Annotated in this window: 46 protein-coding genes (2 of these 46 only partly in view); 29 read left to right on the forward strand and 17 right to left on the reverse strand. The window is 72.9% G+C overall.

Annotation, left to right across the window (positions count from 1 at the left end; all coding sequences use genetic code 11):
* Positions 1-1,097 carry the 3' portion of a hemolysin family protein gene (locus ACFWI4_RS14120; RefSeq protein ID WP_387195064.1) on the forward strand. 235 nt of this gene lie to the left of the window's left edge, so only the last 1,097 of its 1,332 coding nucleotides appear in the window; its start codon lies off the left edge, out of view; its stop codon occupies positions 1,095-1,097.
* Entirely contained in the window at positions 1,094-2,179 is a 1,086-nt protein-coding gene (locus tag ACFWI4_RS14125) for a hemolysin family protein (protein ID WP_387195067.1), read from the forward strand. The genes ACFWI4_RS14120 and ACFWI4_RS14125 overlap by 4 nt, the downstream gene beginning before the upstream one ends.
* Positions 2,180-2,255: 76 nt before the next feature.
* Here the strand turns inward: ACFWI4_RS14125 and ACFWI4_RS14130 are convergent, their stop codons facing one another.
* Together ACFWI4_RS14130 and ACFWI4_RS14135 are read right to left on the reverse strand one after the other, a co-directional pair.
* On the reverse strand, positions 2,256-4,121 hold the full coding sequence (locus tag ACFWI4_RS14130) for an AAA family ATPase (RefSeq protein ID WP_385399296.1): 1,866 nt from the start codon (positions 4,119-4,121) through the stop codon (positions 2,256-2,258).
* A 466-nt stretch (positions 4,122-4,587) separates the two neighbouring features.
* The gene (locus ACFWI4_RS14135) at positions 4,588-5,241 is read right to left on the reverse strand and encodes a uridine kinase (RefSeq protein WP_387195071.1); all 654 of its coding nucleotides are present in this window, start codon (positions 5,239-5,241) and stop codon (positions 4,588-4,590) included.
* A gap of 245 nt (positions 5,242-5,486) precedes the next feature.
* Between ACFWI4_RS14135 and ACFWI4_RS14140 the strand changes: the two genes are divergently transcribed.
* The 6 genes from ACFWI4_RS14140 (at position 5,487) to ACFWI4_RS14165 (ending at position 12,273) form a co-directional block, all read left to right on the forward strand.
* Positions 5,487-6,443, forward strand: coding sequence for a hypothetical protein (locus ACFWI4_RS14140; protein ID WP_387195074.1), 957 nt, complete (start codon positions 5,487-5,489; stop codon positions 6,441-6,443).
* Between the two features lie 60 nt (positions 6,444-6,503).
* On the forward strand, positions 6,504-8,045 hold the full coding sequence (locus ACFWI4_RS14145; RefSeq protein ID WP_385399303.1) for an amino acid permease: 1,542 nt from the start codon (positions 6,504-6,506) through the stop codon (positions 8,043-8,045).
* A 191-nt stretch (positions 8,046-8,236) separates the two neighbouring features.
* Complete coding sequence (locus ACFWI4_RS14150; RefSeq protein WP_385399305.1) at positions 8,237-9,589, forward strand: peptidase C39 family protein; 1,353 nt, start codon at positions 8,237-8,239, stop codon at positions 9,587-9,589.
* 220 nt (positions 9,590-9,809) lie between these two features.
* A complete protein-coding gene (locus ACFWI4_RS14155) occupies positions 9,810-9,956 on the forward strand; it encodes an SCO1431 family membrane protein (protein WP_387195078.1) in 147 nt (48 codons plus the stop codon).
* 163 nt (positions 9,957-10,119) lie between these two features.
* Positions 10,120-10,779, forward strand: a complete 660-nt coding sequence (locus tag ACFWI4_RS14160) for a TetR/AcrR family transcriptional regulator (RefSeq protein ID WP_387195081.1) — start codon at positions 10,120-10,122, stop codon at positions 10,777-10,779.
* A gap of 321 nt (positions 10,780-11,100) precedes the next feature.
* Positions 11,101-12,273 (forward strand): acyl-CoA dehydrogenase family protein, encoded by a 1,173-nt coding sequence (locus ACFWI4_RS14165; RefSeq protein ID WP_387195084.1) that lies wholly within the window; start codon positions 11,101-11,103, stop codon positions 12,271-12,273.
* Here the strand turns inward: ACFWI4_RS14165 and ACFWI4_RS14170 are convergent.
* The gene (locus tag ACFWI4_RS14170; RefSeq protein WP_387195087.1) at positions 12,236-12,634 is read right to left on the reverse strand and encodes a hypothetical protein; all 399 of its coding nucleotides are present in this window, start codon (positions 12,632-12,634) and stop codon (positions 12,236-12,238) included. The genes ACFWI4_RS14165 and ACFWI4_RS14170 overlap by 38 nt on opposite strands.
* 195 nt (positions 12,635-12,829) lie before the next feature.
* Between ACFWI4_RS14170 and ACFWI4_RS14175 the strand changes: the two genes are divergently transcribed.
* Together ACFWI4_RS14175 and ACFWI4_RS14180 are read left to right on the forward strand one after the other, a co-directional pair.
* Positions 12,830-13,942: a hypothetical protein gene (locus tag ACFWI4_RS14175; RefSeq protein WP_387195090.1), complete on the forward strand. Its 1,113-nt coding sequence runs from the start codon at positions 12,830-12,832 to the stop codon at positions 13,940-13,942.
* A 14-nt stretch (positions 13,943-13,956) separates the two neighbouring features.
* Positions 13,957-15,069, forward strand: a complete 1,113-nt coding sequence (locus ACFWI4_RS14180; protein ID WP_387195093.1) for a phosphotransferase family protein — start codon at positions 13,957-13,959, stop codon at positions 15,067-15,069.
* Between the two features lie 13 nt (positions 15,070-15,082).
* On the opposite strand, the gene ACFWI4_RS14185 is transcribed toward ACFWI4_RS14180, so the two are convergent.
* Positions 15,083-15,517, reverse strand: coding sequence for a hypothetical protein (locus ACFWI4_RS14185; protein WP_385399322.1), 435 nt, complete (start codon positions 15,515-15,517; stop codon positions 15,083-15,085).
* A gap of 269 nt (positions 15,518-15,786) precedes the next feature.
* Here ACFWI4_RS14185 and ACFWI4_RS14190 point away from each other — a divergent pair, with 269 nt between their 5' ends.
* The 4 genes from ACFWI4_RS14190 (at position 15,787) to fxsA (ending at position 20,202) form a co-directional block, all read left to right on the forward strand.
* The gene (locus ACFWI4_RS14190) at positions 15,787-16,227 is read left to right on the forward strand and encodes an Lrp/AsnC family transcriptional regulator (protein ID WP_037621061.1); all 441 of its coding nucleotides are present in this window, start codon (positions 15,787-15,789) and stop codon (positions 16,225-16,227) included.
* A gap of 181 nt (positions 16,228-16,408) precedes the next feature.
* Entirely contained in the window at positions 16,409-18,025 is a 1,617-nt protein-coding gene (locus ACFWI4_RS14195) for an amidohydrolase (RefSeq protein WP_387195096.1), read from the forward strand.
* A 549-nt stretch (positions 18,026-18,574) separates the two neighbouring features.
* The gene (locus ACFWI4_RS14200; protein ID WP_387195099.1) at positions 18,575-19,369 is read left to right on the forward strand and encodes a polyprenol monophosphomannose synthase; all 795 of its coding nucleotides are present in this window, start codon (positions 18,575-18,577) and stop codon (positions 19,367-19,369) included.
* Between the two features lie 269 nt (positions 19,370-19,638).
* Complete coding sequence (fxsA, locus tag ACFWI4_RS14205; RefSeq protein ID WP_387195102.1) at positions 19,639-20,202, forward strand: FxsA family membrane protein; 564 nt, start codon at positions 19,639-19,641, stop codon at positions 20,200-20,202.
* A 285-nt stretch (positions 20,203-20,487) separates the two neighbouring features.
* On the opposite strand, the gene ACFWI4_RS14210 is transcribed toward fxsA, so the two are convergent.
* The 4 genes from ACFWI4_RS14210 to ACFWI4_RS14225 form a co-directional block, all read right to left on the reverse strand.
* Complete coding sequence (locus tag ACFWI4_RS14210) at positions 20,488-20,862, reverse strand: RNA polymerase-binding protein RbpA (RefSeq protein ID WP_003977404.1); 375 nt, start codon at positions 20,860-20,862, stop codon at positions 20,488-20,490.
* A 255-nt stretch (positions 20,863-21,117) separates the two neighbouring features.
* Entirely contained in the window at positions 21,118-22,470 is a 1,353-nt protein-coding gene (locus tag ACFWI4_RS14215; RefSeq protein WP_387195105.1) for an MFS transporter, read from the reverse strand.
* Positions 22,471-22,511: 41 nt separating this feature from the next.
* Positions 22,512-23,279: a glycerophosphodiester phosphodiesterase gene (locus ACFWI4_RS14220; RefSeq protein ID WP_387195108.1), complete on the reverse strand. Its 768-nt coding sequence runs from the start codon at positions 23,277-23,279 to the stop codon at positions 22,512-22,514.
* Positions 23,276-23,998 (reverse strand): YitT family protein, encoded by a 723-nt coding sequence (locus tag ACFWI4_RS14225; protein ID WP_387195111.1) that lies wholly within the window; start codon positions 23,996-23,998, stop codon positions 23,276-23,278. The genes ACFWI4_RS14220 and ACFWI4_RS14225 overlap by 4 nt, the downstream gene beginning before the upstream one ends.
* Before the next feature lie 63 nt (positions 23,999-24,061).
* Here ACFWI4_RS14225 and ACFWI4_RS14230 point away from each other — a divergent pair, with 63 nt between their 5' ends.
* Complete coding sequence (locus ACFWI4_RS14230; RefSeq protein ID WP_387195114.1) at positions 24,062-25,561, forward strand: PLP-dependent aminotransferase family protein; 1,500 nt, start codon at positions 24,062-24,064, stop codon at positions 25,559-25,561.
* A 270-nt stretch (positions 25,562-25,831) separates the two neighbouring features.
* Here ACFWI4_RS14230 and ACFWI4_RS14235 read toward each other — a convergent pair whose 3' ends face one another.
* Both ACFWI4_RS14235 and ACFWI4_RS14240 read right to left on the reverse strand, forming a co-directional pair.
* A complete protein-coding gene (locus ACFWI4_RS14235; protein ID WP_387195120.1) occupies positions 25,832-27,412 on the reverse strand; it encodes a hypothetical protein in 1,581 nt (526 codons plus the stop codon).
* 40 nt (positions 27,413-27,452) lie between these two features.
* Positions 27,453-27,647, reverse strand: a complete 195-nt coding sequence (locus ACFWI4_RS14240; RefSeq protein ID WP_037621052.1) for a hypothetical protein — start codon at positions 27,645-27,647, stop codon at positions 27,453-27,455.
* Between the two features lie 260 nt (positions 27,648-27,907).
* On the opposite strand from ACFWI4_RS14240, the gene ACFWI4_RS14245 reads away from it, so the two are divergent.
* The 5 genes from ACFWI4_RS14245 to ACFWI4_RS14265 all read left to right on the forward strand — a co-directional run bounded on the left by ACFWI4_RS14245 (position 27,908) and on the right by ACFWI4_RS14265 (position 33,324).
* Entirely contained in the window at positions 27,908-28,300 is a 393-nt protein-coding gene (locus ACFWI4_RS14245; protein WP_387195123.1) for an ankyrin repeat domain-containing protein, read from the forward strand.
* A 300-nt stretch (positions 28,301-28,600) separates the two neighbouring features.
* Positions 28,601-30,019: a HEAT repeat domain-containing protein gene (locus tag ACFWI4_RS14250; RefSeq protein WP_385399343.1), complete on the forward strand. Its 1,419-nt coding sequence runs from the start codon at positions 28,601-28,603 to the stop codon at positions 30,017-30,019.
* A 139-nt stretch (positions 30,020-30,158) separates the two neighbouring features.
* Positions 30,159-31,322, forward strand: coding sequence for a glycosyltransferase family 4 protein (locus ACFWI4_RS14255; protein ID WP_387195127.1), 1,164 nt, complete (start codon positions 30,159-30,161; stop codon positions 31,320-31,322).
* Positions 31,319-32,473: a glycosyltransferase gene (locus ACFWI4_RS14260; protein ID WP_387195130.1), complete on the forward strand. Its 1,155-nt coding sequence runs from the start codon at positions 31,319-31,321 to the stop codon at positions 32,471-32,473. The genes ACFWI4_RS14255 and ACFWI4_RS14260 overlap by 4 nt, the downstream gene beginning before the upstream one ends.
* Complete coding sequence (locus tag ACFWI4_RS14265; RefSeq protein WP_387195133.1) at positions 32,470-33,324, forward strand: SGNH/GDSL hydrolase family protein; 855 nt, start codon at positions 32,470-32,472, stop codon at positions 33,322-33,324. The genes ACFWI4_RS14260 and ACFWI4_RS14265 overlap by 4 nt, the downstream gene beginning before the upstream one ends.
* Before the next feature lie 299 nt (positions 33,325-33,623).
* Here ACFWI4_RS14265 and ACFWI4_RS14270 read toward each other — a convergent pair whose 3' ends face one another.
* The 5 genes from ACFWI4_RS14270 to ACFWI4_RS14290 are packed head-to-tail and all read right to left on the reverse strand — an operon-like array spanning position 33,624 to position 38,062.
* The gene (locus tag ACFWI4_RS14270) at positions 33,624-34,493 is read right to left on the reverse strand and encodes a biotin-dependent carboxyltransferase family protein (protein ID WP_387195137.1); all 870 of its coding nucleotides are present in this window, start codon (positions 34,491-34,493) and stop codon (positions 33,624-33,626) included.
* A complete protein-coding gene (locus ACFWI4_RS14275) occupies positions 34,490-35,107 on the reverse strand; it encodes an allophanate hydrolase subunit 1 (protein WP_387195140.1) in 618 nt (205 codons plus the stop codon). The genes ACFWI4_RS14270 and ACFWI4_RS14275 overlap by 4 nt, the downstream gene beginning before the upstream one ends.
* Positions 35,104-35,862, reverse strand: coding sequence for a LamB/YcsF family protein (locus ACFWI4_RS14280; RefSeq protein ID WP_387195143.1), 759 nt, complete (start codon positions 35,860-35,862; stop codon positions 35,104-35,106). The genes ACFWI4_RS14275 and ACFWI4_RS14280 overlap by 4 nt, the downstream gene beginning before the upstream one ends.
* A gap of 29 nt (positions 35,863-35,891) precedes the next feature.
* On the reverse strand, positions 35,892-36,746 hold the full coding sequence (locus tag ACFWI4_RS14285; protein WP_387195146.1) for a putative hydro-lyase: 855 nt from the start codon (positions 36,744-36,746) through the stop codon (positions 35,892-35,894).
* Positions 36,743-38,062 (reverse strand): MFS transporter, encoded by a 1,320-nt coding sequence (locus ACFWI4_RS14290; RefSeq protein WP_387195149.1) that lies wholly within the window; start codon positions 38,060-38,062, stop codon positions 36,743-36,745. The genes ACFWI4_RS14285 and ACFWI4_RS14290 overlap by 4 nt, the downstream gene beginning before the upstream one ends.
* A gap of 260 nt (positions 38,063-38,322) precedes the next feature.
* Here ACFWI4_RS14290 and ACFWI4_RS14295 point away from each other — a divergent pair, with 260 nt between their 5' ends.
* From ACFWI4_RS14295 to ACFWI4_RS14310, 4 genes are all read left to right on the forward strand, one after another.
* Positions 38,323-39,015, forward strand: coding sequence for a GntR family transcriptional regulator (locus tag ACFWI4_RS14295; RefSeq protein WP_385399366.1), 693 nt, complete (start codon positions 38,323-38,325; stop codon positions 39,013-39,015).
* A 440-nt stretch (positions 39,016-39,455) separates the two neighbouring features.
* A complete protein-coding gene (locus ACFWI4_RS14300; protein ID WP_387195152.1) occupies positions 39,456-40,973 on the forward strand; it encodes a hypothetical protein in 1,518 nt (505 codons plus the stop codon).
* Between the two features lie 190 nt (positions 40,974-41,163).
* Entirely contained in the window at positions 41,164-42,042 is an 879-nt protein-coding gene (locus tag ACFWI4_RS14305; RefSeq protein WP_387195155.1) for a hypothetical protein, read from the forward strand.
* 64 nt (positions 42,043-42,106) lie between these two features.
* Positions 42,107-46,738, forward strand: a complete 4,632-nt coding sequence (locus tag ACFWI4_RS14310; protein WP_387195158.1) for a hypothetical protein — start codon at positions 42,107-42,109, stop codon at positions 46,736-46,738.
* Between the two features lie 424 nt (positions 46,739-47,162).
* Here ACFWI4_RS14310 and ACFWI4_RS14315 read toward each other — a convergent pair whose 3' ends face one another.
* On the reverse strand, positions 47,163-47,816 hold the full coding sequence (locus ACFWI4_RS14315; protein WP_387195161.1) for a hypothetical protein: 654 nt from the start codon (positions 47,814-47,816) through the stop codon (positions 47,163-47,165).
* Positions 47,817-48,221: 405 nt separating this feature from the next.
* On the opposite strand from ACFWI4_RS14315, the gene ACFWI4_RS14320 reads away from it, so the two are divergent.
* The 5 genes from ACFWI4_RS14320 to ACFWI4_RS14340 are packed head-to-tail and all read left to right on the forward strand — an operon-like array spanning position 48,222 to position 56,255.
* Positions 48,222-51,167: a nitrate- and nitrite sensing domain-containing protein gene (locus ACFWI4_RS14320; RefSeq protein WP_387195164.1), complete on the forward strand. Its 2,946-nt coding sequence runs from the start codon at positions 48,222-48,224 to the stop codon at positions 51,165-51,167.
* Positions 51,164-51,604, forward strand: a complete 441-nt coding sequence (locus ACFWI4_RS14325) for a roadblock/LC7 domain-containing protein (protein ID WP_385399380.1) — start codon at positions 51,164-51,166, stop codon at positions 51,602-51,604. Before ACFWI4_RS14320 ends, ACFWI4_RS14325 begins: the two co-directional genes overlap by 4 nt.
* Positions 51,605-51,613: 9 nt before the next feature.
* Positions 51,614-52,009, forward strand: coding sequence for a DUF742 domain-containing protein (locus tag ACFWI4_RS14330; protein ID WP_385399382.1), 396 nt, complete (start codon positions 51,614-51,616; stop codon positions 52,007-52,009).
* Between the two features lie 24 nt (positions 52,010-52,033).
* A complete protein-coding gene (locus ACFWI4_RS14335; RefSeq protein WP_387195167.1) occupies positions 52,034-55,669 on the forward strand; it encodes a hydantoinase B/oxoprolinase family protein in 3,636 nt (1,211 codons plus the stop codon).
* A complete protein-coding gene (locus ACFWI4_RS14340) occupies positions 55,650-56,255 on the forward strand; it encodes an ATP/GTP-binding protein (protein ID WP_387195170.1) in 606 nt (201 codons plus the stop codon). The genes ACFWI4_RS14335 and ACFWI4_RS14340 overlap by 20 nt, the downstream gene beginning before the upstream one ends.
* A gap of 217 nt (positions 56,256-56,472) precedes the next feature.
* On the opposite strand, the gene glpK is transcribed toward ACFWI4_RS14340, so the two are convergent.
* A protein-coding gene (glpK, locus tag ACFWI4_RS14345) for a glycerol kinase GlpK (protein ID WP_385399390.1) crosses the window boundary here: on the reverse strand, positions 56,473-57,671 show its 3' portion. 322 nt of this gene lie beyond the right edge of the window; 1,199 of the gene's 1,521 nt are visible here — the last part of the coding sequence; its start codon lies off the right edge, out of view; its stop codon occupies positions 56,473-56,475.

Below are 57,671 nucleotides of genomic sequence, written 5' to 3' on the forward strand. Positions count from 1 at the left end.
CCGAACCGGCCCTGGCCCAGCTGCTGGGCGGCCCGTTCCGGGCCGTCGGACTGCCCGAGGGCGCGGTGCCCGGCGTGGCCGTGGTGAGCGGCATGCTGCTGGCCTCGGCCGTGCAGATGGTGGTCGGTGAACTCGTGCCCAAGAACTGGGCGGTGTCCAAGCCCCTCCAGGTGGCCCGCTTCGTCGCCGGCCCGCAGCACGTCTTCTCCCGGCTGTTCCGGCCCGTGATCGCCGCGCTGAACACGGTCGCCAACCGGCTCGTGCGCGCGCTGGGCGTGGAACCCGCCGAGGAGCTGGCCTCCGCCCGCACCCCCGGCGAACTCGTCTCCCTCGCTCGTCACTCGGCCCGCGCCGGAGCGCTGGAGCAGGACACCGCGGACCTCTTCGTCCGCACGATGTCCCTGGCCGACCTCACCGCGCAGCACGTCATGACCCCGCGGGTGAGGGTCAGCGCCCTGCAGTCCTCGGCCACCGCGGAGGACGTGGTGAACCTCACCCGCGCCACCGGTCTGTCCCGCTTCCCCGTCTACCGGGAGCGGATCGACGAGATCGTCGGCATGGTGCACCTCAAGGACGCCCTGGCGATCCCCTCGCACGACCGGCTCCGTACCCCCGTCGGCCGCATAGCGCAGGCCCCCCTGCTCGTCCCGGAGACCCTGCCCGTACAGCCCCTGCTGGAGCGGCTGCGCAGCGAGCAGCCGATCGCCGTCGTCGTCGACGAGTACGGCGGCACGGCCGGCGTGGTCACCCTGGAGGACATCGTCGAGGAACTCGTCGGTGAGGTCCACGACGAGCACGACGACGTCCAGGGCGAGCAGCCCGAGCTGGCGGCCGCGCCCCCCGAGGACGGCAGGCCCGCCTGGGACGCCGACGGCAGCTGCCGCGTCGACATCCTCCAGCGCATAGGCCTCGACGTGCCCGAGGGGCCGTACGAGACCGTCGCCGGCCTGGTCGCCGACCTGCTCGGCCGGATCCCGGCACCCGGTGACAAGGCCGAGCTGCCCGGCTGGCGGCTCGTGGTGCGGCAGGTCGGTCACTACCGTGCCGAACGCGTCCGCCTCGTGCGCACCGCGCTCGCCCCGGAGGCCGTCCGATGAGCATGCTCCAACTGCTGTTCGCGGGCCTGCTCGTGCTCGCCAACGGCTTCTTCGTCGGCGCCGAGTTCGCCCTCGTGTCCGTACGGCGCAGCCAGATCGAACCGCTGGGCACCGCCCGCTCCCGCCAGGTCCTGTACGGCCTTGAGCGGCTGCCGCAGATGATGGCGGCGGCCCAGTTCGGCATCACCATGTGCTCGCTGACCCTCGGCGCGGTCGCCGAGCCCACCGTCGCCCGGCTGCTGGAACCGCTGTTCGCGGCCGTCCGGCTGCCGGAGGGCGTCGTCCACCCGCTCGGCTATGTGATCGCGCTCGCCCTGGTCGTGTTCTTCCACCTCGTCATCGGCGAGATGGTCCCGAAGAACCTGGCCATGGCCGCCCCCGAGCGGACGGCCCTGTGGCTCAGCCCCGGTCTGGTCGCCTTCGCACGGGTGTGCCGTCCGGTCACGGTGGCCCTCGGCGCCTGTGCCGCGATGATCCTCAGGCTGTTCCGGGTCGAGCCCAAGGACGAGGTCGAGGCGGTCTTCACCAGCGAGCAGCTCAACCGGCTCGTCGAGGACTCCGGACAGGCGGGGCTCCTCGACCCCGAGGAGCAGGAGCGTCTGGAGGACGCCCTGGAACTCGGCTCCCGCCCGGTCACCGACGTCCTCCTCGACGGCGCCTCGCTCGTCACCGTGGACCCCTCGGTCACCCCGGGCCAGGTCGTCGCGCTCACCGCCCGCACGGGCTATTCACGGTTCCCGGTGGTCGCGGAGAACGGCGCCTTCATGGGCTGCTACCTCCACGTGAAGGACGTCCTCGACCTGGAGGAGTCCGAGCGGGCGGTGCCGCAGCAGCTGTGGCGGCCGATGACCACCCTGCGGTCCGAACTCCCGCTGGACGACGCCCTCACCGTGATGCGCCGTGCCGCCACCCATCTCGCCCAGGTCGCCGACGCCTCGGGCAAGGTCATGGGCCTGGTGGCCCTGGAGGACGTACTGGAGCTGCTGGTCGGCGAGGTACGGGACCCGGCGCACCGCGATGTCGCGCCGGTACGGGTCACGGAGCCGCGCACCAGCCAGGCCGAGGAGGCGCTGGCCAGCTGACCGCCTCGCGGGCCCCGGTTCCCCGGGGCCGTGCGACCCGTAGACGGTCGTACGGCCCGGCGGGACCGGGGCCCGCTCACATCGCGGACGGATCCTGTGGGCCCCGGCCCGAGAGGACCTCTCCGTAGGCCTGCATGAGGTCGGGCAGCCGCAGCGTGGACAGGTCGTCGCGCGAGGGGGTGCCGGGGTATCCCGACAGCCGCAGATCGCGGTACGCGCAGCTCTTCTCGTACAGGGTGCGCAGGAACCGGCCGTTGCCGAGCTCGTCGATCCAGCCCTGGTCGACGACGTGTCCGGCGATCGAGCGCAGTTCGTCCAGCGCCTCCTCGTCCCAGATGTCGCCGTTCTCGGCGGCCAGCACCTCACCGATGGAGGTCAGTTCGAGCGGGCGGTAGGAGGGGAAGTCCACGCGGCTGGTGAAGCGCGAGGAGAGGCCGGGGTTGGCGGCGAGCAGCCGGTCCATGCCCTCGGGGTAGCCGGCGAGGATGACGACCAGATGATCCCGGTTGTCCTCGGCACGTTTGAGCAGCACCTGAAGGGCCTCGTCGCCGTACGCGTCGCCCTTGCCGTAGCCGGAGTTGGACAGGGAGTACGCCTCGTCCACGAACAGGACGCCGCCGATCGCCGAGTCGATCAGCTCGTTGGCCTTCACCGCCGTCTGGCCGAGGTACTCGCCGACCAGATCGGACCGCTGGGCCTCGACCAGATGGTCCCCGCCGAGCAGCCCGAGCGCGTAGAAGACCCGGCCCAGGATCCGCGCCACCGTGGTCTTGCCGGTTCCTGAGGGGCCGGAGAAGACGAAGTGGCGCTTCGGCGGCTGCACCGGAAGACCCTGTCCGGTGCGCAGCCTCGCCATGTTCAGCTGCGCCGACAGCGCCTTGACCTGGCGTTTCACCGGCTCCAGGCCCACCATGCGCTCCAGCTCGGCGAGGGCCTCGTCGAGCAGGGCGGGGTCGGTCGGTCCCGCGGGCATCGGCTGCACCGGCATCGCGGCCTTCTCCCGGAAGCCGTCCGTCCGGGGAGGCAGCCCGCCGGGCGGCGACGGGTCGGGATCGGGAAGCCTCAGATCGCGCCCCTCGGTGCCGAACAGCGCGTCCATGCCGTCCGGGCCCTCCAGCACGTCCTGCCCGATCCCGGCGAGCGTGATCGCCGCGAGATCGGCCGCGGCGTCGTCGTACCCGTCGCCCTCGGCGATGGCCGCGAGCCGCGCCGAGGTGTCCATGAAGGAGGGGTCGACCCGGTGCACCGCCCGGTACAGGGGGAGTGCGGCGGCGGACCGTCCGGTTCCCTCGTGGGCGCGGGCCAGCCAGTACCGCAGCTCCTTGCGCTGCGGCTGTTCGCTGCGGCAGCGCATCAGCGCGGACGACAGCAGCGGCTCGGCCTGTCCGTACATCTCCAGCCGGACCCTGGCCATGCCTCCGAACAGTCCGGCCTCGATGCCGAGCAGGGCATCGTTGATCAGCGGGTCGGTGTGCCGCACCAACTGTTCCCAGTCCTTGACCAGATAGGCGCGGCACGCGTGCAGGAACCGCACCTGGTGGTCCGCGTCGACCGGCGGCAGTCCGGCCAACGCCCGGTCCAGTTCCGGGACATGACGGCCGTCGAGCCAGTGCGAGGCGTGCGCGAGCAGCAGGTCGCGCGGGCTCTCCAGCACGGGCTGGACCCACCAGCCCAGCCAGTACCAGGAGTTGAGGGTGCGTCGGTGCCGGGAGCGCTGCTCGCCGAAGCGGTCCCGGTGCCGGAACATCCGCAGCAGCGCGGTCGTCGTGTCCACGCGCAGCGCGTGCAGTCCGAGCCAGCCGTCCGCCATACCGGGGTCCATCCGGACCGCGGCGCGGAACTCCTCCTCCGCCTGCGGGTAGGCGCCCATGGTGTAGGCGTCCACGCCCCGCAGCCAGGCGAGGTCGGCCGGGGCCTCGGGACCCTGCGTGCCGAAGTCCATCACGTCCCCCACAAACCGTGCCCCCGATGGTCGGGGAGTGCCTCGCGGATCGGGCCATCCCCTCGCCGCCGGGCCGGTGCCCGTCGGCAGCTATGGTCGAACGACTGTGCCACGGACGGGAGTTGAAGCGGTGCGGCAGAGCAGCCGTCCGAAAGTCGCACCGAGAGGCATGGTACCTGCGGTGCACGGGCCTGCCGAAGGGTGCCGCACGGCCCGTTCCACGAGGTGGGAGCGGATGGCGCGCGCCGGCGCGGTGACCCAGGGTGAGCGCATCACGCCGTGGGGTGTCCGGAAAGAGGGGGTGTGGGCAGAACGAAGCCCCCGATCACGGGGGAACAACCGGGGGCTTCGCGACTGCGGGCGGCTCCCGAAGGGCCGCTGCTTCAGAACGTAAGACCTGTACGGCCCCCTGGTCAAGCAGAGTTGGGGTACCGAGGCAACTTCCTGGGAGTGGGTCTTCACAACTTCAGCACGCTGCGGATGGTCCATCACGGTGAGTGATGATCTGGTCCGGTCCAGGCGCCCCTGCGGGTCCTTCCCGTACCTCGTAGCCCTCCGGACACTGCCGCACCACCTGGTGTGCGAACGGCCGTGAGGGGTCCTCCGCGAAGTGCCGGCGCTCGGCGCGGACCCATCCGTCCCAGAAGGCGCTCTGCGCCGGACCGTCCCGTCGCCGGCCCCGCTCCCAGGCCTGCTCGTGCGGCAGTTCCATCCACAGGAGCCGCGCGAGCCACGGCCGCAGCGCCCGGCGCCCCGCGCCGACGCCCTCGACGATCACCACGGGCGCGGCGGGCAGTTCGCGGACCGGCCGGAACTCCCGTGCGGTCCAGTCGTAGGGGGCGTAGCGGGCGGTCTCGCCGCGCCCGAGCGGCTCGACGACCGTGCTCAGCAGGCGTCCGGTCCAGCCGAAGGGTTCCTCGTGGGTGGCGATGTCGTCGAGGTGCAGCACGGGTGCGCCGCCCAGGGCCGCCGCCAGCCTCCCGGCGAAGGTGGTCTTTCCCGAGCCGGCGTGGCCGTCCACGCCGATCAGGCGGACGGGCCCGCAGGAGGGCGGCAGCCGGAGCAGCCGTGAGGCGAGGTCGTGAATGGGGTTTCCCGGGGTGAGGTGCGGCGCGTGCATAGTCCTGGGGAACATTCTATCGAGGCGTCCTCCACAGCGGATCCACGGGTTCGGGGCTGGGGTTCGCGATGGTGCCGCTTTGAACTATTCATTGAACAATCCTCAAGAACTTCGCGGGCCCGCCGGGAAAATTCCCCTCCCCGCGGAACCAGGTATTTCGGATAGGGCGTTCCGGTGTCCGGTGATGCTGAGTAGGGTTCCTGTTGCGGAACGGCGAGGGGTCGTACGGGGATGGACAGGGGAAGATGGCCGCGGGTTTATTCGAGGGGCAGTACGTGTGGCATCCGGCGGCCGACGACCGCACCCTCGCGAGCGTCTGCACGGATGTCAGAGCCGGCCGCTATCTGAGCGCCCGCGAGGCTCTTGAGGAGACCCGTTCCGACTATGGATTACGGGCCCACCGTTCCCTGGTGCTGGCCTCCGAGGCCGCCGACTCCGATCTGACCGAACGCTGGCTGGCGGAGGAGCGGACGCCCGAGGCCGCCCTGCTGTGGGCCCGGGTGGCCGTCCTGCGGGCGCTGCGCGCGGCCGACGCCAAGGACGAACGGGCCGAGGCGCTGGAACGCATCGCGCTGAGCGCCTGCGACCGGGCCGCGCTGATGGACCGGGCGGATCCCACGCCCTGGGTCGCCCGGCTGTCCATGGCCAGGCTGCACGACCTGCGCGACGCCGCCCCGCAGGGGCTGCTGACCCAGCCCCCGGGACCCTGGCGCCTGTTCTCGCACGTCCTGCGTCTGGACCCCTGGAACCGTGAGGGTCACCACCGGTTCCTGGCCTTCTTCTTCACGCGCCACGGCGGTTCCGTCAACGCCGCCTGGGACGTGGCCGCCTTCCTGAGCCAGCGCGCCCCCGCCTCCTCGCCGTTGCGGCTGCTGCCGCTGGTGGCCCTGGTGGAGAGCTACAACCCCACCCAGCTGCTGGTCGACCGCACCTGGGAGCAGCCGCAGTGGCGTTCCACGGCGCTCGCGATCTACCAGAACTGGCTGCCGGAGGTCTCCGGATACCGCTTCACGCCGGTGCTCGACCTGGCGTACCTGGCGCACGCGCTGTTCATGGCGCAGCGCGAGTTCGAGGCGCGGGCGGTGTTCATGGCCATGGGGCCGTACGCCTGCCGGATGCCGTGGAGCGTGTTCGGCGAACCCGAGGAGCAGCTCTCCCGCGCCCGCCGCGCCTGCGGCCTGCCCGTGCCGGGAGCCGGCTGACCGCCGGCCCCACCCGCCCCACGCCCCGAACCACCCCCCCCCCCGAGAGAGAGGTCGGCTGTGTCCGAGCGAATATCGGCCCCGGGCCGGAGAAACGTGCCAGGAAAGGATTCCGTCGCCTTCGACGACGACGCCACGCTGCACGCGATGGGATATCCGAGAAAACTCACCCGTCGTTTTCAGGCGTTCGACAATTTCGCCATATCCTTCACCATCATCAACATCATCTCCGGTATCTTCTCCTCCTTCGGTTTCGGAATGAACGCGGGCGGCCCGCGCGTTCTCGTGTTCGGCTGGATCGGCGTCTCGGTGATGGTGCTCTTCATCGGTGCCGCGATGGCCGAGGTCGCCTCCGCCTATCCGACCAGCGGTGCCCTGTATTTCTCCGCCGGCAAGCTCGCCAAGCGGCACAAGGGCGCCTGGTCCTGGTACACGGGCTGGCTGAATTTCGTGGGTCAGGTGGGAGGCACGGCCGCCACCGGATACGCGGCCGCCACCTTCATCCAGGCGTACGTGGCACTCCAGTGGGACTCGTACCGGCCGACGGCCGAGCAGACGGTCCTGATCACGGCGGTGATCATCGTGCTCCAGGGTTTGGCCAATACCTACACCGTCCAGCTGGTCGCCGTGCTGAACCGGATCTCCGTGTGGTGGCTGCTGATCGGGCTCGTCGTGATCGTGGGAACACTCATCGTGATGCCCCACGAGCACCAGTCGGCCTCGTTCGTCACGCATTTCGCGAACAACACCGGTTTCCAGAACGGGATTTACGGGGGGATGCTCGGTCTGCTGGTCACGAGCTGGACCTTCACGGGCTTCGACGGCAGCTTCCACATGTCCGAGGAAACCGTGCGGGCCACGGTCAACGCGCCCAAGGGGATCACCCGTTCGATCGGCTATTCGGCGATCACCGGGCTCATCCTGATGCTCGCCCTCGTGTACAGCATTCGTGATTACGACCGGGTCGCCGGCTCCTCGGCGCCGCCCGTGCAGATCCTCATCGACGGGCTTGGCATGACCATGGCTAAGTTCATCCTGCTCATCGTGATCGGGTCCATGCTCTTCTGCGGACTGGCCAACCTGACCAGCAACACCCGGCAGATCTTCGCCTTCTCCCGGGACGGCGCGATGCCCGGCTCGCGCTGGTGGCACTCCGTCTCGCCGCGCACCCGTACCCCCGTCAAGGCCGTCTGGCTGGCGGTCGCCTGCTCGCTGGCCCTGGTCCTGCCCGGCTGGTGGTCGCACACCGCCTTCACGGCCATCGTCAGCGTCAACGTCGTCGGGCTCTTCCTCGCCTACGCCGTGCCGGTCTTCCTGCGGCTGCGGCTCGGCGACGAGTTCCAGCCCGGCCCCTGGAACCTGGGCCGGTGGAGCAAGCCCGTCGGCTGGGTGGCCGTGACCTGGATCCTCGCCAGCAGCGTGCTCTTCATGCTGCCCCAGACCTCACCGATCACCGGGGACAACTTCAACTACGCCTCGATCGCCCTGGCCGTGGTGCTGGTGGTCGCGACGGTGTGGTGGTTCGCCACGGCGCGGCGCCGCTTCCAGGGCCCCGTCAGCTACGGCCGCCCCGACGAGGTCGCCGCCATGGACCTCGTCTGATCACCCGTCCGCCCCGGTTCCGGCACCCGCCGGGGCCGGGGCGTCCCAGGTCATGCCAGTGGTCTCGACCAATATTGGTGGGCGCGGCACGGCCCGAAGTGCTGGCAGAAGTCGCCCTCCGGCGTCCATAGTTGGCGCACGACAGAGCATTGGGCCCGCCCGTCACGGACACCCCTGGGGGTTCTCCACCCATGAGCAGAGCCGAACAGCCGTCCCGCAGAATCGTTCTGGCCGCGGCGGTCGCCGCCGCGGCCGCGGTGGGGGCCGCGGGGCCCCCGGCCGCCGCGGCGGTCCGCCGCACCCGAGCGCCCGGCGGTCTCGTCGACAACCGCGCCTGGACCTCGTACAGCGACTGGCGTTCGGGCGGCGCGCGGGGCGCCCGGGCCGTTCCCGGTGTCCGCCCCGGTCTGGTGATCGGCGCCCCGGACGGCACGACGGACTACACCGACCCGCACACCGGCAGAACGGCCACCTGGGAGTACGCGACCTGGACCTCACCGGTCCACCGGCTCGCCGTTCCCGCCACGGAGGTCATCGCCTCCTGGAACGCGCACACCCCGGCCGGCAGCTGGCTCCAGGTCGAACTGACCGGCACCTACTCCGACGGTACGGACACGCCCTGGTACGTGATGGGCCGCTGGGCCTCCGGCGACCAGGACATCCGGCGCACCTCCGTGGACGGCCAGACCGACGGCCGCAGCACGATCTGGACGGACACCTTCTCCGTCGACGACGCCGCCTCGGGGCTGCGCCTCTCCTCGTACCGGCTGCGGCTGACCCTCTACCGCACCCCGGGCACCAGGATCACGCCCCTCGTGTGGCGGCTGGGGGCGATGGGTTCCGACGTCCCGGACCGCTTCACCGTCCCCGCCTCCGCCCCGGGCCTCGCCCAGGAGCTGAACGTCCCGCGCTACTCGCAGGAGATCCACGCCGGCCAGTACCCCGAGTACGACAACGGCGGCGAGGCCTGGTGCAGCCCGACCTCCTCGCAGATGATCATCGAGTACTGGGGGCGCAGGCCCACCGCCGAGCAGCTCGCCTGGGTCGACCCGGCGTACGCCGACCCGCAGGTGTGCCTCGCGGCCCGCTCCACCTACGACTACCAGTACACCGGCTGCGGCAACTGGCCCTTCAACGCGGCCTACGCGGCCACGTACAAGGACCTCCAGGGAGTGGTGACCCGGCTCGGCTCGCTGACCGACCTGGAGACGCTGATCGCCGCGGGCATCCCGGCCATAACGTCCCAGTCGTTCCTCAAGACCGAGCTGACGGGCGCGGGTTACGGCACCTCGGGCCACCTCATGACGGTCATAGGGTTCACCGCGGACGGCGACGTGATCGCCAACGATCCGGCCTCGCCCGGCGACGACGCGGTGCGCAGGGTCTACAAGCGCTCCGAGTTCGAGACCATCTGGCTGCGGACCAAGCGCTACAACGCCTCCGGGAAGGTCGTCTCCGGCACCGGCGGCGTCTGCTACCTGTACTTCCCGGCCCATCCGTCGGCCCGGCAGCGCAAGGCGCTCGCGGCGGTCGGCGTCCGCTGAGGCGGGAGCGGCTCCCGCGGTCCGCGGGAGCCGCCGCCCGTGTGTGACGAGACGCACACGGGCGCGTGCCGGGCGGAATCCGGCGGGCGCGGGGCGGCCGGCCCGCCGACGTGACCTCGGTCTCTACCGGAGACGGCGGCTCCGGTGGCAAGGTGGTCGGGTCGGCGGGGAGCCGACGCGGGCGGGGGACGCCACCGCACGACTACGTCAGCGAGATGCCATGACCGCGAGCCCCGTCACCGCCGCCCGTCTCCGTACCCGCACCGGAGGCCCGAAGGACGAAGGACCGAAGATCCTCGAACACGTCCTGGGCTGGATCCTGGTGGTGGCCGTCGCGATGCTGGTCGCGCGGCTCGGACTGCTCTGAGCGCACGCGCCGCACGGCTCGGACCCCTCCGGGCCGGCCGGCCGCACGGCCCCGGCGCACGCCCGAACCGGGACGAACGATCGCCTATCGCCCCCGGATGACGGTCGCCACGGTTCTGCCATACTGCGCATGTTCCGTCGGCAGTTGGAGACCAGGGCCGGAATTGAATAACAGTCAACAGCGTGAGGCCGAGCGCCCCCGGGCGCGGGGCACCGACCGTTCACTGGCGCGCCGCGCCGAACTCATCGCCATCGGGCGGAGGTTGTTCGCCGACACCTCGTACGACGCCCTGTCGATGGACGACATCGCGCGGCAGGCGCATGTCGCCAAGGGGCTGATCTACTACTACTTCAAGTCCAAGCGCGGCTACTACCTCGCCATCGTCGAGGACTCCGTCGCCGAGCTGGTCTCCAGGGCCGCCGACGGCCCGGAGCTCCCCGGGGCCGAGCGGGTCCACCGCACGATCGACGGCTATCTGCGCTACGCCGAGCACAACCAGGCCGCCTATCGCACGATCATCGCCGGCGGCGTGGGCTTCGACGCCGAGGTGCAGGCGATACGCGAGGGCGTGCGCGAGGCGATCGTCGCGACCATCGCCGAGGGGGCGTACGGCCGGCGCCGGGTCGGACCGCTGCCGCGCGTCGCCCTGCTCGGCTGGCTGCACAGCGTGGAGGGGGCCACCCTCGACTGGATCGACCGGCCCGCCCTGCCGCGCGACACCATGCGCGAACTGCTCGTGAAGATGCTGGGGGGTGCCCTGCGTGCCGTCGAGGAGATCGACCCCACGTGCGTGGCCCCGCCCGACGCCCGGCGGGACAACTGACCGAACGCTATGAGGACTAGACCACTCTGTCAATGGTTCGGACCAATTCCGGGGACGTGTGGGCAGGCGACCAGGGGGTGGGACGCGGCAAGGGGAGGGCGAAAGCGCCGTGGCTGGGGCGCGGCCGGGGGCGTGTCCCGCCGGTGACGGCCCGTCACCCGGCGCCGGGTGCCTCCGTTCGGGCGTACTCCCGGCGCCACGGCCCTTGTTCGCCGGGTTCCGCGGCCCGGAGCGGGAGCATCGGCGGGGCCAGGTGAGACCCGGCGGCGCCGTCCCCGGGCGGACGCTCGCCGGTGTGCCCGACCAGGGAGGAGCGCCGCCGTGCCCGATCGCGCCGCGCAGCCGGTGGACCGTCGGCTGCCCACGGACGAGGCCCGGGACCTGATCTCGCTCGTCCGAGACCTGGCCCGGCGCGAGATCGCGCCGACGGCGGCCGAGGAGGAGGACTCCGGGCACTTCCCGCGCGAGCTGTTCGGCCTGCTCTCGGAGTCCGGACTGCTCGGCCTGCCCTACGACCCCGCCCACGGCGGCGGCGGCCAGCCGTACGAGGTCTACCTCCAGGTCCTCGAAGAACTCGCCATGACCCGCCTCACCGTGGGCCTCGGCGTCAGCGTCCACACCCTGGCCTGCCACGCGCTGGCGCGGTACGGAACCGAGGAGCAGCGGACCGCGCACCTGCCCGCCATGCTCGGCGGCGGTCTGCTCGGCGCGTACTGCCTCTCCGAGCCGTCCTCGGGGTCCGACGCCGCCTCGCTGCGGACGAGGGCGGAACGGCGCGGGGACGACTGGGTCGTCACCGGCACCAAGGCCTGGACCACCCACGGCGGGGTGGCCGACTTCTACACGGTGTTCGCCCGGACCGGCGCCGAGGGCCCGCACGGCATCACGGCCTTCCTGGTTCCCGGCGACGCGGAGGGGCTGAGCGCCTCGCCGCCCGAGCGGAAGATGGGCCTGAAGGGGTCACCGACCGCGCAGGTCCACCTCGACGCGGTACGGGTCGCCGGTGACCGTCTGCTCGGCGAGGAGGGCCGGGGTTTCGAGATCGCCCTGGCGGCGCTCGACTCGGGGCGGCTCGGGATCGCGGCCTGCGCCACGGGTCTGGCCCAGGCCGCGCTGGACGAGGCCGTCGCGTACGCCACCGCGCGGCGCCAGTTCGGGCGGCGGATCGCGGACTTCCAGGGGCTTCGCTTCATGCTGGCGGACATGGCCACCCGGGTCGAGGCCGGCCGCGCGCTCTGTCTGGCCGCCGCCCGGCTGCGCGACGCGGGCCGGCCCTACTCCGGACAGGCGGCCATGGCGAAACTGCTGTGCACGGACGGGGCGATGAAGGTCGCCACCGATGCCGTCCAGATCCTGGGCGGATACGGGTACACCGCCGACTTCCCCGCCGAGCGGTACCTCCGCGAGGCGAAGGCGCTCCAGATCGTCGAGGGCACCAACCAGATCCAGCGCATGGTCATCGCACGGCACCTCGTGGGTCCCGAGGAGCGCTGAGGCCGTCGCGCGGGTCCGGGCCGGCGCCGAACTCGTCCCGCGGGTCCCGGGGCGCGCCGAACCGGGCGTCGCCGCGCGGGTCCCGGACCGGGCCGAACCGTTCCTCTCCGCGCGGTTCCGTGAGCGCGCCGCCGAACTGCACGTACCCGTACATCACCGACGGCGCCGCCAGGCGGGCCCACTCGGGGTCGTGGCGCCCCGGCAGGGTGCGGCCGCGGTCGGCCCAGGCGCGCATCAGGGCACGGTAGATGGGCGGGTCCTGAGCCGGCGGGGCCGGCGGTGGCGGCGGTACCCAGTGGACCGCCGGAGCCGGGACGAGGATCCGGCGCCGCTGCCCGGTCGAGGAAGGTGTGGCGCTCATACCGGGGCAACGGCCGGGCGGGCGGACAGGTCACCGGCCCGGGGATTCGGGCGTGTGTCCAGCACGGGACCCCTGTGTGCCGCACCGGGTCCGCCGTCTGGCCGTACGTGGACATCTGACGTACCGTCAATTGTGCCGCCGGGGGCCGTGCCCCTCCGGGCGACGTCAGCTGCCGCGCGCCCCGGGAGGCCTGCCGTGAACGACGACCGCCCCGTCCCCCTCGACGAATACCCCGTGCACCAGGTCCCGCTGTCCATGAAGCACGTCGCGAGCGGCGACCGCAACGCCTACGACCGCTGCATCTTCCACGTCCTCGACCACCGGGGCCGGGCCCTGCTCATCGTCGGTCTCGGCGTCTATCCGAACGTCGGGGTGACCGACGCGTTCGCCACGCTGCGGCTCGGCGACGCGCTGCACGCCGTCCGGGCCTCCGACGCCCTCGGCGACGACCGGACGAACCTGGCCGTGGGGCCCCTGCGGATCACCGTCGAGGAACCGCTGCGCCGGCTGCGGCTGCGCTGCGACGACGATTCCCTGGCCTACGACCTCACCTGGACCGCCGACTTCCCGGCCCTCTGGGAGCCGCACCACGTCCAGCGCCGCGGCGGCCGGCTCACCCTGGAGGGCCGCCGTTTCGTGCAGGCGGGCGGCGTCGAGGGCGTCATCCGGGTCGGGGGCGACGAGATGGCCGTGGACCCGGCGGAGTGGACCGGAACCCGGGACCGCAGCTGGGGCGTGCGCCCCATCCCCGGGGAGGAGGGCGGCCGGCTCGCCGCGGAGAACCCGACCGAGGGATTCCACTGGATCTGGTGCCCGGTCCGCTTCGAGGACCGGTTCCTGATGGTCGTCGTCCAGGAGGACGCCGACGGGTACCGCACGCTCGGCGACGCCATGCTCGTGCGCGAAGGCGAGCGGGATCTCCAGCTCGGCTGGCCCCAGGCCGACATCACCTACCGCCCCGGCACCCGCCACCCCGAGTCGGCCGTCGTCCACCTGACCCGCTCCGCGGACCGCAAACCGCTGGAGCTGGGTGTGGAGGTACTGGCCTCGTCCCCGCTCGCGGTCGGCGCGGGCTATCCGCCGGCCGACGACTGGCAGCACGGCACCTGGCGCGGCCGCGGCTGGAGGGACCACCGGGTGTACGACCTCTCGGACCCGGCCGCGCACCCCCTCGCCCGCTACGGGGTGACCGACCACTCCGCTCGCTTCACCCTCGACGGGCGGGTCGGACACGGGATCTTCGAGCACGGCTCGTTCGGCCGCCACGATCCGAGCGGCTTCACCGGGTTCGACTCGGTCGCGCCCTGAGAGGAGTAGGCCAGATGGCCACGGCACCCCGGCCCCGTACGACCACCCGTGACCCCGAGGAGCTCACGCGCCGGCTGAGCGCCTGGCTCGGCACCCGCCTGCCGGGCGCGGAAGCGGTGAACGTGAGCGTCCCCGAGTCCAACGGCCTGTCCAGCGAGACCCTGCTGTTCGACCTCGAACACCCCGAACCACCGCTGAGGGGCTGCGCGTTGAGGCTCGCGGCGGACCCGGGCGCGTACACCGTGTTCCCCGTCTACGACATGGTCCGGCAGTACCGGACCATGCGTCTGGTCCGCGAGCGCGGCGGTCTGCCGGTGCCGCGCGTGCTGTGGCTGGAGGAGGACCCCGGACCGCTCGGGGCGCCGTTCTTCGTGATGGAACGCGTCACCGGGCGCGTGCCTCCCGACGTCATGCCCTACACGTACGAGGGCAATTGGCTGCACGCGGCGAGCGATCGGGACCGCGAGCACCTGGAGGCGGCCTCGATCGCGCTGCTCGCCCGCCTCCACGACCGAGTACCCCTGAAGGAGGCGGACTTCCTCGCTCTGCCCGGGGACGGCAGCCCGCTCCGCCGCCATGTCACGGCCCAACGCGCCTACTACGCCTGGGTGATCGAGGGCCTGTCGCCGTCCCCGCTCATAGAGAGCGCCTTCGACCGGCTGGAGGCGCTGTGGCCGCGCGACGAGGGCGAGGCGGTGCTCAACTGGGGCGACGCGCGCATCGGGAACGTCGTCTACGACGGCTTCGACCCCGTCGCGGTGCTCGACTGGGAGATGGCGGCACCGGCCCCGCGCGAGGTCGACCTCGGCTGGACCGTCTACCTGCACCGCTTCTTCCAGGACCTGACCGAGGGATTCGGGCAGAGCGGGCTGCCCGGCTTCCTGCGCCGCGACCGGGTCGAGGCCCGGTACGCGGCACTCACCGGCCACACACCCCGCGACATGGACTTCTACACGCTGTACGCCGCCCTGCGGCACGCGATCGTCATGCTGCGCATCGCCTACCGCCAGGCGTACTTCGGCGAGGTGAGCGTCCCCCCGGACCCGGACACACTGATCCTGCACCACGGCAGCCTGCGGGCCATGGTGCAGGGCAGCTACTGGGACGAAGCGGGCCGTACCCGTTGAAGGCGTCGAACCGTCAGGCCGCGCGCCGCAGTTCGGAGACCCGCATGGGGACCGAGCCCGGTCCGCCCACGTGGGAGAACGGCTGCGTACGCCAGTTCAGCCCCTGAGGGAGCGTCAGCAGGAGAGCGGTGTCCTGCTGCTGGGGCTCCTCGATGTCGTCCGCGGAGGGCGCCTCGGCGGCCGCACGGCCCGTGCCCGAACAGACGGTGAGCCCGAACGGGTTCCACGGGGAGGCGCACAGGGCGTGCTCCGGCAGGAACTCCTCGTCGGCGAGCAGCGCGATGGGCTGCGCGCAGTCCGGGCAGATCACCCGGTACATCTCGAACGTGTCGTACGCGTCGAACTCGTCGCCTTCGAGGGCGTCGGATTCGACGCCCTCCGGCTCGGGTTCGAGAACGGCCTGCTGCCGCTTGGGCGCGGTACGACCAGGACGCTTAAGACTCTGCATGGGATTCTCCCCCTCGGGTGGGCCGACAAGGCGCTGCGACCTCGACCACAGCAAGCACTTCCCGTCCCGTCTCCGCGGTAATCACGCGAAGTTCGCGGACTCGGTTGCATTCATGTGTCCTTCGTCACATGCCGCCCGCAGGTGCCCCGCCTGGCGGAAAACCGACGGCCGAAGGACGGGCCACCGGGACAGGGCCACATCACAAAGCGGTTATGACCTGCACCGCTGAGGTATCCCGGGGTGTCGGGCGCCCTGTAGGTTCTTGCGCCATGGAGGAGCTGGACCGACAGATCGTGCAGCTGCTCGTCGCAGACGGGCGGATGAGTTACACCGACCTGGGCAAGGCCACGGGCCTGTCCACGTCCGCCGTGCACCAGCGGGTGCGCCGCCTCGAACAGCGCGGCGTCATCCGGGGCTACGCCGCGGTCGTGGACCCGGAGGCCGTCGGGCTGCCCCTGACCGCCTTCATCTCGGTGAAACCGTTCGACCCGAGCGCCCCCGACGACATCGCCGAACGCCTCGCCGGCGTACCGGAGATCGAGGCCTGCCACAGCGTCGCGGGCGACGAGAACTACATCCTCAAGGTGCGGGTCTCGACCCCGCACGAACTGGAGGAGCTCCTCGGCAGGCTGCGCGCGCTCGCGGGTGTGTCGACGCGCACCACGGTCGTCCTGTCGACGCCCTACGAATCCCGTCCTCCCCGCATCTGAGGAGTTCGCCGCGCGGCCGAGGGGCTCGCCCCGCGTCCGAGCGGTTCGCCCCGCGCCTGCGGAGTTCGCTGCGGCGAACCCGCCGGGACACCGGCCCGCCGCCGGGCGGACGGAGCCGGCCGCCGCGCCGTGCCGGACACCCGGGCGACCGCCGGCCGCGGGCAGGCGCGAGACTGTTCCCATGAGTGAGAGCACCGCCCCGTCGGACACCGTGCTGCTGCGCGGTGGAGAAGTCCACAGCCCCGCCGATCCCTTCGCCACCGCCATGGTGGTGGAACGCGGCCAGATCGCCTGGGTCGGCTCGGAAGGCGCCGCCGACGCCTTCGCCGACGGCGTCGACGAGGTCGTCGACCTCGAAGGCGCCCTCGTCACCCCGGCGTTCACCGACGCGCACGTGCACACCACCGCCACCGGCCTCGCGCTCACCGGCCTCGACCTGTCCGGCGCGCCGGCCCTGGAGGCCGCCCTCGCCCTCGTCCGCGACTTCGCCGCCGCCCGCCCCGGCGACCGGGTCCTCCTCGGCCACGGCTGGGACGCGGCCCGCTGGCCCGGCGGCCGGCCCCCGGCCCGCGCGGAGCTCGACGCCGCCACCGGCGGACGCCCGCTCTACCTCTCCCGCATCGACGTGCATTCCGCCGTGGCCACCAGCGCGCTCCTCGACCTGGTCCCCGGTGTCACCGCGCTCGCCGGGTACGCGGCCGACGGCCCCCTGACCCGCGACGCCCACCACGCCGTGCGCGCCGCCGCCCTCGGCGCCGTCGGCGCGGAGCAGCGCACCGGGGCGCAGCGCGCCGCGCTCGCCCACGCCGCCTCGCTCGGCATCGGCTCCGTCCACGAGTGCGCGGGCCCCGAGATCTCCTCCGAGGACGACTTCACCGGCCTGCTGCGGCTCGCCGCCGAGGAGCCCGGACCGCGGGTGGTGGGCTACTGGGCCGACCGCGACGTCGAGAAGGCGCGGGCCCTCGGCGCGGCCGGCGCGGCCGGCGACCTGTTCGTCGACGGCTCCCTCGGCTCGCACACCGCCTGTCTGCACGAGCCGTACCTGGACGCGGACCACACGGGAATCGTCCACCTCGACGCGGCCGCGGTCGCCGAGCACGTGGTGGCCTGCACCGAGGCGGGCCTCCAGGCGGGCTTCCACGCCATCGGGGACGCCGCGGTGGCCTCCGTGGTCGCCGGAGTCCGCGCCGCCGCGGAGAAGGTCGGCCTGGCCCGCGTGCGCGCCGCCCGGCACCGCGTCGAGCACGCCGAGATGCTCACCCCCGAGACCGTCGCGGGTTTCGCCGAGCTCGGCCTCACCGCCTCCGTGCAGCCCGCCTTCGACGCGCTGTGGGGCGGCGAGGACGGCATGTACGCCCAGCGGCTCGGCACCGCCCGGGCCAGGACGCTCAACCCGTTCGCGGCGCTGCTGCGCGCCGGTGTGCCGCTGGCCTTCGGGTCCGACAGCCCGGTGACCCCGCTCGACCCGTGGGGCACCGTGCGCGCGGCGGCCTTCCACCGCACGCCTGAGCACCGGGTGTCCGTACGGGCCGCCTTCACCGCCCACACCCGGGGCGGCTGGCGGGCGGTCGGACGCGACGACGCGGGCGTCCTGGTGCCGGGCGCGCCCGCGGACTACGCGGTGTGGCGTACCGGGCGGCTCGTCGTCCAGGCCCCCGACGACCGGGTCGCCCGCTGGTCCACCGACCCTCGCTCCGGCACTCCCGGGCTCCCGGACCTGACTCCCGGCGGTGACCTGCCCGTCTGTCTGCGCACGGTGGTCGGCGGGCGCACGGTATTCGTACGGCCTAACGAGTGATGTACCGGGGTGCCGGGCGCTCTTGCGGGGTCCGGCACCCCGACGTTCCACCTGCGCATCCTCGGCTCTGACCTGGGCTTTGTCGGTAAAGCCGCAGATCAAGCCAGTGTTGACAGCCTGCCGCAGGGGGCGGGTAGGTTCGGCCCGTCCACCACCGGACGGCCGACCGGGGAACTTCCGACGGCCTCGCGGCGCCGCTGGGTCAGGGGTGGTGCGCCGCACCGGCGCACCGGCCACTGGGAGCCAGGCCCAGCACCGGCGCCACGAGGCGAGGGAACGTTCCGACACGTCGGCAGGTGCGACCCGGGTGGGGCCCGGACGTTCAGTAGACAACGGCTTTCGGTCGACCCGCAGCCAGCGGGTCCCAGGTCGGCCCGAAGGGCGCCGGGCCCCGATCCGCAGCACTCCGCGGGACGCGATTTCCGGTCCGGAGCGTCCGCTCTTACCCGTCTCATGGCGAATCGACACCCCCATAGGGCCGCTGCGACGCAGGAGCGCAGGCTGGGCGCACTATGGTGGAGCCCTGCGTACGGATACGAAGGGGCAGCAGTGAACGACGGCGACGGGACCCTCGCGGCGGAAGCCCAGGGGAGGCGGTTCGGCCCGCTCGGCACGGCCTTGGTGATCATTCCGACCTACAACGAGGCGGAGAACATCAAGAAGATCGTCGGCCGGGTGCGAGCAGCCGTGCCCGAGGCGCACGTGCTGGTGGCGGACGACAACAGCCCCGACGGCACGGGCAAGCTCGCCGACGAGCTGGCCGCGGACGACGAGAACGTCCAGGTTCTCCACCGCAAGGGCAAGGAAGGCCTCGGCGCCGCCTACCTCGCGGGGTTCCGCTGGGGTCTGGAGCACGGCTACGGCGTCCTCATCGAGATGGACGCCGACGGTTCGCACCAGCCGGAGGAGCTTCCCCGCCTGCTGACCGCGCTCAAGGGCGCGGACCTCGTCCTCGGCTCGCGCTGGGTCCCGGGCGGCCGCGTGGTGAACTGGCCCAAGTCCCGCGAGTTCATCTCGCGCGGCGGCAGCCTCTACTCCCGCGTCCTGCTCGACGTGCCGATCCGGGACGTGACGGGCGGCTACCGCGCCTTCCGCCGCGAGACCCTCGAAGGCCTCGGCCTCGGTGAGGTCGCCTCGCAGGGCTACTGCTTCCAGGTCGACCTCGCCCGCCGTGCGGTGAAGGCCGGCTATCACGTCGTCGAGGTCCCGATCACCTTCGTGGAACGCGAACTGGGCGACTCCAAGATGAGCCGCGACATCCTCGTGGAGGCGCTGTGGCGCGTCACCACCTGGGGAGTGGGCGAGCGCGTCGGCAGGATCACGGCCCGCCGCAAGCGGCCCTGACCCGCTCCGGCACCTCCGCCGCCGTACGAGGCGTACTCGCCGGTCCGTCCGGCCTGGGTCCGGCCGTCATCCGCCCCGGACCGGGACCGTGACCGGGCCGTCCCTGCCCGGTCCGGTGAGCCGACCCACCGGGCGGGTCCTGCTCGGTCCGGTGAGCCCGTCCGAGGCCCCGAGTCCGGGGCGCGGGTCCGGGTCCGGTTGCCTCTGGGGACCCGCGGTGTGAGCGTCCGCTTATCCCGATCTGAGGCGCGCCCAGGCACACTGGGAGCATGACGACTGGCGTTTCGACCCCCACCCGCCCGCAGCGCTCGCGGCTGCGCACCTTCCTGCCGCTCGGCGTCGCGGTGTGGCTGGTGCTGGAGATCTGGCTGCTGACGCTCGTCGCGCACGCCACGAGCGGCTTCGCGGTGTTCCTGCTGCTCGTCGCCGGGTTCGTCCTCGGCTCCGTGGTCATCAAGCGGGCCGGCCGCCGTGCCTTCCGCAACCTCAACCAGACGTTCCAGCAGGCGCAGAGCGGTGTCATGCCCACGAGCGGCGGGAGCAGCCGGGGCAACGGCCTGACGATGCTCGGCGGTCTGCTCCTGATGATCCCGGGGCTGATCTCCGACGCGATCGGTCTGCTCCTGCTGATTCCCCCGGTCCAGAAGCTGGTCAGCCGCTCCGCGCAGGGCGCCTTCGAGCGCAGGGTGCGGCTCGCGACCCCCGGTTCCGTCGGCGACGCCCTCCAGCAGGCCCGTATCCACCGTCCCGACGGCAAGGTGGTCCAGGGCGAGGTCATCAGGGACGACGCGCCCGGCGAGCCCGGCGGCCCCTATCCGCCCCTGAACCGCTAGCGGGCGTCTGCACCGTCACCACTCCGCCGGGATCCCGGACCGCCGTGACGCGGTCCGGGACCCCGGCGGTCGTCGTGTCCCGAGTCCACCGGCACACGGCCGTCACCGGGGTCCACCGGAACGCGGCCGCCCTGGTGCACCGGGAGGCGGCACTCACGCGGGTCCACCGGCACACGGCCGTCACCCGGGTGGTCCACCGGAACGCACGAGACCGCGGGCCCCGTACCTGAAGTACGGTGCCCGCGGTCTCGGCGTGCGGTGTATGCCGCTCGACCCTCGAAGGGGTCAGGCGGACTTGCGGCTGTCCCGCGGATGCACCGCGATGTTCATCGCGCCGGAGCGAAGAACGGCCAGACGCTCCTCGAGGACCTCTTCGAGCTCCTCGCGAGTGCGCCGCTCCATCAGCATGTCCCAGTGCGTGCGCGCGGGCTTCGCCTTCTTCTCCTCAGGGCCGTCGCCGTCGACGAGAAGTGCCTGGGCCCCGCAGACCTTGCACTCCCACTCCGGCGGAATTTCGGCCTCCACCGAGAAGGGCATCTCAAACCGGTGCCCCTTCTCGCATGCGTACTCCACGGCCTGGCGCGGGGCCAGGTCGATGCCGCGGTCCGTCTCATAGCTGGTCACTACGAGGCGTGTGCCGCGAAGAGCTCGCTCACTCATGAATCGTGCCTCCCGGGCTTGTCGCCCACAGGACAGGTGTCGCTGTCGTCGTCATCCGGTCAACGTCCGGTCGGCGGTAAAGATTCCCGTTGTGGGTCATGCGTCGCCGTCGTAGCCGCCCCTTGTTGTACCCACCGTCGCCCGCTTTGTCACATCTGGCATCAGATGTCACCCAACGCTTCCGTATCATTGACGCGCAGTAACGGTACGGCAGGCAGGCCAAACGCGTACACTACCGCTCTTTGGCCCCGGACGCTAAATCATCTCGGGTACGGGATTGCCCGCGTCCCGCACGGCCTGCCGCACCGGGACGCGCGCGAGCAGGACGAAGCCGATGACGAAGAAGACCACGAGCGAGATGATCGCGTCCCGGTAGCTTCCCGTCAGCTGGAACGTCAGCCCGAACAGCAGCGGTCCCAGCCAGCTCATCCCGCGGTCGCTCATCTCGTACGCGGAGAAGTACTCGGCCTCCTTGCCGCTCGGCACGAGGTGCGAGAACAGCGAGCGCGACAGCGCCTGGCTGCCGCCGAGGACCAGTCCGATGCAGGACGCCAGGACGAAGAACCACACCGGCGCGCCCGCGGGCAGGAAGTACCCGGCGCCGAGTGTGAGCGTCCACGCGACGAGTGAGCCGAGAATGGTGCGTTTGGCGCCGTACGTACGAGCCAACCGGCCCATGCCCAGTGCGCCGCCGACCGCGAGCACCTGGACCAGGAGTACGGCCGTGATCAGGGTCGACTGGCTGAGGCCCAGTTCCTCGGAGCCGTAGACCGAGGCCTGCGAGATGACCGTCTGGATGCCGTCGTTGTAGATGAGGTAGGCGAGCAGGAAGGAAAGGGTGAGGGGCTGGCGGCGCATGTCCCGCACCGTGGCGGCCAGCTGCCGCCATCCGTGCGCGGACGTCCCGGCGGAGGCGGAGGGCGACCGGCGTTCGCGCAGCCGCTTCAGCGGTACGAGCGTGAAGGCGCCCCACCAGACACCGGCCGAGGCCAGACAGATGCGCACGGCCGTCGACTCGGAGACGCCGAAGCTGTCATGGGCCGTGAACAGGACCAGGTTCGCCACCAGGACCAGCGAGCCCGCCGCGTATCCGAACGCCCAGCCCCGGGAGGAGACGGCGTCGCGCTCCTCGGGCGGGGCGATCTGCGGCAGGTAGGAGTTGTACAGGACCATCGAGACGGCCAGCGAGGCGTTCGCGACGATCAGCAGCAGCCCGCCGAGCAGATAGCGGTCGCCGTCCAGGAAGAACATGCCGGTGGTGGCCGCGGCGCCGAGATAGGCCGCGGCCGCGAGCAGCGGCTTCTTGCGGCCCGTGCGGTCGGCGGCCGCGCCCGCCATCGGCATCACGACGATCGACAGGATGACCGAGGCGGAGACCGCGTACGCGAAGAAGGAACCGGCGCGGACCGGAATCCCCAGCGGATGGACGAACCCGTCCGCGTCCGCCGCGTGCTTGGCCACCGCCGTCAGATAGGGGCCGAGGAACACGGTGAGCACGCTCGTCGAATAGACGGAGCAGGCCCAGTCGTAGAAGTACCAGCCGCGCTGTTCCCGCCGGCGCTCCGCGGCCTCGTCGGCCGCCTCCGCCCGCACGGTGTCCGTGCTCACCCGTGCCCTCGTTTCCCCGTGAACGGACCGCGCGAGGAGGCTCAGAACCAGGTGCCCCGGTCTTCCAGGACCTTGCGCAGCGTGTCGATGTGATCGGTCATGATGCCATCGACTCCCAGGTCCAGGAGCCGGTGCATGCGTTCCGATTCGTTCACGGTCCACACGTGCACCTGGAGCCCGCGCGCGTGGGCGGCCCGTACGAAGCGGCGGTCGACCACCGGGACACCCGACTGCGTCTCGGGAACCTGGGCCGCGACCGCGGAGCGGCGGACCGCCGCCGGCACGCCCCAGGAGCGGAGCCGCAGGTTGAGCACCCCGCGGGTGCCGAACGAGGTCGCGAGGCGCGGTCCGGCGAGATGCTGGGCCCGGGTCACGCGCGCCTCGGAGAACGAGCCGACGCAGATCCGGTCCCAGGTGTCGGTGCGCTCGATCAGATCCAGCAGCGGCAGCAGGGCGGGCTCGGCCTTCACGTCGATGTTCCAGCGCACGTCGGGGAGCTCCTCCAGCAGCTCCTCGAAGAGCGGGACGGGCTCCTTGCCCGCCACGCGCGCCTGGCGCACGTCCTCCCAGGGGAGGTCCGCGATCCGGCCCGCGCCGTCGGTCACCCGGTCCAGGGTCGTGTCGTGGAAGGCGACGAGCCTGTCGTCCGCCGTGGCGTGCACGTCGGTCTCGATGTAGCGGTATCCGGCGTCGGCCGCCCGCCGGAACTGGGCCAGGGTGTTCTCCAGGCCGTCCGCCGACCCGCCGCGGTGCGCGAAGGGGATCGGGCCGGGGTGGTCCAGGTAGGGATGAAGGGTGCGCGTGCTCACCCGGGCAGTATGGCGTGCTCGGGTTGACCCGGGGCGACAACGGCGCTGACGGCCGGTGCCGGACGGGCGGCGAACACCCGCAGGAAGAGCTGGGCCAGGGGGCCGATGGCCACGGCGTAGAGCACCGTGCCGATCCCGACCGTGCCGCCGAGCGCGAAGCCGGTGACGACGACGGCCACTTCGAGGACGGTGCGCACGAGCCGGACCGAGCGGCCCGTACGCCGGTGCAGTCCGGTCATCAGACCGTCGCGGGGCCCCGGGCCGAAGCTGGCCGAGATGTACAGGCCGGTGGCCATGCCGTTCAGCACCACACCCGCCACCAGCAGCGGAATCCGCACGGCCAGGGAGTGGACGTCCGGGACCAGCGCGAGCGTGCCGTCCATCGCCAGACCGACCGCGAAGACGTTGGAGACGGTCCCGAGGCCGGGCCGCTGGCGCAGCGGGATCCACAGGAGCAGCACCGCGGCCCCCACGATGATCGACACCACGCCGATCGTCAGGCCGGTCAGCTCGGCGAGACCCTGGTGCAGTACGTTCCACGGTTCGAGACCGAGGCCCGCCTCCACGAGCAGGGCCGAGCTGGCGCCATACAGGGCGAGGCCCACGTAGAGCTGGACGAGACGGCGGGGGAGCCGCCCGGATCCGGGAGTCCCGGCGGGTGAGGACTCGGAGCGTGTGGACACGGGATGCCCCTCAGTGGTGGTAGTGGCCTGGCGCATGACACTCTGTGGCTTGAGAAGTGGCTTCATCCATGGCCAATTCGGGGAAGGTGGACTGGAATCATGGCGCAGTGGACTTCGGCGGTGGGGGCCGCCCAGCTGGCCCGGCTCCTCAACTCCCAGCAGGAGCGGCCCGCGGGACCGGGGACCCGGCGTCCGCCCGCGTACCGCGCGCTCGCCGACGGGGTGCGGCTGCTCGTGCTGGAAGGCCGGGTTCCGGTCGCCGCCCGGCTGCCCGCGGAGCGGGAACTGGCCCTGGCCCTGTCGGTCAGCCGTACGACCGTCGCGGCGGCCTACGAGGCGCTGCGCGCGGAGGGCTTCCTGGAGTCGCGCCGCGGGGCGGGCAGCTGGACCGCCGTCCCGGCCGGGAATCCACTGCCCGCACGCGGTCTCGAACCGCTGCCGCCCGAGACCCTCGGCTCGATGATCGACCTCGGCTGCGCCGCGCTGCCCGCGCCCGAGCCATGGCTGACCCGCGCCGTCCAGGGCGCCCTGGAGGAGTTGCCGCCGTACGCGCACACGCACGGCGACTATCCCGCCGGGCTGCCCGCGCTGCGCGCCATGCTCGCCGAGCGGTACACCGCGCGCGGGATCCCGACCATGCCCGAGCAGATCATGGTGACCACCGGCGCGATGGGCGCGATCGACGCGATCTGCCATCTCTTCGCGGGCCGCGGCGAGCGCATCGCCGTCGAGTCCCCCTCCTACGCCAACATCCTTCAGCTGATGCGGGAGGCCGGTGCCCGGCTGGTGCCCGTCGCGATGGCCGAGGGCCTGGCCGGCTGGGACATGGACCGCTGGCGCCAGGTCCTGCGCGACGCCGCGCCCCGCCTCGCGTACGTCGTCGCCGACTTCCACAATCCCACCGGCGCGCTCGCCGACGAGGACCAGCGGCGCGGGCTCGTGGACGCGGCGCGCTCGGCCGGAACGGTCCTCGTCGTCGACGAGACGATGAGCGAGCTCCATCTGGACGAGGGGCTGGAGATGCCGCGCCCCGTGTGCGCCTTCGACCCGGCCGGCTCGACCGTGATCACCGTGGGCTCGGCGAGCAAGGCCTTCTGGGCGGGCATGCGGATCGGCTGGGTGCGGGCCGCTCCCGACGTCATCCGCAGCCTGGTCGCCGCGCGCGCCTACGCCGACCTCGGCACGCCCGTGCTCGAACAGCTCGCGGTCAACTGGCTGCTCAGCACGGGCGGCTGGGAGCAGGCCGTCGACATCCGGCGCGACCAGGCGCGGGAGAACCGCGACGCCCTCGTGGCGGCCCTGCGCCGGGAGCTGCCCCGCTGGGAGTTCTCCGTGCCGCGCGGCGGTCTGACGCTGTGGGTGCGCACGGGCGGTCTGTCCGGGTCGCGGCTGGCCGAGGTCGGCGAGCGCGTGGGCGTACGGGTGCCCTCGGGGCCCCGGTTCGGGGTGGACGGCGCCTTCGAGGGCTATGTGCGGCTGCCGTTCACGGTGGGCGGCGCGGTGGCGGACGAGGCGGCGACCCGACTGGCCGCCGCCGCCCGGCTGGTGGAGACGGGCGTCAGCGCGGCGGACGAGAGCCCCCGGACGTTCGTGGCCTAGCCGCCCGGCCGATCCGAGTCCCTTCCGGTCAGGGCTTCCCCGGGAAGGGCGGCATCTCCGCTCGGGCCGCCCCGGGAGGGGTGGCATCGGTACGAGGCGGGCGGGCCCGGGAGTCGTGGGATCGGCACCCGGGACCGCTCGGGAACGGTGGATCGGCGCCGGGAACCCCCGGGACGACGGACCCGGTGACGGCGAACGGGCCGGGAACCCGCTGAGGGTTTCCGGCCCGGTCCGTCGCGTCGAGCGGCCCTTCGGGGAGGGGCGGTGTCCCTATCCCTCGGCCACCGCGGCCCCGGCGATCCCGGCGACCTCGGAGGGCGCCTGCCCGACCGCGTCGCCCGGGGTCGTCCGCTCCGGCAGCAGGTCGAGGACCGCCCGCCGCTGGCTCTCGCTCGTGGCGTCGTCGTACGGGTCCGGTGTGGCCGGGACCTGGAGGCGCAGGACGGGCCCGGTGCCCAGGCGGGCGTAGCCGCGGCCGGGCGGCACGTCCCGGGTCGGAGTGGTGTGCGGGGGAGCGCCCAGGACCGCTTCGAGCTGGGCGTCCGGCACGGCACCGAGCACCACGCGCGCGCGGGTGTGCTGGTGGACGGCCTCACCGAGGGAGTCGAGGCTCTCGGCGTGCTCGGCGACCACGACCGTGACGCCCGCCGGGCGGCCGTGTCGCAGCGGGGTCTGGAGCAGCGACATCGGGTCCTCGCGCCCGTCGGCGGCGGCCAGATGACCGAGCGCGCTCGGCCGGTCCACCAGGATCCACAGCGGGTTCCTGATGTCCTCGGGGGCGGGGTGCCCGGCCTGACGGGCCCGGTTCGCGGCGATCAGCCGCCGCTCGGTCTCGTGCGCCGCCCACTCCAGACTGGCGAGCGCCCCGCCCGTCGAGCACTCGACGGCCAGGACGCCCTCGCGCCCGGTCAGGCACGCGTACTCGCCGGTGCCTCCGCCGTCCACGACGACGACATCGCCGTACTGGAGGGCCTGCAGGGCGATCGAGCGCAGCAGGGTGGTGGTGCCGGAGCCCGGTTCGCCCGTGATCAGCAGATGCGGTTCGGTGGAGCGGGCGCCCGTGCGCCAGACGACCGGAGGGACGTCCCGCCGCTCCTCGCCGTGGGTCAGCGGGAGCGTGCGCCGGACGTCACCCGGATCGGTGAATCCGAGGACCGTCTCGCCGGGCGCGGTGACGAAGCGCTGGGCGGCGATGTCGGTCGGCAGGGGCGGCAGGACCGTGACGGTGAGTTCGTTGCCCTCCTCGTCCCAGTCGAAGTGGTACTCACGGCCGCGGCCCGACTTGGCGTGCAGCAGCTGCTCGATGCGCGCGCGGGAGTCCGCCTCGCCGTCCGTGAAGTACGCCGGGTAGTGGACGAGCAGCCGGGAGATCCGTCCGTCGTCGTCGAACTCGTACGAGGCGAACGCCTTCTCCCAGTCGCCGCCGTGGGCGTACAGGGGAGCGGGGTCGTCGGCCGCGGAGAAGTAGGGGACGAGCGCCTCGTAGAGGGACTGGAGGCGTCCGGTCTGTGCCTCGTCCGGGCCGGTCGCGGGCGGTGGGGTGCGCTCGCGACCGGTCCAGGCCGCCGCCGCCATCAGGGTGATGACGGCGAGCAGCGGTCCGTACGGCACCAGAGCCACGATCAGGACGACCGAGGCCACCAGGAACAGCAGCGGTCCGCGCCGGTCCTTGGGGGTGGCGGCCCACTTGCGCCGTCCGGCCGCTGCCAGCCGGCGCAGTCCACGGGTGACCGTGATCAGTGGATGGAGGACATCGGTGGCGCTGTCGGCTGCCGTCCGGGCCAGCTCCCGGCTCTTGGCGATCTGTGCGGTGCCGTTGCTGAGGATGCGGGGGAGAGGGCGCCGTGCCACTGCTGTCTCCTGTTAGGTGCGTACGAGGTGGGGGACGTCGTCAGAACTTGATCCCGCCGAGGAGGCCCGCCAGGCTCTCCCCGCCGGCCTTGATGCTCGGCGCGATGGCCGTGCTCGCGAGGTAGAAGCCGAAGAGCGCGGCCACCAGGGCGTGCGACGCCTTCAGCCCGTCCTTCTTGAAGAAGAGGAAGACGATGATGCCGAGAAGGACGACGCCTGACATGGACAGAATCATTTGAGCTCTCCTGGTTCGTGGGGACGGTCACCATGAGTTGTCCCAGGATCACAGCATGTATCCATACGATAAAAGGTGCAAGCGGGTGAAAAACGGCTGATTTCACTCGTGCGACGGAGCCGTCTTGACCCGTCTGAGCTGCCCTGTTGCACCCGATGCGCACTTTGTGATCTTTGCCGCGGAGGATGCCTGTCATGTGCCGCCGGAGCCAGTACGCTGTCGATTCACCCGAACGGTTGCAGTGAGAGGCGGTCCGGCAGATGAGCGAAGCCCCCGACCCCGAGGTCGTGGAGCTCGCGACCAAGATCTTCGATCTGGCGCGACGCGGCGAGACGGAGGCGCTCGTGGCGTACGTGGACGCGGGTGTTCCGGCCGACCTCACCAACGACCGCGGCGACTCGCTCGTGATGCTCGCCGCCTACCACGGTCACGCCGAGGCGGTCCGCGCCCTGCTGGACCGCGGGGCCGAGGCCGACCGGATCAACGACCGGGGCCAGACCCCCCTCGCCGGGGCCGTCTTCAAGGGCGAGGAAGCCGTCATCCGGGTCCTTCTGAAGGCAGGTGCCGATCCGGGGGCGGGCACCCCGTCGGCCGTGGACACCGCCCGCATGTTTGCCAAGACCGACCTGCTCGAATTGTTCGGCACGTCATGAATCGAACGCTCTGACCAGGCGAAACGCAGGAAAAAAGGGAGGCGGAACGGGGCCGCCGGAAATACGGTCGCGGCAGGAAGAACGACCGGGTCATCATGACGACGTGATTCACGGACGCGATGGCTGGGCAGAAGTTGCCGCACCGCGCGGGCCGTGACTCGGCCCGCATGGGCCACCTACGAGAGGCAGAGGAAGATGGTCTACAGCAAGCAAGAGACGGCGGGCGCCCCGACGTGTTGTCACGCGGCCAGGTAATGCAGGATCCCGGTTGCGTCGACGCTTGATGTGAGGCTGTTTCCCATGTTCGATCCGGTCATAGCGCCCAGCGGTACCCTGCTCGGCCTGCTCCAGAGGGGCCGCGGCGACGGCACGCTGCACGCGCTCACCGCACCGCGGGCCGAGGCGCTCGCGGCACTGAACCACTGTGTCCTCAGGGACCCCCGCCACGACTGGCAGGTGGAGAACCGCTCCCTGTACTACGCCCGTCTCTACCTCGATCTGAGCGGCGAGCTCGACGAGATCGAGCGGCACCTCTTCGACGCCGAGGACATCCTCGACGACTGCGAGTCACGCACGGGACTCGCCCTCGCCGTCCTCGGGCACCTCGCCTCCTACGGCAGGCGGGACGCGCTCGAACTGCTGCGCAGGTACGCCGCGGCCGGCTCCAACTGGGCCTGGGCCCTGGACGAACTGGCCCTGCGCGACGACGACGCGGGCCTGCGCGCCCTCGCCGTCCCCGTGCTCGCCCGGTTCCCGGCCGACCCCGAGGGCGAGGCCGCCCTCGCCGCCGCCGTGCGCGACGCCTTCGAGCCACGGCCCTGGCGGCTGTGGGCCGACGACGCCCGCACGTCCGTCGCCACCCGGGTGCGCACCGCCCAGGAGGCCGGTTCCTTCGACCGCTGGCAACGCCAGATGCGGCCCTCGGGACCCCGCCCGGGGTGGAGCGTCGGCGCCGTCTTCGAATGGGCCCAGCAGGGCATCGAACGCGGAGCCGCCCTGCACGTCCCGGCCGCCCGCTGCCTGACCGCCGTCGCAGGGCCCGACGACCGGCCCGAGATCGTCGAGGCCGCACGCCACGGCGCGGAGGGCGCGCGCTGCACCGCCCTGCGCTATCTCGCCGACGGCAACGACCCGGACGCCCTCGACCTGATCGAGGCGGCCGTCGCGGACGGCTCGACAGCCGTCTCCGAGGCCGCCGTCGACGCCTTCGAACGGATGCGGAGCGTCGCCGCCGTCGACCGGGCCCGCGGCTGGGCCCACCGGCCCGACGCCCTCGGCGCCGCCGCCGGCCGCGTCCTCGCCTGCCGGGGCGGAGCACACGACCGCGATCTCGTCCTGGCCGCCCTGCGCGAGGCGGTACGGGGCGAGGGCCCCGACGCGCCGACCCTGTGGACCCTCGTCGACGGCACCGGACGGCTCGGCATCGCCTGTGCCGCACCCGTGCTGCGGCACATCTACCGGGAGACCGCGTCCTCGCACCTGCGCCAGCGCGCCGCCCGCGCCCTGGCCGCCACCGATCCCTCCTTCCCCGCGGGCTTCGCCGTCGAATGCCTCTGGGACTGCGAGGAGACCACCCGGGAGACCGCCGCCCGGCACGCCGAGACCGGTGACGCGCGCGTGGTGGACCAACTGCGCCGGCTCGCGGCGGATCCGGCCGAGGAGGCCGAAGTCCAGACAGCCGTACGGAGCAGGATCGGGCCCGACATGCCGGCCGTATGAACGTTCGGTGACCCGGGAGTCAGGAGCGCGTGGACGGGGGCTGACCTGCTCGGGGGCGGAGGGCAACGCTCACGGGACGTTCATCGTTCGCATAGATCCACGTTGACGCGGCCACGTCCAGCCGGGCGAGAACACCCGTATGCGTGTCGTCATCGTGACCGAATCCTTTCCCCCCGATGTGAACGGCGTGGCCCACTGCGCGCTCCAGACCGCCCGGCACCTCGTCGATCGCGGTCACGCTCCCCTCGTCGTCGCCCCGGCCACCTCCCCCAAGCCCCCGGCCGTCCCCGAACAGGGCGGCACCCCCGCCGGGAACGGGCCCGACGCCCTCGCGCCGTGCCCCGTCGTCCGTGTCCCCTCCATACCGCTCCCGGGCTACCCCCAGGTACGCGTCGCCCTCCCCAGCCGGCGCGTCGCCGCGGCGATCACCGAACACCGCGCCGACATCGTCCACCTGGCCAGCCCCTTCATCCTCGGCGTCCGCGGCATGGCGGCCGCCGCCCGGCTCGGCATCCCCGCCGTGGCCGTCTACCAGACCGACCTGGCCGGATACGCCCGCACGTACATCAGCGCGGGTGAGGCCACCGCCTGGCGGCGCATCCGCTCGGTGCACGCCGCCGCCGACCGCACGCTCGCGCCCTCCAGCGCCGCCCTCGGCGACCTGGAGGCGCACGGCGTGCCCCGGGTGCGGCTGTGGGCACGCGGAGTCGACACGGCCCGCTTCCACCCCGCCCGCCGCGACGCCGCGCTGCGCCGCGAACTGGCGCCGAACGGCGAGCTGATCGTCGGCTACGTCGGCCGCCTCGCCCCCGAGAAGCACGTCGAACTGCTCTCCGGCGTCTGCGAGCTGGACGGGGTCAAGGTCGTCGTGGTCGGCGACGGACCCAGCGAGGCCGGGCTGCGCGGCGCGCTCCCCGGCGCCGTCTTCCTCGGCCGGCGCACCGGCGGCGAACTCGCCCGGATCTTCGCCTCCCTCGACGTCTTCGCGCACACCGGCCCCTTCGAGACCTTCTGCCAGACCGTGCAGGAGGCCATGGCCAGCGGCGTGCCCGTCGTCGCGCCCGCCGCGGGCGGACCGCTCGACCTGGTCGACCACGGGCGCACCGGACTGCTGGTCCCGCCGCGCGACGCCGACGCCGTACGGGACGCGGTGCGCACCCTCGCCGTCGACCCCGCCCTGCGGGCGGCCTACGGCGCCGCCGGACACGCCATGGTCGAGGGCCGCACCTGGGCCGCCGTGGGCGACCAGCTCATCGCCCACTACGAGGACGTACTCTCCGCACGGAAGCTGGTGGCGGCATGAGCCTGCGCATCGTACGGCTCGCCAACTTCGTCGCCCCCTCCTCCGGAGGACTGCGCACCGCCCTGCGGGAGCTGGGGACCGGCTATCTCGCGGCCGGACACGAACCGGTCCTCGTCATCCCCGGCGAGCGCGCGAGCGAGCGCGACACCGAACAGGGGCGGGTGATCACCCTGCCCGGACCGCTGCTGCCCGGCACCGGCGGCTACCGCGTCCTCACCGACAGACGCGGGGTCGCCCGGCTCCTGGAGTCGCTCGCCCCCGACCGCCTGGAGGTCTCCGACCGCACCACCCTGCGCTGGACCGGGGTGTGGGCGCGACGCGCCCGGGTGCCCGCGGTGATGGTCTCCCACGAGACCGCCGACGGTGTGCTGCGCACCTGGGGACTGTCCGAGGCCATGGCCCGCCGCACCGCGGACGCCCTCAACGTCCGCACCGCGCACTCCTACGCGCGCGTGGTGTGCACCACGGAGTTCGCCGAGCGCGAGTTCGTGCGGATCGGCGCCCGCAACGTCGTACGCGCTCCTCTGGGCGTCGATCTGGTGGACCGGCACCCCGCCCTGCGCGACCCCGCGCTCCGCGCCCGCCACGCGCGCGCGGACCAGGTCCTGCTCGTGATGTGCTCCCGGCTCTCGGTCGAGAAGCGCCCCGGTACGGCGCTCGACGCGCTGGAGGCGCTGCTGCGGCGCGGCGAACGGGCCGTGCTCGTCGTCGCTGGCGACGGGCCGCTCAGGGCCCGGCTCGAGGCGCGCGCCCGGGAACGGCGGCTGCCCGTCACCTTCCTCGGCCACGTCGGCGACCGCACCCTGCTCGGCTCGCTCCAGGCCTCGGCGGACGTGTGCCTGGCACCGGGGCCCGCGGAGACCTTCGGGCTCGCCGCCCTGGAGGCGATGGCCTGCGGCACCCCCGTCGTCGCCAGCGCGCTCTCCGCGCTGCCGGAGATCGTCGGCTCCGCCGGCGCCACCGCGGCCGACAACGGGGACTCCTTCGCCGACGCGGTGCGCCTGCTGCTCGGCCGCGCCGAGGGCGAGCGCAGGCAGGCCGCACGCGCGCGTGCGGAGTGCTTCGGCTGGGACGCCGCCGTGGCGGGCTTCCTCGCCGCGCACGACGCGGTGGCCGTGCCCCGGCCGCGCCTCCAGGAGGGCGTGGCATGAGACCGGTTCGGTTCGTCGCCCTCGGGGACTCCCTCACGGAGGGCGTCGGCGACCGCGTGGGGGACCGGTGGCGCGGGTGGGCCGAGCTGCTCGCCCCGGGGCTAGCCCAAGCGGACGCGCCCGTGAGCTTCACCAACCTCGCGGTCAGCGGGGCGCAGACCTGGGACGTCCTCGAACGTCAGACCCCGGCGGCGCTCGCCCTGGAGCCCGACATCGTCTCCGTCGTGATCGGCGTCAACGACACCCTGCGGTACACCTTCGACATCCGCTCGGTGGCCGAACGGCTCGACACGGTGTACTCGGCGTTCCGCGCGCGCGGAACGACCGTCCTGACGGCCTGCCTCCCGGACCCCGGCTCGATGCTCGGGCTGCCAGCAGCCCTCGCCCGGCCGCTGGCCCGGCGTCAGCACGCCGTCAACGCCGTAGTGCACGCGCTCTCGGAGCGGCACGGGGCGATGCATCTGCACGCGGCGGAGGAGGAGTGGCTCGAGGACCGCTCCGTCTGGAGCTCCGACCGGCTGCACCCCGGGGAGCTGGGACACCGTCAGCTGGCCCTGCGCTTCCACGCGCTGCTCGCCCGGGAAGGGCTCGCTGGCGGCGCCACCCCCTCGGCCGAGGCCGAGTTCCCCGCTCCGACTCGCGCCGCGAGCCTGCTGTGGCTGGCGACGGCGGGCACGGGCTGGGTGGCCAGGCGCTGCACCGACCTGCTGCCCCAGCTGCTCACCCTGGCCGCGTCCGAGGTGCGCCACCGGGCCCGGGGCACCAGCGCCCGCCTCGATCTGAGCGCCTCGCACGCCGTCGCGTCCGCCCTGGCGGCGCTGTCGGTGGCGGAACGGCCGGACGTGGCCTGAGGAGCAGGGGCAGGCGGCCCGGGGAGCGGGTGGACGCGGCCCGGGAGCGAGCGGACGCATGGGGGAGACGCCGGGCGGACACGGGCCCGGCGCCTTCCCCCGTCCTTCCCCGTACGGCGCGACGCGTGTCCCTCCGCGTACGGCGCGACGCGTGTCCTTCCGCGTACGGCGCGACGCGCGTTCCTCCGCGTACGGCGCGACGCGTGTCCTTCCGCGTACGGCGCGACGCGCGTTCCTCCGCGTACGGCGCACCCGGGCGCCGTCCCGCGTGAGGCGCCGCGGCGGTGTCACCCACGGCGTCACCCGCGCCGTACGGCCAGGAAGCGCACCGGGGTTCCCGGTACCGCCTGGGCGGCCGCCGCGAGATCGCCGGGGCGGACCACCGCGATCACCGGGTAGCCCCCGGTGGTCGGATGGTCGGCGAGGAAGACGACCGGGCGGCCGTCGGGCGGCACCTGGACGGCACCCAGCACCATGCCCTCGCTGGGCAGTTCGCCGGTGACGGCCCGTTCCAGCGGGGGCCCCTCCGTACGCAGGCCGATGCGGTTGCTCGCCGGCGAGACCCGGTAGACGCGCGTGGTGAGCGTCCGCAGGGCGGGCCCCGTGAACCAGCTCTCGCGCGGGCCGAGGGTCACGCGCAGCACCAGCTCGGCGGGCGGGGCGCGGTGCGGGACGACGTCCACGCACGCGTGGAGGGTGCCGGGACTCCCCAGGGGAAGCACGGTGCCGTCCACCAGGGGTGGCGGGCCGAGCCCCGAGAGGAGGTCGGTCGAGCGGCTGCCGAGCACCGGATCGACCGCCACGCCCCCGGACACGGCCACATAGCTCCGTAGCCCCCCGCGCGCGGAACCGACGTCCAGGAGCGCTCCCGCCGGCACCCGGACGGGAGCGCCCCAGGCGACCGGGCGGCCCTCGACCCGCACCGGGCAGGGCGCTCCGGTCACCGCCACCGTGACCGCGGAACGGGGGCGCAGGGCACAGCCGTCGACCGTCGTCTCCAGCACGGCCGCCCCGGCGGGGTTGGCGACGAGCCGGTTGGCGAGCGCGGCGGCGGGCGGGTCGAGCGCCCCGGACCGCGGTACGCCGAGATGGGCGTGGCCGGGCCGCCCCCGGTCCTGGACGGTGGTCAGGGCCCCGGCCCGCACCACGACGAGGGCCCGGTCGCTCATGAACACCCTTCCGGTACGAAGCGCACCCGCGTGCCGGGGGACAGCAGCGCGGCCGGCACGCGCGCGTGGTCCCACAGCACCGCGTCCGTCGTGCCGATCAGCTGCCAGCCGCCCGGCGAACTGCGCGGGTACACACCGGTGTACGGGCCCGCGAGCGCCACCGAGCCCGCGGGGACCACTGTCCGCGGGGTCGCCCGGCGCGGTACGTCGTACCTCTGCGGCAGCCCCGTGAGGTAGCCGAATCCGGGCGCGAACCCGCAGAAGGCGACGCGGAACCCGGCCGCCGCGTGGATCTCCGGCACCTCGCGCACCGCCACTCCCCAGCAGGCCGCCACGTCCGCGAGATCGGGACCGTCGTACCGTACCGGGATCTCGACGGTGACGTCCGCGCGCGCGGACAGCGGGGGGATGTCCCAGCCGGGCAGCACTTCCGCGAGCCGCGCGGGCTCCTCCAGGCCGTCCAGGAGGACCGTACGGGCCGCCGGGACGATCTCGCGCACCGACAGCGAGCCCTCCGCGCGGCGCCGCAACAGCTCGGCGTGCAGGGCCTGGGCGGCCTCCCCCGAGGACACCTCGACCAGCAGCGCCCGGTCGCCGACGGGCAGGGCCCTCACGCGAACGCCTCCACCCGCACGCCCGAGGACTCCAGCGTCGCCCGTACCCGGCGGGCCAGTTCGACCGCGCCCGGTGTGTCCCCGTGCAGGCACAGCGACCGCGCCCGGACCGCGACACGTTCCCCGGTCCGGGCCGTGACCGTCCCGGAGCGTGCCAGGCCCAGGGAGCGTTCGACGACGGCCTCGGCCTCCGTGATCACCGCGCCCTCCTCGGCGCGCGGCACCAGCGTGCCCTCCCGGGTGTAGGCGCGGTCCGCGAACGCCTCGGCGACGACGGGCAGTCCGGCCTCCCCGGCGGTCCTCAGGAAGTGCGAGGACGGCAGACCGAGCACGGGCAGATCGGCGCCCGCGAGGAGGACGCCCTCGACGACGGCCGCCGCCTGTTCCTCGTCGTGCACGACCCGGTTGTACAGAGCGCCGTGCGGCTTCACATAGGCCACCCGGGAGCCCGCCGCGCGCGCGAAGACCTCCAGGGCGCCTATCTGGTAGGCGACTTCGGCCGCCAGTTCCGCGGACGGCACGTCCATCGCCCGCCGCCCGAACCCGGCCAGGTCCCGGTAGGAGACCTGGGCCCCGATCCGTACACCCCGCTCCGCGGCCCGTTCGCAGACCCGGCGCATGGTGACCGCGTCCCCGGCGTGGAAACCACAGGCCACGTTGGCGCTGGTCACGACGGACAGCAGCTGTTCGTCGTCGGTCAGCCGCCAGCGGCCGAAGCCCTCGCCGAGATCGGCGTTGAGATCGATACGGGTCATGGGCTGCCGTTCCTCCTCGTCCGGCCCTTTCAGGCCACTCGGTACTGCTCGTCGCGGGTGTCGGTGATGAACATGCGGCCGGGCGCGTGGGTGATCGCGAACGGCGGACGGGACGCCATCACGGCCGCCTGGGGTGTCACTCCGCAGGCCCAGAACACCGGGATGTCGTCCGGGGCCGCGACCACCGGATCGCCGAAGTCGGGGCGCGAGAGGTCCTCGATGCCGAGCCCGGCGGGGTCGCCGCAGTGCACCGGGGAGCCGTGCACGGCGGGCAGCAGACTGCTCTCCCGGATCGCCGTGCTCAGGTGCTCGGGCGGCACCGGGCGCATCGACACGACCATGGGGCCGCGCAGCCGGCCCGCCGGCCGGCACTGACGCGCCGTCACGTACATCGAGACGTTGCGGCCCTGCTCGATGTGGCGCATCGGCACACCCGCGGCGCTCAGCGCCCACTCGAAGGTGAAGCTGCACCCGATCAGGAACGACACCAGGTCGGACCGCCAGTACGCGAGGACGTCCGTGGGCTCGGCCACCAACTCGCCGTCCTCCCACACCCGGTAGCCCGGCAGGTCGGTGCGCAGATCGGCGCCCCGGGCGAGCACCGTGCTCCAGGAGCCGGCGTCGGTGACGTCGAGGACGGGACACGGCTTCGGGTTGCGCTGGCAGAACAGCAGCATGTCGTACGCCCAGTCGGCGGGCACCGAGACGAGGTTCGCCTGGGCGTGGCCCGCGGCGATCCCGGCGGTGGGCACCGAGAGGCCGGAGCGGAACCGCCGACGGGCTCGTCCGGGGGTCCACGCGTGCGCGTGGGAGGGGTTCTTCGCCGGGCCGGCCGAGTCGTCGCCCGGGAGGGCGGAGGACCGGACCTGGAGGGTTTCGTTCACAGCAGCTCCTTGCCACGCGTCTCGGGAAGTCCGGTCAGGGCGAGTGCGGCCAGGGCGTAGCCGACGGCGCCGAAGACCAGCGCTCCGCCCACGCCCCAGCTGTCGGCCAGGAAGCCGACCGTGGTCGGGAAGGCCGCGCCGACGGCCCGCCCGGTGTTGTACGCGAAGCCCTGTCCTGTGCCCCGTACGGCCGCCGGATACAGCTCGCTGAGGAACGATCCGAAACCGCTGAAGATGGCCGACATGCAGAAGCCGAGGGGGAATCCGAGCACCAGGAGGAGGGTGTCGGCGCCGCTCGGGATGTTCGCGTAGGCGAGGACGCAGACCGCGGAGAGGACCGCGAAGAGCAGGATGTTGCGCTTGCGGCCCAGTCTGTCGGTGAGGAGTCCTCCGGTGAGGTAGCCGAGGAAGGCCCCGGAGATCAGGAGGGTCAGGTAACCGCCGGTGCCCACGACAGACAGGCCGCGCTCCGTCTTCAGATAGGTGGGAACCCAGGTGGCGAGCGTGTAGTAGCCGCCCTGGACGCCGGTGGAGAGCAGGACCGCGAAGAACGTGGTGCGCAGCAGGCCGGGGGTCTCGGGGGTGCCGCGCCTGAAGAGGGCGGTGAACGAGCCCTTGTCCTCGCTCCTCTCGCGGACCGCGGCCGCCCCGGGAGCGTCGTGCACGTGGCGCCGGACCCACAGCACGAGCAGCGCGGGCAGCGCGCCGGTCCAGAACATCACGCGCCAGGCGAGCCCGTCGTCGAGGTACTGGAACACCAGCGTGTAGACGACCACCGCCAGGCCCCAGCCGACGGCCCAGGCGCTCTGGACCGCGCCGAGGGTGCGCCCGCGGTGCCGGGGGCTCGCGTACTCGGCGACCAGGACCGCGCCGACCGCCCACTCGCCTCCGAAGCCGAGGCCCTGGAGGGCGCGGAAGACCAGCAGCGTCTCGTAGTTCGGCGCGAAACCGCAGGCCACGGTGAACACCGCGTAGGTGATCACGGTGATCATCAGCGCCCTGACGCGTCCGATCCGGTCCGCGACCACGCCCGCGGCGGCGCCGCCGACGGCGGACACGACCAGGGTGACCGTGGTGAACAGGCCCGTCTGGCCGCTGTCGAGGCCGAAGTAGGCCGCCAGGGCGACCATGCTCAGCGGCAGGGTGAAGTAGTCGTACGCGTCGAGGCCGTAGCCGCCGAACGCGCCGCCGAAGGCGCGCCGGCCCCGGGGGCCGAGGGCGTGCAGCCAGCCGAACGCGCCCTCCCGGGCGGCGGGTTCGCCCGTGGGGGCCTGGGTGTCCGGTGTCGGGGCGTGGGACGGAGGGGTCGTGCTCATGGGCACCTCGCATTGAGGGACGGAGAGTGCGTGAGGACTGAGCCGAGCCGTGCGGAAGCCTTTGGGCGCCCGGCAGTTCGCGTTCCGCGGGTGCGGAGAGCTGTGTGCGCGGGGTGGTTCGGGAAGTGCGTGTGCGGTCGCGGGTGGGGCCGCATGTGCGGTCGCCTGTCCGGTCGCCTGTCCGACAAGGTAGAGGATCGTTGAACGATCCCTCAATACCTGTGTTGTTTCGTTCTTCGGCCTGCGGTTGAATTCAGGGCATGGCAGAGCTGACGGAACTGGCCGACGATCGCGCCCTCTTGGGCCGCACCAGCACCGCCGAGCGGGTCTCGGACATCCTCAGGAGCCGGATCGCCGACGGCTTCTTCCCGCCCGGGACGCGACTGTCGGAGGACAGCATCGGCGGCGCGCTCGGGGTCTCGCGCAACACGCTCCGGGAGGCGTTCCGGCTGCTCACGCACGAGCGGCTGCTGGTCCACGAACTCAACCGGGGCGTCTTCGTACGGGTGCTCACCGTCGAGGACGTCGAGGACATCTACCGCACCCGGTCCCTCGTCGAGTGTGCGGTGGTCCGTGGTCTCGGCACCCCGCCGTACGCCGTCGAGGGGATCGCCAGGGCCGTCTCCGAGGGGCAGCGGGCGGCGCGCGAAGGTGACTGGAAAGGGGTGTCGACCGCCAACATCCACTTCCATCGCGAGCTGGTCGCGCTCGCTGGCAGCGCCCGTACCGACGAGGTGATGCGCAGCGTCTTCGCCGAGCTGCGCCTCGCCTTCCACGTCGTGGACGACCCGCAGCGGCTTCACGAGCCCTACCTCGCCCGCAACCACGAGATCCTCCGGACCCTCCAGACCGGCGACCGCGACGGCGCGGAACGCCTCCTCGCGTCCTACCTCGCCGACTCGCTCGGCGGCCTGGTCGAGGTGTACGCGCGACGGGTGGCGGACGGGGGGTAGGGGGCGGGGCCGGGTCGGGCCGGGCCTGGGCCGAGGTCAGAGTCGGGCCTGGGCCGGGCCTGGGCCGAGGCTGTGTGGGGGCGCCGGACACTGGTACGGCTGGTGGGCGGGCTCCGGGTGTGGAGCGGGCCCAACCTCGGACTGAGGTCGGTCGGCCACCCTGGCCCGGGGGTGTGCGTCCGCGCCGGTCCGAGTGCAGATACGGGTCGTGGCGTCCGCGCCGGGACGGGCACTCTCCGGGGCCGGTGTGTGGTGTCCGACACCCGGGGGTGGTGTCAGGGCCTCGGGCGCGCGGTGCGGGGTGCCGGTGTCCGGCCCGTTCCGTGGCGCGGGGCCGGTCCGTTCCGGCGACGGGCCGGTCCGTGAGCGGCCCGGCGGGGACGCCGGTCGCTTCTGCGCCGTTTCGACCGTTGTCGGACCGAGGACCTAGTCTGTTCAGCGTGACTTCGCCTGCATCGACGGACACCGTTCCGCCCCAGCTCAGCGCGGGACCGCGCCCGGCGCCGGGCCCGGCCGCCGACGAGGGCCTGGCGCGGCGGCTCCGCGCGCTCGCCTGCACCGCGCCGCTGCACGACCTGGACATGCGCAAGGCGAACCTCGCGGGCGAGTACACGGTGTACGGCATGGCCGAGGTCGCCCTCGCCGCCATCGACCTCGTCACACTGAACATGGACTTCGACACGGGCGCCGACCACGACCAGATAGTGGCCAGGCTCATCCCGCGCATCGCCGCCCAGGCCCCCCGGAGGCCGGTCGCCGAGCACGAGCGCGTGGCCCGCTGGGTCCTGGAGAACCTGATCAACGTCGGCAGCGTCGACCGCGGCTTCCGGGCGGTGTACGGCACCTTCGCGCCCGACGGCACCTATGTGCGCCGCGACTACGACTTCAAGCTGATCGAGGAAGTCCCGGGCTACGGGGGAGGCGTCTACCTCCGTACGACCGACGAGGCGGTCAACGTCCTCGTGGGCGCCCTCGACACCGATGTCACCAGCGCGCAGATCGCCGCCGAGGTCAAGCTGGAGGTCCTGATCAGCCGCGGCCGGCTGGCCGACGCGCAGCTCGCCGCCGAGCAGGCCCGCTACCGCACCGTCCAGTACGCGGAGACCCTGCGCAAGGCCCTCGACGCGACCCGGCGCAACGTCCGGGCCGTCGACTGGCTCCAGGCCGTGCCGGACATGATCGCCGAGGCCCTGGACCACGTGGCCGACCGCTACCGCCACGAGAACGCCATCCTCACCAACATCCGCAAGGCCCGGGACGAGTCCGAGGACCCCGAGCAGAAGCGGCGCGCCGCCGAGCTCGTCGACATAGTCAAGGACTGCATCCGCCGGCACACCCAGCTCCAGTCCCGCCTCCTCGAAGCCGGCCCGCTGTTCCGCGCCGAACAGGACCGGCAGGCCTTCGGGACCCCCATGACCACCTCGGGGATCGACCTGTACGGCCACCTGGTCGCCCCGGTGCTGCCCCTGCCCGTGGAGGGGGCGCTGCGGGTCACCGACGCCTTCTTCCGCCGCGGCACGGGCCTGCGCACCCCCGTCGCCGTGCGGGTCGCCGACCTCGTCGACATCCTGCTGACCCCGCCGCTGGAGCGCGAGCACCTCGGTGCGGAGATGCCCGAGCCCGACCTGATCGCCACACCGGACGACAGCCGCTTCAGCGAGGAGCAGCTCGCCTCGGCCAAGGAGCTGCTGAACCTCCCGCCCGACGCGCCGCGCCGGCTGTCCGGACTGCTCGCCGAGGCCCGCCGCCGCGATCCCGAGCTGCCCTACCTGGTGGCGCTCCTGGCCGTGCACGCCGCGAGTCCGCCCGTCGGCACCGCCTACCGGCAGGGCGAGGAACGGCTGCTGTTCGCCGTGGACGACGGCACCGAACTGGACGACCCCGAATTCGGCGGGGCCGATCTGATCGTCGGCATGGCCCTGCTCGACGCGGCCGGGATGAAGGCGGACCGGACATGAACCGTCCGCCGCCCGGACCCGCGCGCCGAGTACCGCCCCGCACACCCGCCTCCGCCGCCCCCGGCCTCCGTGACGAGCGGCGCCCCCCTGATCCGGCGGAGCCGCACACCGCCGGTCCGCGCGCTTCGTACCGGGCGGCCGTCCGCCCCCGTGCACGTACCCTCGTACTTTCGAACAAGGAGCCCCAGCCGTGACCGAGCACGTCGAGTGGAGTGAACCGGAGGCCACCGCCGCACCGGCGAACGCCCCCGTCACCCCTGCCGACGCCGCCGACGCGGCGCGGCTCGTCGCCTTCGGGCTCCAGCCCAAGCTCCAGCCCGCGCGCGACCAGGAGTACACCGAACTGCTGCGCCGCTACCGCGAGGACCCGCCCTTCGCGCGGCTCGCCGACGCGGTGGCCGCGGGGCTCGGGCTCATCGTCCTGGAGGTGTCCCCGCGGGCGGGGATGGCCGTGACCGCCGCCGAGGACTCGGTCTTCGCCGTCCGCATGGGCGACTACGCGCGACGCGCCTCGACCGACTCCGGGGACCGGTTCCTGCACGGGCTCGCCCACCTCGCCGTCGCCGCCATGGCCTTCCCGCGCCCCGAGGACCTCGCCGACGACGGCTACATCGGCCGCGTCTCGGTCAACGGCGTGGACGCCTTCGTACGGCAGGCCTGCCGGCGCCTGGAGGAACGCGCCGAGGAGACCGGCGAGAACACCGACCCGGCCACCGACGCCCCCGGACTGGAGGCGGCCTGGCGGATCTGGGCGCGGCGCAGCTCCACCGGGGCCACCAAGGACGCGCGAAGACTGGCCGGCTCGACGACCGGCATCATCGCCAAGGCCGTCGCCTTCCTCACCGACTCCGGATTCCTCCAGCGCACCGGCGACGACTCCGGCGGGACCTACCGCACCACGGCCCGCTACCAGCTCCAGGTCCGCGACATGGCGGGCACCGCGGCCATGGCCGAACTGCTGGAACTGGGCATCGTCCCGGTGACCGACGGCACGGCCACCCTGCTGCCCGCCGAGGACGACGACGACCTGGAGCTCGTGGCCGGCGCCGGACTGCCGTTCCACTCCTGACGCCGTCCCGCCCTCCCCGGCTCCCCCTCCACGCACCCCCTTTCGACTACGAGAGTCCGCCGCCATGTACGAGCTGTCCCGGGTCCGCCTCTACTCCATCGGGCCCGCCGGTGCGCGGTACGCCGACACCGTGCTGGACCTGCGCGGAGTCGGCGAGCCCGTGCCCGACCCCGCGCCCACCCAGGCGGAGTTCTTCGAGGAGGAGCCCGTCGGCCCGCCGCGCCGGCCCGCGCCGGCCGGAGTGCTCTTCCTGGAGAACGGCGGCGGCAAGTCGGTCCTGCTCAAGCTGATCTTCTCGGTGATGCTCCCCGGTCACCGCAACACCCTGGGCGGCGCGAGTTCCGGCGTGCTGCGCAAGTTCCTGCTCGCCGACGACTGCGGCCACGTCGCCCTGGAGTGGCAGCACACGCTGACCGGCGAGTGCGTGGTGGTCGGCAAGGCCAGCGAGTGGCGCGGGCGCCAGGTCTCCAACGACCCGCGGAAGTTCGCCGAGGCCTGGTACTCGTTCCGGCCGGGTCCCGGGCTCAGCCTGGACAACCTGCCCGTCGCCGAGTCCACCGCGGTACGGCCGCCCGTCGAGGGCGCCTCCGGGGCCCAGGGACGCCGGCGCACCATGAAGGGCTTCCGCGACGCGATCACCGAGGCCGGAAAGGCCTACCCGCACCTGGAGGTGCACTGGGAGGAGATCCACGACCGCTGGAACGAACACCTCGGCGACCTGGGCCTCGACCCCGAACTCTTCCGCTACCAGCGGGAGATGAACGCCGATGAGGGCGAGGCCGCCGGCCTCTTCGCGGTCAAGAAGGACTCCGACTTCACCGACCTGCTGCTGCGCGCCGTCACCGACACCCGCGACACCGACGGGCTCGCCGACCTGGTCGGCGGCTTCGGCAACAAGCTGGGCCGCCGCGCCGAACTCATCGCCGAACGCGACTTCACCGCCGGTTCCGTGGACCTGCTCGGCCGGATCGTCGAGGCCTCCGGAGCACGGGCGCGCGCCCGGGACATCCACACCGGCGCCGAGCGGCGCACGAGGACCCTGGCCCGCCGGCTGTCCGCGCGGGCCGTGCGCGAACGCGTGCGCGCCGGGGAGCTCGCCCAGCGGGTGACCGCCGCCGCCTATGCCGTCACCCACGCCGAGGGCGCCCGCGAACGCAGCGCTCTGATCGCCGCCGAACTCGCCTACCGCCACGCCTCGCTGGCCCTCGCCGGCGCGGAGAAGTCGGCCGCCGCGCAGAAACGCGAACTCGCCGAGGCCCGCACCCTGCACGCGGCCTGGCAGGCGGCCGAGGCCGTACTGCGCCACCGCGCCGCCTCCGACCGCTCCACCCGCGTGGCCGACGCGATCCGCGAGGCCGAACGGGACGCCGCTCCCGCGCTCGCGGCCCGCGTCACCGCCGCCGTCGACCTCGTCCGCGCCCTGCACCGGGCCGCCGAGGGCGCCGAGGCGCTCGCCAACGAGGAGGAGGAGCGCTCCGCGGGCCTCCAGGAAGCCGGCGAGACGGCGCACGCCGACTCCACGGCCGCCGCCACCGCCGCCCAGCGCGCCCGCAGCGAGGTCGGGCACCTGCGCCAGCGGCTGTCCGAGGTCGAGCAGGAGACCGCCGAGGCCGTCCGCGCCGGCTGGCTCGACGACAGCGCCCCCGACGCCGACCCCGCCCGGGCCGCCCTCGCCGCAAGCGACGCGGAGAAGAGCGCCGTCGCCGCCTGGGACACCGCCCGCGAGGCCTCGCGCCGCGCCGCCGACCAGGCCCGGGAGACGGCGTCGGCCGAGTCCCGCGCCGAGCTGACGGCCGCCCGCGCGGCGGACGCGGCGACGGCGGCCGAACGCTCCCACGAAGCCGAGCGGCGCACGGCCGAGGCGCTGGCGCGGGAGGAACGGCTCGCCGAGCTGCTGAGCCTGCCCGACACCGACACCCCCCGCATCGTTCCCCAGCCCCGCCGCGACGAGGAGTCCGACAGCCCGGCCACCCCCTCGAACGGCGCGCCCCTCACTCCGGAGGAACTCGACCGGTACGCCGACGAGCTCCGCGGCCTCCTCGACGGCACCGTCGCCTCCGCCGAACGGCAGCTCTTCGAACTGCGCACCGCCGCGGCCGACGATGCCCGCATCCTGGGTGCCCTCGGCGACGGCGGACTGCTCCCGCCCGGCCCGGACGTCCTCGCCGCCGTCGAGTACCTCGGCGAGCACGGCATCCCCGCGCTCCCCGGGTGGCGCTACCTCGCCCAGGCCGTCGACCCCGTCGACCACGCCCGCGTGCTCGCCGCCCGCCCCGAACTCGTCGACGGTGTGATCATCACCGACCCCGACACCCACGCCCGCGCCCGCATGGTCCTCGGCGACGCCGCCCTGCTGCCCCGCTCGACGGTCGCCGTCGGAACTGCGGCCGCCCTGCTCGCCCCCACCCCGGCCGCCGACGCGGACGACGGCGGAGTCTTCCTCGTACCCCCGAACCCGGCCATGCACGACGAGCACGCCGCCGACGAGGAGCGCCAGGCGCTGCGGGCCCGGACGGGCCGCCGCGACGAGGAGATCCGCGACCTCGCCGCCCGCCTCGGCAAGGACCGCGAACTCGCCGCGCGCCTCGCGTCCTGGCGCACCGGCTGCCCCGCCGGACGGCTCGCCGAGCTGGCCGCGGCCGCCCACGACGCGCGCGCGTTCGCGGAGGAGTCCGAGGCCGAGCTCTCCGAGGCCCGCACCGCCCGCGCGGAGGCCGACGAGACGGCGGCCGACGCCGCCCACGTACGCGACGAACGGCAGGAGGCCGCGCAGAAGGCACGCCGCGCCGCCGACGCGCTCGCCGGCCTCGCCTTCCGGCTGCGCGAACGCGCCGGATGGCAGGTCAAACTCCGCGAACTCGCCGACGAGGCGGCCGAGTCGGAGGCCCGCGCCCAGGTGTGCCTGGAGCGCGCCCGCGCCGCCGACGAGGACCGCCGCGCCGCCCAGCGCGCCGCCGACGACGCCCGCCGCACGGCCCGCGCGCTGCGCGCCGAACGCGCCGAGATCGCCGGCGCCCCGGACGAGGTGACCCACGACGCGACCCCCGCCAAGGCCTCGCTGCCCGCCCTGCGCGAGGCCTACCGGGCCGCCTCCCAGCTCTACGAGAAGGTCGGCGTCGGCGCCGACCTGCGGGCCGAGCAGGCCCGGGCCGAGAGCGACGAGACCGCGGCCCTCGCGGAACTGGACCGGCTCAGCAACAAGGTCCGCACCCGCGCCGGACAGCTCCTGGAGTCACCGGACGGCTCGGACGGCCCCTCCCGGCAGGCCGCCGCGGCCCGCGCCGAGGAACTCGTGCAGCTCCTGGAGACCCGGGTGTCGACCGCGAGCGAACAGCTCGGCCGGCTGCGCGGCGAGGCCGAGCGGCACGCCCCCGAGGAGGGCGAGACCCACACCGAGCTGGCGGAAGACCTGGTTCCGGACGACGCCGAGCAGGCCCAGGCCCTGCTGCGCACCGCCACCACCGAACTCGCCACCCGCACCGCGGCGTTGAACCAGGCCCGCGAGGCCCATGCCGAGTTCCTCGACGCCCACCGGTCCGCCGAGGACGCGGCCGGCGGCTTCGACGAGGTCGCCGCGCTTCTCAGGGACCTGCTTCGCGACCACGCGGACGAGGAACAGGACGAACCCGAGCCCTACCCCGGCACCCTGGAGGAGGCGCGCAACTCCGCCTCCGAGAGCCGCCGTTCGCTGCGCGGCTGCGCCACCGACCTGACCACGGCCGAGGCCGCCGTCCGCGAGGCGAGCGACATCCTCGTCCGCCACGCCAACTCCACCCGCTACGAGCAGGTGCGCACCCCCGCCCGGCAGCAGATCCGTGAACTGCCCGCCTCCTCCCTGCCCGAGCACGCGCAGAAGTGGGCGGACGCGTTCGCGCCCCGACTGCGTGTACTGACGGACGAACTGGCCCAGCTGGAGCGCAACCGGGACTCGATCGTGGACCGGCTGCGCGGACTCGTCGAGTCCTCCCTCGCCACCCTCCGCTCCGCCCAGCGGCTGTCCAGGCTGCCGGAAGGACTGGGGGAGTGGTCAGGACAGGAGTTCCTGCGCATCCGCTTCGAGGAACCCGACCAGGCCACCCTCACCGAGCGGCTCGGCGAGGTGGTGGACGAGGCCACCCGCGCCGCGGTCAAGAAGAACTCCGACATGAGGCGCGACGGCATGTCACTGCTGCTGCGCGGAGTCGGTGCCGCGCTTCAGCCCAAGGGCGTCGCCGTCGAGATCCTCAAGCCCGACGCCGTACTGCGCGCCGAACGCGTCCCCGTCGGACAGATGGGCGACGTGTTCTCCGGAGGCCAGCTGCTCACCGCCGCCATCGCCCTGTACTGCACGATGGCGGCGCTGCGGAGCAACGACCGGGGCCGTGACAAGCACCGGCACGCCGGCACCCTGTTCCTCGACAACCCCATCGGACGCGCCAACGCGACCTATCTGCTGGAGCTCCAGCGGGCCGTTTCGGACGCGCTCGGCGTCCAACTCCTCTACACGACCGGCCTGTTCGACACGACCGCGCTCGCCGAGTTCCCTCTGGTCATCCGGTTGCGCAACGACGCCGACCTTCGTGCGGGGCTGAAGTACATCAGCGTGGAGGAGCATCTGCGGCCGGGCCTGCCCCGAGAGGCCGCCGCGGGGGAGACCGTGCACACCGAGATCACCGCGACACGGATGTACAAGCGCCCGGCGCCGGTCACCCCGTAGCGACGGAGCCGTGGGGGAGGGGAATCGCGTGCCGCCGGTGACCGTGTGTCCGGCCGCGCGGTTCCCCGCGCCCTTCGACCCGCGCCCGTCCGCATGCCTCAAATCCTGTGGCAGGGCCGCCACGGAGAAAGTGTCCGACCACCGCTCCCCGCCCGCCGACGTCGTGATATACGATCTCGGCCCCGACGAACAGGGGCGGCGGTCGGCCTGTCACGGCAACGGCTTGCCCGTCACCGAACTGTCGGCCCCTGACGGCGGCAGCCGGTTCGTCCCGGCGGGGGCCGACGGATCCGGTTCGCATCCGCAACGCGAACCGGACAGGCTCCGGAGGGCCGAGGCGGCCCGCCGACCGGCCGTCGAGGCAGCCCCCGAACGTCCCGCGCCCCCAGAGGGAGGGCGAGAGGGCTGCCTCCGCGTCGCCGCGCTACGAGTGCGACAACTGCCCGGCCCCGCCCCGCCTGCGTATCCGCTCCTGGGCCCGCGCCGCGATCCGTGCCTGGCGCCTCGCCCTGCGGCGCTCGCGCCGGAGCGCCCGAGCCGTGCTGCTCGGCACCGACACCACGCCGTTGCGCTGGTTCCACACCTGCCGGGTCACCCAGACGTCCAGGGCGGCCCAGGTGGCGACGACCGTACTTCCTATGCTGCTCAGGACCATCGGGAAGGCCAGCCAGGACTCCGCCATCGTGCACAGGAACGCCACCACGGCCTGGATCAGCGTCACCGAGATGATCAGCACCGCGCGCACCGCGGACGTCCGCACCGGATCGGGCAGCCTGCGCCTGCGCGCGGGCTCCTCGATCCACAACGGCCGGTAGTACGACCGCTCTTCGTGATCCTCGTGTCCGTTCGTGGCAGCGCCCTTCCCCTCGGCTCGGCCACCCCGTCGAGGGGTGGTGTCCTGGAGGTCCGCCGTGCCGGGCCTGTCCGTCGCCGACCGCGTGTCAGGACGGCCGTCTCCCGCTGCCCGGATCCCGTCATCCGGTGCCCCGGTGGCCAGTTGTGCCGCCTTCCGTGTCGCGACCTCAGCAGCGGGTGCCCCGCTCCGCTCCGCCGTGCCCATCACCTTGTCACTCCCCACCGCCCGGCAGTCCTCTCGCACGGGTGTCTCGCGACCCCCGCCCCCCTTGGCTGCCCGGCTTGCGCTCTTTTACGCCGACTGAGCGCGGCATGCGACGCCTCTGGCCGATTCCGCCCTCAATTCCCGTACAGAAAGACGAACAAGCTGTCCCGAAGATTCCCGCCGAGGGAAGAATTTCAGCCAACTGACAAACTTCCCCACTCCGATCGGATCGGGCCCCAACTGCCGTATCCAGGGGCGCAATCTCCCCCAATGAACGGACAACTCCCCATGTCTCGTTCCCCGTCGGGACCGGACGGCCCTCCGGACGGGTCTACGAGTTACCTCCGCGTCAGTAGTAGGCTCACGCCGTTTGTTGACGCACATGTGTGCCCCCGGCCGGAGGGGGTCGAGCTGGGGGAGGCCATGCGCTTTCGCGGGAAGTCCATCCGCCGGAAGATTGTGGCGCTGCTCCTCGTGCCCCTGGTGTCGCTGGCCGCGATCTGGGCCTTCGCCACCGTGCTCACGGGTCGTGAGGCAAGTCAGCTCTTCAGCGTCTCCGAAGTCGTGAAGAAGATCGGCTATCCGACCGAGGACACCGTCAGGGTCCTTCAGCAGGAACGCCGTCAGACACTCGTCTACCTGGCCGATCCACGCGCGTCCGACGGCCTCGCGGCCCTCGGACGCAGCCGCGCCGCCACCGACCGCGTCCTGGCGAAGGTCCGCAGGAACGCCCAGGACAAGAGCGTCCGCAAGGAACTCGGCGGAGGCACGGGGGAGCGCCTCACCTCGGTCCTCGACGCCGTCGACGGGATCTCCTCGCTCCGCAGCGGAGTCGTGGACGGCACCTTCGACCGCGCCCAGGCCTTCGGCCTCTACGACCGGCTCATCGACCCCTGCTACGTCCTGCTGGCCAACCTGCACGTGGTCGACGACGTGGAGCTGGACAAGGAGGGCCGCGCACTCGTCAACGTGTCCCGCGCCCGCGAACTCCTCTCCCGCGAGGACGCGCTCCTCGGCTCCGCGCTGGTCGACGGCCATGTCACCCGGGACGAACTCCGGGACGTCTCCGACCTCGTGGCCCAGCGCACCCTGCTCTACGACATCAGCCTGCCGCTGCTCCCCGCCACCGACCGCGCCCGCTTCGAGCGCTACTGGGCCAACGCCGGCACCGGACCGCTGCGCGCGGCCGAGCGGGCCGTCGCCACCTCCACGACCGGCACGCCGAGCGGTGTCACCGCCAAGAGCTGGGACAGCGCGGCCGGTCATGTGCTCGCCGAACTCGGCGAACTGGAGGACCGGGCGGGAGACCACTACCGCGACCGCGTCCGGCCCGTGGCCATGGGCGTCGTCCTCCAGGCCGTCGGCGCGGGCGTGATCGGCCTGATCGCCCTGCTGGTCTCGCTCTTCATGTCCGTACGCATCGGCCGCAGCCTCATCCGCGACCTGCGCCGGCTGCGCATGGAGGCCCACGAGGCCTCCGGTGTCCGGCTGCCCAGCGTCATGCGCAGGCTCTCCGCCGGCGAACAGGTCGACATCGAGACCGAAGTGCCGCGCCTGGAGTACGACAGGAACGAGATGGGTGAGGTCGGCCAGGCCCTCAACACCCTTCAGCGCGCCGCCGTCGAGGCCGCCGTCAAGCAGTCCGAGCTGCGCCAGGGCGTGTCCGAGGTGTTCGTCAACCTCGCCCGCCGCAGCCAGGTGCTGCTCCACAAGCAGCTCACCCTCCTCGACACCATGGAACGCAGGACCGAGGACACCGACGAACTGGCCGACCTGTTCCGCCTCGACCACCTCACCACCCGCATGCGCCGCCACGCCGAGGGACTCGTCATCCTGTCCGGCGCCGCGCCGTCCCGGCAGTGGCGCAAACCCGTCCAGCTCATGGACATCGTCCGCGCCTCCGTCGCCGAGGTCGAGGACTACGAACGCGTGGAGGTGCGCCGGCTCCCGCGCGTCGCCGTCACGGGTCCCGCCGTCGCCGACGTCACCCACCTCGTGGCCGAACTGCTGGAGAACGCGACCGTGTTCTCGCCCCCGCACACGGCCGTGCACGTCGTCGGTGAGCGCGTCGCCAACGGCTTCACCCTGGAGATCCACGACCGCGGCCTCGGTATGACCGCAGAGGCGCTGCTGGACGCCAACCTGCGGCTCGCCGAGACCCCCGAGTTCGAGCTCTCCGACACCGACCGGCTCGGCCTCTTCGTCGTCAGCCGGCTCGCCCAGCGGCAGAACGTCCGCGTCTCGCTCCAGCCCTCCCCGTACGGCGGCACCACCGCGGTCGTCTTCATGCCGGACGCGCTGCTCACCGACGACGTCCCGGATACCAACGGCATCGGGTTCCGCCTTGACCGCACGTTGCCCGCCAAGGAGCGCGCGGCCGAGGAACGGCGCGGCGCCACCCTCACCGAGTCCTCGGCCCGGCTCCCCGGTCTGCCCGCCTCGGTCCTCGACGGCCCGGTCGAGCTGGACTCGCCCGTCGACCTGGACACGCTCACCGGATTCCCCGGCGCCCTCGGCGACGAGGACAGCGAACGCGGGGGGCTCTTCCGCCCCAGGCGTTCCATCGCGGGGGTTCCCGCGGGGCGGCACCAGCAGGCCGGTGACGGCGACGAACCCGCCCTCCCGGGCGACGACGACCACCCCGGCGCCGCCCCCGTCCCGCTGCCGCGACGCCGGGCCCCCAAACTCGTCAGCTCCCACGGCCGTCCGGTCACCGGGACCAGGTCATGGCGCGACCAGCTGGACGAGGGCGGTGCCCAGGACCTCGAACCGGTGCGGGATCCGGAACCGAACGAGAACGCCGACCACCGGGAACGCCGGATGCCGGGCGAAGGCGCCAAGCCTCTGCCCAAGCGGCGCGGTGAACGATCCGCGGCCTCGGCCCGGCACGGTGAACGTTCCGGTGCGACCGGCCCGCGCGCGGCCATCGGCACACCCGGGAGGCCCGCTCTGCACGAGGCGACCGAAACGCCCCGGACGCCCGGGCCCCACGAGGGAGCAGGGCACGGGGACGCCCCGGCTCTGCCCCGCCGCACCCGCACCACGGCGTCCGCGGCGAGCCCCGACGACACGACCGCGCACCGCGACACCGCGACCGGCGAGACGGAGACCGGCACGGCCCCGCTGCCCCGGCGCGTCCGGCAGGCCAATCTGGCCCCACAGTTGAAGGACGGACCGGCACGGCTCGCCGAACGCGGCAACGGCCGCGGCGGCGCGGGCCCCGACCCCGCCGAACGGGACGCCGACGAAGTACGCAACCGCATGGCCTCGCTCCAGCGTGGCTGGCAGCGCGGCCGCCAGGAGAACGCCGAGGGCGACCAGGCCCAGGACGACTCAGCACGAGGAACGACAAAGGGGGACGGTCGATGACCGCACCGAAGGCCGCAGGGCCCACCGCGACCAGCAACGGGTCCGGTGAGCTGAACTGGCTGCTCGACGAACTGGTGGACCGCGTCGCCAGTATCAACAAGGCGATCGTGCTCTCCGGCGACGGCCTTCCCACCGGGGCCTCGAAGGACCTCACCCGGGAGGACAGCGAACACCTGGCCGCCGTCGCCTCCGGCTTCCACAGCCTCGCCAAGGGCGTCGGCCGGCACTTCGAGGCGGGCAGCGTCCGCCAGACCGTCGTCGAACTCGACGAGGCCTTCCTGTTCGTCACCGCGGCCGGCGACGGCAGCTGCCTCGCCGTCCTCTCGGACGCCGAATCCGACGTGGGCCAGGTCGCGTACGAGATGACACTCCTCGTCAAACGAGTCGGCGCGCACCTGGCCGCGAGTCCGCGTACCGATCTGCCCGCCGGCGGGTAGTGGGACGGCATGAGCGGAGACGGTCAGGGAAGACGCCACTGGTTCGACGACGAGGCGGGACCAGTGGTCCGCCCGTACGCCATGACCAGGGGACGGACCACCAGCGCGGGCCAGCACCGCCTCGACCTCATCGCGCTGGTGGTCACGGAACAGCACGCCGAGGACCCCGAGGCCGACCACACGCTGTCCCCGGAACATGTCGACATCGTCGAACTCTGCCGTGACGTCCCCCAGTCGGTCGCCGAACTCGCCGCCGAACTCGATCTGCCCATCGGAGTGGTGCGGGTCCTGATCGGCGACCTGGTGGATGACGAAATGGTCCATGTGACACGTCCCGTACCCCCCGCCGAACTGCCGGACGAGAGTATTCTGCGCGACGTGATCAGCGGCCTCAGGGCGCTCTGAGCTGGGCGGAAACGGGGAACAGACGTGACAGGCTGGCAGTTCTGGGTCGACCGGGGCGGGACCTTCACGGACATCGTCGCGCGGCGTCCCGACGGCCGGCTGCTCACGCACAAACTGCTGTCCGACCAACCGGCCCGCTACGCCGACGCGGCCGTCGCGGGCGTCCGTGAACTCCTCGACACCGAAGGGGACGCCGCGGGCGCCCGGGTCGACGCCGTCCGCATGGGCACCACCGTCGCGACCAACGCCCTCCTCGAACGCAAGGGCGAGCGCACGCTGCTGGTCATCACCCGGGGCTTCCGCGACGCCCTGCGCATCGCCTACCAGAATCGCCCGAGCATCTTCGCCCGCGCCATCGAACTCCCCGAACCTCTCCACGAGCGGGTCGTCGAGGTCGACGAACGGATCGCCGCCGACGGAACCGTCCTGCGCGCCCCCGACCTGGACGCGCTCGCCGAAGCCCTCCAGGAGGCGTACGACGACGGGATCCGCGCGGTCGCCGTGGTCTGCATGCACAGCCACCTCCACCCCGCCCACGAACAGGCCGTCGGCGCGCTGGCTACACGTGTCGGCTTCCCGCAGGTCTCCCTCTCCAGCGAGGTCAGCCCGCTGATGAAGCTGGTCCCGCGCGGCGACACGGCCGTCGTCGACGCCTACCTCTCGCCGGGGCTGCGCCGCTACGTCCAGCAGGTCGCCGCCGAACTGCACGACGTACGGCTGATGTTCATGCAGTCCAACGGAGGTCTTGCCGAGGCCGGACAGTTCCGCGGCAAGGACGCCGTCCTGTCGGGCCCCGCCGGCGGAATCGTCGGCATGGCCCGGATGTCGCAGCTCGCCGGCCACGACCGCGTCATCGGCTTCGACATGGGCGGCACGTCCACGGACGTCTCCCACTTCGCCGGAGACTACGAACGGACCTTCACCACCCGGATCGCCGGGGTCCGGCTGCGCGCCCCCATGCTGGACATCCACACGGTCGCCGCGGGCGGCGGATCGGTGCTCCACTTCGACGGGTCCCGCTACCGCGTGGGCCCCGACTCGGCCGGCGCCTCCCCAGGACCCGCCTGCTACCGCAACGGCGGCCCGCTCACCGTCACCGACGCCAACGTCGCCCTCGGCCGCATCCAGCCCGACCACTTCCCGAAGGTGTTCGGACCCGACGGCGACCAGCCCCTCGACGGCACCGTCGTCCGCGAGCGGTTCACCCGCCTCGCGCAGGAGATCCACGAGAGGACGGGCGACGCGCGCACCTCGGAGCAGGTCGCCGAGGGCTACCTGCGGATCGCCGTCGCCAACATCGCCAACGCCGTGAAGCGGATCTCCGTACAGAAGGGCCACGACGTCACCCGCTACGCGCTCACGACGTTCGGCGGCGCCGGCGGCCAGCACGCCTGCATGGTCGCCGACTCCCTCGGCATCCGCACCGTCCTGGTCCCGCCCATGGCAGGCGTTCTGTCCGCCCTCGGCATCGGGCTCGCCGACACGACGGCCATGCGCGAACAGTCCGTCGAGGAACGCCTCGAACCGTCCGCGATGCCCGGGATCCTCAAGACGGCCGACGACCTGGAGAGCGCCGCCCGGGACGAACTCCTCGCCGAGGACGTCCCCGAGCACCGCATCCGGATCACCCGCCGGGCCCAGCTCCGCTATGACGGCACCGACACCGCACTGACCGTCGAGCTCGCCGAACCCGACACCATGACCCACACCTTCGAAGAACGTCATCGCGCCACCTACTCCTTCACCCTCGACCGTCCGGTCGTCGTCGAAGCCCTCTCCGTGGAAGCCACCGGTCTCACCGACCCCCCCGATCTCTCCGCCCTCGCCCCCGACCGCTCCGCCCCGCGCCCGGACACCCCGCCGACCGTCCGGCTCCACACCAGCGGCGCATGGCGGGAAGTGCCCCTGCACCGACGCGGTGAACTGCCGCCCGGCGAGACCGTGGACGGACCCGCGATCATCGCCGAGTCGGGCTCCACCACCGTCGTCGACGACGGCTGGCGGGCCGCGACGACCGACGACGGGCAACTGGTCATGGAACGCGCGACGGTCACGGAGAGTTCCGAACTCGGCACGCAGGCGGATCCCGTCCTGCTCGAGGTCTTCAACAACCTCTTCATGTCCATCGCCGAACAGATGGGCGCCCGCCTGGAATCGACCGCCCAGTCCGTCAACATCAAAGAGCGCCTGGACTTCTCCTGCGCCCTGTTCGATCCCGACGGAAACCTGGTGGCCAACGCCCCGCACATCCCGGTCCACCTGGGCTCGATGGGCACCAGCGTGCAGGAGGTCGTCCGCCGGCGCGGCGCGACCATGCGGCCCGGCGACACCTACGCCGTCAACGACCCGTACCACGGCGGCACCCACCTTCCCGATGTCACCGTGATCACCCCGGTCTTCGACACGGAGGGTGAGCGGATCCTGTTCTACGTCGCCTCGCGCGGCCACCACGCGGAGATCGGCGGCATCGCCCCGGGCTCCATGCCCGCGAACAGCCGCACCATCGACGAGGAGGGCGTCCTCTTCGACAACTGGCTGCTCGCCGAGAACGGACGCTTCCGGGAGGAGGAGACGCTGGCCCTGCTCACGGCGCCGCCCCATCCCACCCGCAACCCCAGGACGAACCTCGCGGACCTGCGCGCCCAGATCGCCGCCAACCGCAAGGGCGTCGACGAGGTCGGCCGGATGATCGAGGAGTTCGGGCTCGACGTCGTCCAGGCCTATATGCGGCACGTCCAGGACAACGCGGAAGAGGCGGTGCGGCGCGTCGTCGAGGGGCTGGAGGACGGCGAGTTCGCCTACGAGACGGACTCCGGGGCGGTGATCCGGGTCCGTGTCCTCGTGGACCGCGAGACCCGCTCCGCCACCGTCGACTTCACGGGCACCTCCGCACAGCTCGCCACCAACTTCAACGCGCCCTTCGCCGTGGTCAACGCCGCCGTCCTGTACGTCTTCCGCACCCTGGTCAACGACGACATCCCGCTCAACGACGGCTGTCTGCGCCCCCTGCGCATCGTGGTGCCGCCGGGGTCGATGCTCGCCCCCGAGCCGCCCGCCGCGGTCGTCGCGGGCAACGTGGAGACCTCCCAGGCGATCACGGGCGCCCTCTACGCGGCCCTGGGCGTACAGGCCGAGGGCTCCGGGACCATGAACAACGTCACCTTCGGCAACGAACACCACCAGTACTACGAGACCGTGGCCTCCGGCTCGGGCGCCGGCGACGGTTTCCCCGGCGCCTCCGCCGTGCAGACCCACATGACCAACTCGCGGCTCACCGACCCCGAGGTCCTGGAGTGGCGACTGCCCGTCAGACTCGACGAGTTCGCGATTCGACACGGCAGCGGCGGCCCCGGACACTGGCGGGGCGGCGACGGCGCCGTACGGCGTATCCGGTTCCTGGAACCGATGACCGTCTCGACGCTGTCACAGCACCGCAGGGTGCCCCCGTACGGCATGGCGGGCGGTGAGCCCGGCGCACTCGGCGTCAACCGGGTCGAGCGCGCCGACGGCACCGTCACGGAACTCCGCGGAAGCGATGCGGCGGACGTCGGACCCGGCGACGTACTCGTCATCGAAACCCCCGGCGGCGGGGGCTACGGACCACCGCCGCACGACCCCCATCAAGCAGGAGAAGAGATCGATGATCTTCGGGCGTTCTGAGCGAGGCAAGCCTCCGGTCGAGCCCGTCACGCTCAAGATCCTGGTCGCGGGCGGCTTCGGCGTGGGCAAGACGACCCTCGTCGGCGCGGTCAGCGAGATCAGGCCGCTGCGCACAGAGGAAGTCCTCACCGAGGCGGGCCGGCCCGTCGACGACATCAGCGGTGTGGAGGGCAAGCGCACCACGACCGTCGCCATGGACTTCGGACGGATCACGCTGCGCGAGGACCTGGTGCTCTATCTGTTCGGGACCCCCGGGCAGGATCGTTTCTGGTTCCTCTGGGACGAGCTCGCCACGGGTGCCCTGGGCGCCGTCGTGCTGGCCGACACCCGCCGTCTCGAGGACTGCTTCGCCGCGGTCGACTACTTCGAACGGCGCTCCATACCCTTCGTGGTCGGTGTCAACTGCTTCGAGGAAGCAGCCCGTTACCCCACGGAGTCCGTCCGCCAGGCCCTCGACCTCGACCCGGGTGTGCCCGTCGTCCTCTGCGACGCGCGGGACCGGGAGTCGGTCAAGGAGGTCCTCATCCGCGTCGTCCAGCACGCGATGGCACACGCGGCCGCCGCCCGTGAGGCCGTCAGGACCTGACATCCGCGCGGCGACGCGGTCGCCACGACGTGCGGGTGCGGCCCGTACCCCCGCCGACCGGGGTACGGGCCGCGGTCACGCACGCGCGCGTGGCCCGTGCGAGCCGCACGCGCGCGTGGAGCCCCGTTCACGGCCGGCACCCGGCCGGACCGTGGCCACGCCCGGTCGTACCGGACCGGGGCCACGCGCGGCCGGAGCGGGCGCGGCGCGGCTCCGCTCAGTCGACGGTGTCGTCGTGCCAGCCGAAGCTCTTCTCCACCGCCTTGCGCCAGTTGTGGTACTCGCTGTCGCGCACCGAGGCCTCCATGGCCGGGGTCCACTCGACGTCCTTCCGCCAGTGCGACTTCAGCTCGTCGAGGTCGTTCCACACACCGGTCGCGAGTCCGGCCGCGTACGCGGCGCCGAGACAGGTCGTCTCGGAGACCTTCGGACGGATCACGGGCACGCCGAGGACGTCCGCCTGATGCTGCATCAGCAGATTGTTCTTGGTCATGCCGCCGTCCACCTTCAGGGTGGTGATCGGCACCCCGGAGTCCTGGTACATGGCGTCCACGACCTCGCGCGTCTGCCAGCTCGTGGCCTCCAGGACCGCACGCGCGAGGTGCGCCTTCGTGACGTACCGGGTGAGACCGGTGATGACCCCGCGCGCGTCCGAGCGCCAGTAGGGGGCGAACAGGCCGGAGAAGGCGGGCACGATGTAGGCGCCGCCGTTGTCCTCGACGCTCGCGGCCAGGGTCTCGATCTCGTCGGCGGAACGGATGATGCCCAGCTGGTCCCGGAACCACTGCACGAGCGCGCCCGTGATCGCGATCGACCCTTCGAGGCAGTAGACGGGCGCCTCGGTGCCGATCTTGTACCCCATGGTGGTCAGCAGGCCGTTCTTGGACGGCACGGGCCGGTTGCCCGTGTTCAGCAGCAGGAAGCTGCCGGTCCCGTAGGTGTTCTTGGCCGTACCGACGTCGTAGCAGGCCTGGCCGAAGACGGCCGCCTGCTGGTCGCCGAGCGCCGACGCCACCGGTACGCCGCCGAGTTGGCCGACGGCGGTGCCGTACACCTCGGCCGAGGACCTGATCTCGGGGAGCACCGCCTCGGGGATGTTCATGGCGGAGAGGATGGACGGGTCCCACTGGAGGGTTTCCAGGTTCATCAGCATGGTGCGGCCGGCGTTGGTCACGTCTGTGACGTGCCGCCCGCCGTCCGTGCCGCCCGTCAGGTTCCAGATCAGCCACGAGTCGATGGTGCCGAAGGCGATCTCACCGCGCTCGGCGCGTGCGCGCAGGCCCGGGACGTTGTCGAGCAGCCAGGCCGCCTTGGGGCCGGAGAAGTAGCTGGCCAGAGGGAGTCCGGTCTGGTCGCGGAAGCGGTCCTGTCCGTCCGTGCCGCCCAGTTCGTTGCAGAGCGCCGACGTGCGGGTGT

Origin of the sequence: Streptomyces sp. NPDC127038 (assembly GCF_042725875.1) — a bacterium.
GTDB lineage: Bacteria > Actinomycetota > Actinomycetes > Streptomycetales > Streptomycetaceae > Streptomyces.

Bases quoted from the DNA above. Each gene is read 5' to 3' on its own strand.
- ACFWI4_RS14125 (WP_387195067.1), top strand. From the start codon at position 1,094: ATGAGCATGCTCCAACTGCTGTTCGCGGGCCTGCTCGTGCTCGCCAAC.
- ACFWI4_RS14130 (WP_385399296.1), bottom strand. From the start codon at position 4,121: ATGGACTTCGGCACGCAGGGTCCCGAGGCCCCGGCCGACCTCGCCTGG.
- ACFWI4_RS14135 (WP_387195071.1), bottom strand. From the start codon at position 5,241: ATGCACGCGCCGCACCTCACCCCGGGAAACCCCATTCACGACCTCGCC.
- ACFWI4_RS14140 (WP_387195074.1), top strand. From the start codon at position 5,487: ATGGCCGCGGGTTTATTCGAGGGGCAGTACGTGTGGCATCCGGCGGCC.
- ACFWI4_RS14150 (WP_385399305.1), top strand. From the start codon at position 8,237: ATGAGCAGAGCCGAACAGCCGTCCCGCAGAATCGTTCTGGCCGCGGCG.
- ACFWI4_RS14155 (WP_387195078.1), top strand. From the start codon at position 9,810: ATGACCGCGAGCCCCGTCACCGCCGCCCGTCTCCGTACCCGCACCGGA.
- ACFWI4_RS14170 (WP_387195087.1), bottom strand. From the start codon at position 12,634: ATGAGCGCCACACCTTCCTCGACCGGGCAGCGGCGCCGGATCCTCGTC.
- ACFWI4_RS14180 (WP_387195093.1), top strand. From the start codon at position 13,957: ATGGCCACGGCACCCCGGCCCCGTACGACCACCCGTGACCCCGAGGAG.
- ACFWI4_RS14185 (WP_385399322.1), bottom strand. From the start codon at position 15,517: ATGCAGAGTCTTAAGCGTCCTGGTCGTACCGCGCCCAAGCGGCAGCAG.
- ACFWI4_RS14190 (WP_037621061.1), top strand. From the start codon at position 15,787: ATGGAGGAGCTGGACCGACAGATCGTGCAGCTGCTCGTCGCAGACGGG.
- ACFWI4_RS14195 (WP_387195096.1), top strand. From the start codon at position 16,409: ATGAGTGAGAGCACCGCCCCGTCGGACACCGTGCTGCTGCGCGGTGGA.
- fxsA (WP_387195102.1), top strand. From the start codon at position 19,639: ATGACGACTGGCGTTTCGACCCCCACCCGCCCGCAGCGCTCGCGGCTG.
- ACFWI4_RS14210 (WP_003977404.1), bottom strand. From the start codon at position 20,862: ATGAGTGAGCGAGCTCTTCGCGGCACACGCCTCGTAGTGACCAGCTAT.
- ACFWI4_RS14225 (WP_387195111.1), bottom strand. From the start codon at position 23,998: ATGCGCCAGGCCACTACCACCACTGAGGGGCATCCCGTGTCCACACGC.
- ACFWI4_RS14230 (WP_387195114.1), top strand. From the start codon at position 24,062: ATGGCGCAGTGGACTTCGGCGGTGGGGGCCGCCCAGCTGGCCCGGCTC.
- ACFWI4_RS14240 (WP_037621052.1), bottom strand. From the start codon at position 27,647: ATGATTCTGTCCATGTCAGGCGTCGTCCTTCTCGGCATCATCGTCTTC.
- ACFWI4_RS14245 (WP_387195123.1), top strand. From the start codon at position 27,908: ATGAGCGAAGCCCCCGACCCCGAGGTCGTGGAGCTCGCGACCAAGATC.
- ACFWI4_RS14250 (WP_385399343.1), top strand. From the start codon at position 28,601: ATGTTCGATCCGGTCATAGCGCCCAGCGGTACCCTGCTCGGCCTGCTC.
- ACFWI4_RS14255 (WP_387195127.1), top strand. From the start codon at position 30,159: ATGCGTGTCGTCATCGTGACCGAATCCTTTCCCCCCGATGTGAACGGC.
- ACFWI4_RS14260 (WP_387195130.1), top strand. From the start codon at position 31,319: ATGAGCCTGCGCATCGTACGGCTCGCCAACTTCGTCGCCCCCTCCTCC.
- ACFWI4_RS14265 (WP_387195133.1), top strand. From the start codon at position 32,470: ATGAGACCGGTTCGGTTCGTCGCCCTCGGGGACTCCCTCACGGAGGGC.
- ACFWI4_RS14270 (WP_387195137.1), bottom strand. From the start codon at position 34,493: ATGAGCGACCGGGCCCTCGTCGTGGTGCGGGCCGGGGCCCTGACCACC.
- ACFWI4_RS14280 (WP_387195143.1), bottom strand. From the start codon at position 35,862: ATGACCCGTATCGATCTCAACGCCGATCTCGGCGAGGGCTTCGGCCGC.
- ACFWI4_RS14290 (WP_387195149.1), bottom strand. From the start codon at position 38,062: ATGAGCACGACCCCTCCGTCCCACGCCCCGACACCGGACACCCAGGCC.
- ACFWI4_RS14295 (WP_385399366.1), top strand. From the start codon at position 38,323: ATGGCAGAGCTGACGGAACTGGCCGACGATCGCGCCCTCTTGGGCCGC.
- ACFWI4_RS14310 (WP_387195158.1), top strand. From the start codon at position 42,107: ATGTACGAGCTGTCCCGGGTCCGCCTCTACTCCATCGGGCCCGCCGGT.
- ACFWI4_RS14320 (WP_387195164.1), top strand. From the start codon at position 48,222: ATGCGCTTTCGCGGGAAGTCCATCCGCCGGAAGATTGTGGCGCTGCTC.
- ACFWI4_RS14325 (WP_385399380.1), top strand. From the start codon at position 51,164: ATGACCGCACCGAAGGCCGCAGGGCCCACCGCGACCAGCAACGGGTCC.
- ACFWI4_RS14330 (WP_385399382.1), top strand. From the start codon at position 51,614: ATGAGCGGAGACGGTCAGGGAAGACGCCACTGGTTCGACGACGAGGCG.
- ACFWI4_RS14340 (WP_387195170.1), top strand. From the start codon at position 55,650: ATGATCTTCGGGCGTTCTGAGCGAGGCAAGCCTCCGGTCGAGCCCGTC.